Here is a 40,526-nt window from a genome sequence, read left to right as displayed (position 1 = left end):
GTAGTGAAACGATGCATCGCCGATGGTAGTGTGGGGTTTCCCCATGTGAGAGTAGGTCATCGTCAAGATTAAATTCCGAAACCCCATTTGCGAAAGCAGATGGGGTTTTGTTTTGGGCGGTCGAAAAGTTCGCAAATGTTCGCTCGCGCAAAACATGAACGAAGTGCTGTGTCGCCACGGCGTCGATATTCCACGCCAAACCTCGGCGCGCTGGGTGATCCACTGTGACGAAACGCGGGTCCAGGTGATGATAGAACTGGGTCGAGAGCCGACCAGCCAATCCTGGATGTGGATGCAAGCCAACGGGCAGCCGAATCAGCCCGTTATCATGTTTGACTACTCGACTAACCGGGCGCACGAGGTTCCGTAGCGCTTGCTCGAAAGCTATCGTGGCTACCTGATGACCGAGAACGCCTTGGCTGTGTAATCCGGTGTCGAACGTTTAGGCTGTTGGGCACATGCGCGACGCAAGGTTGTCGAGGCGCAAAATATGCGTGGCTGCCGACAGCGTCTTCGGTTGAGGATTGCGAAGCTTTATTGTCCTGGAACGGCTCGCCGGTATCGCAACGTGCTGTCCATCTTGATGGTCGGCAGGGTTTACTTTGAATTCAAAGAACGAGCGGAGCAGCGATCATGAAGTACGACGATAAACTGATTGAAGAAGCCATGCTTGCCCTGTTGGTAACCTGGTTCCGACTCGGATACCTGACTTCATACCACGGCAATACGGTAGGTGAGGTTGACCATATTCAAGTCAAGGTTCGCTCGTTTGCTTATGTGTGCTGATAGGGGGAGAAGGGGAGGCTATGTCATCACAAGACTCTCGCGGTTCCTAAGCGCGCTCACTGGCTTTTAAGGTTTGTAACTATCTTGGGGGTGGGTTTCGCTTGATCTTGCCTTCTGAGTGGTTATGCGGCCCCTGGCGAAAGTTTTTTACTTTTTTGCAGACGAAAAAAAAGACCTTGAAATTCAAGGTCTTTCTTTAAGATGGTGCCCCGAGGGAGACTCGAACTCCCACTCCTTTCGAAAACGGATTTTGAATCCGCCGCGTCTACCAATTCCGCCATCAGGGCTCAATGGCGGCGAAGTATAGAGATGAGATTACCGTTGGTCAATCACGTTTCATGGTCTATTTTCACTATTTCCGCTAGACTTCCGGGCCCTGCTAGACGAACCCCATCATGCGCGTTGCTGACTTTACTTTTGAACTGCCTGATTCGCTGATCGCTCGCCACCCTTTGGCCGAGCGTCGCGCCAGTCGACTGCTGACCCTGGACGGGGTCAGCGGTGCCCTCGCACACCGTCAATTCACTGATTTGCTTGAGCATTTACGCCCAGGTGACTTGATGGTGTTCAACAATACCCGGGTGATTCCGGCACGGCTGTTTGGCCAGAAGGCTTCCGGCGGCAAGCTGGAGATTCTGGTGGAGCGTGTGCTCGACACTCATCGCGTCCTGGCCCATGTGCGCTCCAGTAAATCGCCGAAGCCAGGTTCAAGCATCCTCATCGACGGCGGTGGCGAAGCTGAAATGGTCGCGCGTCATGACGCACTGTTCGAACTCAAGTTCGCCGAAGAAGTGTTGCCCCTGTTGGAGCGTGTCGGCCATATGCCGTTGCCTCCGTACATCGACCGACCTGATGAAGATTCGGACCGTGAGCGTTATCAGACGGTTTACTCCCAGCGCCTCGGTGCAGTAGCTGCGCCGACTGCCGGGCTGCATTTTGATCAGCCGTTGTTGGACGCGATTGCCGCCAAGGGCGTCGAGACCGCCTATGTGACCCTGCACGTGGGGGCCGGCACGTTTCAGCCGGTGCGTGTGGATAACATCGAAGACCATCATATGCACAGCGAATGGCTGGAAGTCAGTCAGGCTGTGGTCGATGCGGTCGCTGCGTGCAAGGCGCGTGGAGGGCGTGTGGTGGCGGTGGGCACCACCAGCGTGCGCTCCCTGGAAAGTGCGGCACGCGACGGCGTGCTCAAGCCATTCAGTGGCGACACCGATATCTTTATTTTCCCAGGCCGGCCGTTTCATGTTGTCGATTGCCTGGTGACCAACTTCCATTTGCCGGAATCCACGCTATTGATGCTGGTGTCGGCATTTGCCGGTTATCCCGAAACCATGGCCGCTTACCAGGCTGCCATCGACAATGGATACCGTTTTTTCAGCTACGGTGATGCGATGTTTATCACCCGCAATCCGGAGCCACGCGGCCCAGAGGGAACCTTATGAGTCGTATGTCGTTTGAATTATTGGCCACCGACGGCAAGGCCCGTCGTGGTCGCCTGACCTTCCCGCGCGGCACCGTAGAGACCCCGGCGTTCATGCCGGTTGGCACCTACGGCACCGTCAAGGGCATGCTGCCTCGCGACATCGTCGCCACCGGTGCCGAAATCATCCTCGGCAACACCTTCCACCTATGGCTGCGCCCGGGCACGGAAGTGATCAAGAAGCATGGCGACCTGCATGACTTCATGAAGTGGCAAGGCCCGATCCTCACCGACTCCGGTGGTTTCCAGGTGTTCAGCCTGGGCGCCATGCGCAAGATCAAGGAAGAGGGCGTGACCTTCGCCTCGCCGGTGGACGGCTCCAAAGTATTCATGGGCCCCGAAGAGTCCATGCAGGTGCAGCGTGACCTGGGCTCCGACATTGTGATGATCTTCGACGAATGCACGCCGTACCCGGCCGACGAAGACGTCGCACGAATTTCCATGGAGCTGTCCCTGCGTTGGGCCCAGCGTTCGAAGAACGCCCACGGGGACAACACTGCCGCGCTGTTCGGTATCGTCCAGGGCGGCATGCACGAAAGCCTGCGTAAACGCTCGCTGGAAGGCCTCGACAAAATCGGCTTCGATGGTCTGGCCATCGGCGGTTTGTCGGTAGGCGAACCCAAGCACGAGATGATCAAGGTGCTGGACTACTTGCCAGGCCTGATGCCTGCTGACAAACCTCGTTACCTTATGGGCGTTGGCAAACCGGAAGATCTCGTAGAGGGTGTGCGCCGCGGTGTGGACATGTTCGATTGCGTGATGCCAACCCGTAATGCCCGCAATGGGCATCTGTTCATCGATACAGGCGTGCTGAAGATCCGTAACGCGTTCCATCGCCATGATGATTCGCCGCTGGATCCCACCTGTGATTGCTACACCTGCCAGAACTTCTCCCGTGCTTATCTGCACCATCTGGACAAATGCGGGGAAATGCTGGGTAGCATGTTGAATACCATCCACAATTTGCGTCATTACCAAGTCCTGATGGCTGGTTTGCGCGAGGCTATTCAACAGGGTACATTGGCCGCCTTCGTCGATGCCTTCTATGCCAAGCGCGGGCTCCCTGTGCCGCCCTTGGACTGAGTTTCCCGACCCTAAGATTCACTATTTGCAACTGGAGTGCTAAATGAGCTTTTTTATCTCTAACGCCATGGCTGACGCCGCTGCCCCTGCCGCTGCCGGTCCTATGGGCGGTGGTTTCGAGTGGATTTTCCTGGTCGGCTTCCTGGTCATCTTCTACCTGATGATCTGGCGTCCACAGGCCAAGCGCGCCAAAGAGCAGAAAAACCTGCTCGGCAGCCTGCAAAAAGGTGACGAAGTTGTGACCACTGGCGGCATCGCCGGCAAGATCACCAAGGTTTCCGACGCTTTCGTGGTTCTGGAAGTCTCCGACACCGTAGAAATGAAGTTCCAGAAAGGCGCCATCGCCGCCACGCTGCCAAAAGGCACGCTCAAAGCGATCTGAGTAACAACCTTTACCAATCGACGGGGCGCGCAAGGCGCCCCGCGTTATAAGCGGGCGGCGTGATGCTGAACAAATACCCTCTGTGGAAATACGTACTGATCCTGGCGGTGCTGGCGATCGGTTTTATTTATTCCGCTCCCAATCTCTATCCTGATGACCCGGCGATCCAGATCACTGGCGCCAGCACTTCGTTGCAGGTCAACCAGGCTGATCTGGACCGCGCGAGCAAAGCGCTCACCGATGCGGGTATCCAGGTTAAAGCGGCAACATTGGCAGCTGGTGCGAAGGGCGGCTTGTTGCGCCTGACCAAGCAAGAAGACCAATTGCCGGCAAAAGATGTCGTGCGCAAGGCCATGGGTGACGACTACGTCGTTGCACTGAACCTGGCACAGACCACGCCACAATGGCTGCGCAGCATTGGCGCGCACCCGATGAAGCTGGGTCTGGACTTGTCCGGTGGTGTGCACTTCCTGTTGGAAGTCGACATGGACAAAGCCCTCGACGCGCGCCTGAAAGTCTACGAAGGCGACGTGAAGAGCCTGCTGCGTAAAGAGAAGCTGCGTTATCGCAGCCTGCCGCAGCTTAACGGTGCCATCCAGCTGGGCTTCTCCGATGAAGCTTCCCGCGAACAGGCCCGTGCGCTGATCCGCAAGAACTTCAACGATTTCGACATCGTACCGGCTGACCTGAATGGTCAGGCTGTACTGCGTCTGGCGATGAGCCCGGCCAAGATCGCGGAAATCCGCGAGTACTCCATCAAGCAGAACTTGACCACGGTACGTAACCGCGTCAACGAGCTGGGTGTGGCTGAGCCGATCGTTCAGCGCCAGGGCGCAAACCGCATCGTGGTTGAGCTGCCAGGCGTGCAGGACACGGCTGAAGCCAAGCGTATCCTGGGTAAAACCGCCAACCTGGAATTCCGCCTTGCGGCTGAGCCAGGTGCTTCTCGCGCCACTTCCGAGGAATTCGAGTTCCGCGAAGGCAACCGTCCACCGGCGCAGATCGAGCGTGGCTTGATCATCACCGGTGACCAGGTAACTGACGCCAAGGCCGGTTTCGGCGAGCACGGCACGCCTGAGGTGAACATCCGCCTGGATGGTCATGGCGGCGAACTGATGAGCCGCGCCACGCGCAGCAACGTCGGTCGCAGCATGGCGGTGATCTTCATCGAGCAGCGTCCTGTCACCACCTACACCAAGCAGGTCGTCAACGGCGTCGAGAAAGACGTGCCGGTGCAGACCTTCAAGGAAGAGAAGAAGATCATCAGCCTTGCGACTATTCAGTCGCCGCTGGGTGCTCAGTTCCGTATCACTGGCCTGAACGGCCAGGGTGAATCCTCGGAACTGGCACTGCTGCTGCGTGCTGGTGGCCTGGCGGCACCGATGTACTTCGCTGAAGAACGTACCATCGGCCCGAGCCTGGGTGCGGACAACATCACCAAAGGCGTGGATGCTGCGCTGTGGGGCATGTTGTTCGTCTCGCTGTTCATCATCGCCATCTACCGCTTCTTCGGCGTCATCGCCACCGTCGCTTTGGCGGGCAACATGGTGATGCTGCTGGCTCTGATGTCGCTGCTGGGCGCAACACTGACCCTGCCGGGCATTGCCGGTATCGTGCTCACCATGGGTATGGCGGTTGACGCCAACGTACTGATCTTCTCGCGGATTCGTGAAGAGATCGCGGCGGGCATGACCGTACAGCGCGCAATCAACGAAGGCTTCGGCCGGGCATTTACTGCAATTCTCGACTCCAACTTGACCACTCTGTTGGTCGGCGGGATTCTCTTTGCGATGGGCACCGGCCCGGTCAAAGGTTTTGCGGTAACTATGTCCCTCGGTATCTTTACCTCGATGTTCACGGCCATCATGGTGACCCGCGCAATGGTCAACCTGATCTTTGGCGGGCGTGACTTCAAGAAGTTGTGGATTTAAGGGGCTGCCATGTTACGTACAATCAACTTCATGGGCGTTCGCAATATTGCGTTCGGCGCCACCGTGCTCCTTACCGTTCTGGCGTTGTTCAGCTGGTTCCATAAGGGCCTGAACTACGGTCTGGACTTTACCGGCGGTACGCTCATCGAGCTGACCTACGAGAAGCCGGCCGACGTTACCCTGGTGCGCAACGAACTGGTCAAGGCTGGTTATCACGAAGCCGTCGTGCAGAGCTTTGGTGCGACCACCGACCTGCTGGTGCGCATGCCAGGCGAAGACCCGCAATTGGGTCACCAGGTTGCCGAGGCCTTGCAGAAGGTTGGCGGCGATAACCCGGCATCGGTCAAGCGCGTCGAGTTCGTTGGTCCGCAAGTGGGTGAAGAACTGCGCGACCAGGGCGGCCTTGGCATGCTGATGGCGCTGGTCGGCATCATGATCTACCTGGCGTTCCGCTTTCAGTGGAAGTTCGGTGTCGGCGCCATTGTTTCGCTGATCCACGACGTGATCGTGACCGTGGGTATTCTGGCGTACTTTCAGATCACCTTCGACCTGACCGTACTGGCTGCTGTGCTGGCGATCATTGGTTACTCCCTCAACGACACCATCGTGGTATTCGACCGGGTTCGTGAGAACTTCCGAGTACTGCGCAAGGCGACGTTGATCGAGAACATCAACATCTCCACGACCCAGACGCTGCTGCGGACCATGGCGACTTCGATCTCCACCTTGTTGGCGATCGCTGCGCTGATGATCTTCGGTGGCGACAACCTGTGGGGCTTCTCCCTGGCGCTGTTCATTGGCGTTCTGGCGGGTACCTACTCGTCGATCTACATCGCCAACGTGGTGCTGATCTGGCTGAACCTCAACAGCGAAGACTTGATCCCTCCGGCCGCGACTGGCAAGGAGGTCGACGACCGCCCTTGATGGGTGCTTGTTGATCTGCTGTTACAAGAAAGGCACGAGTATTGAACTCGTGCCTTTTTTTTTGCTCCAAGGCTGGGTATAGCGCGGATCTTTCGGTCCGTTTGTGATGGTCAGGAGGTTCAACGTGAACAAGTCGTTACTGGTTGGTGCGGTATTGGGTGCTGTCGGTGTGACTGCCGGGGGTGCTGTCGCCACCTACAGCCTGGTAAAAAGCGGCCCTGAGTATGCGCAAGTGCTGGCAGTGCAGCCGGTAAAAACCCAGATCAAGACCCCTCGTGAAGTCTGCAAGGACGTCGCCGTGACGCGTCAGCGTCCGGTACAGGACCAGCATCAGATTGCCGGTACCGTGGTTGGCGCCCTGGCGGGTGGCTTGCTGGGTAACCAGATCGGTGGGGGTAACGGTAAGAAGCTGGCCACTGTAGCCGGTGCCGTCGGCGGTGGTTACGCCGGTAACAAGGTTCAGGAAGGCATGCAGAACCGTGATACCTACACCACCACGCAAACCCGTTGTAACACCGTCAACGATATCAGCGACAAGGTTGTTGGTTATGACGTGCGTTACAACCTTGACGGCAAGGAAGGTTCGGTGCGCATGGATCGTGATCCGGGTGGTCAGATTCCAGTGGACAAAGAGGGTCGTCTGATACTCGGTCAGAACCAGCAGTAATCTGAGTCTGGCACAGGCCTCAACGCTTGTGAGCTTCAAAATGTGGGAGGGGGCTTGCCCCCGATAGCGGTGGATCAGTCAGCCAGTTATTTGCTGACCCACTGCAATCGGGGGCAAGCCCCCTCCCACATTTGTTAAGTGTTGCTGCTGATGCATGGGTCTGGCTCAAATCCCGGGCATAAAAAAGCACCCCCTTGGGGTGCTTTTTTGTGCTCGCTCGCTTAGCGCTTCAGCGAAGCCGGCAGGTGCGGTTGGATCGCCGTCAGCACTGCCTTGAAGCATTTGGTGTTGCCGGCAACGACGTGGCCTTTTTCCAGGAAGTCGTGACCGCCGGTGAAGTCGCTCACCAAACCGCCGGCTTCCTGGATCAGCAGGGCGCCTGCAGCCATATCCCACTCGGACAGGCCCGACTCCCAGAACGCATCAAAACGACCGGCAGCAACATAAGCCAGATCCAGGCTTGCGGCGCCGGCGCGACGGATACCGGCGGTCTGGCCCACAAGGGCGCGGAACATGCCCAGGTAGTTTTCCAGGTTGTCCATTTGGTCGTCACGGAACGGGAAGCCGGTACCCAGGAGGGCGCCGTCCAGGCTGGTGCGGCCGCTGACACGCAGGCGGCGACCGTTCAACTGGGCGCCACGGCCACGGCTGGCGGTGAATTCTTCCTGGCGAACCGGGTCCAGGACGACGGCATGTTCCAGGCGACCACGGTATTTGCACGCGATGCTGACGGCAAAGTGCGGGATGCCGCGCAGGAAGTTGGTGGTGCCATCCAGTGGGTCAATGATCCACAGGTAGTCTTCGCCTTCGCCGCTGCCTTTGTGCAGGCCGGTTTCCTCGCCGAGGATGCCGTGGGTAGGGTAGGCCTTGCGCAGCGCGTCGATGATTTTCTGTTCGGCGGCGCGGTCCACCTCGGATACATAATCCTTGGCGTCTTTTTCGTCGACCTTGATGGTATCCAGGCGCTCGATGGAGCGGAAGATCAATTCACTGGCGCTGCGGGCGGCGCGCAGCGCGATATTCAGCATGGGCTGCATGGATGTGTCACCTAAGGTTGTTAAAGAAAGCCGGGCATTCTAGCAGAAACTTTCTTCAGGTGAAGGACGACGTTAGCTTTCGTGGCATAACCTTAGGCGGTTCTGTAAGATTTGCTCCCCTTTCCCGTGTCCGAGAGCGCCTCCCTTGCTGCAAAACATTCGTGTCGTCTTGGTCAATACCAGTCATCCCGGCAATATCGGTGGGGTGGCGCGAGCCATGAAAAACATGGGGCTGACGCGCCTGGTGCTGGTTGAGCCGCGCGTGTTTCCGCATCACGAGGCCGATGCCCGCGCATCCGGTGCCAATGACATCCTTGAAAAAGCCCAGGTCGTGGCCACCTTGGAGGATGCCTTGGTCGGCTGCAACCTGGTGCTCGGTACCAGCGCCCGTGACCGTCGTATCCCCTGGCCGCTGTTGGATCCCCGTGAGTGCGGCAACAAAGTGGTGGAAGAGGCGGCTGGTGGCGCAGAAATCGCTTTGGTGTTTGGTCGTGAAGACTCTGGCCTCACCAATGAGGAGCTGCAGCGATGTCACTACCACGTGCACATCCCATCAGACCCTGAGTTCAGTTCGCTGAACCTCGGGGCGGCGGTGCAGGTGCTGACTTACGAAGTGCGCATGGCGTGGCTGGCGGCTGCCGGCCAGCCAAGCAAAATGGAGAAGGAAGAGGTTGCTTCGACCAAGAGTGGCGAACTGGCCACCATGGACGAACTTGAGCGGTTCTATGAGCACCTGGAGCAAACCCTGGTGGCGATCGAATTCCTTGATCCTGAAAAACCACGGCACTTGATGGCGCGCCTGCGTCGGTTGTACGGACGCAGCTCGGTAAGTCGGGCGGAAATGAATATATTGCGTGGCATCCTCACGGAAACCCAGAAAGCGGCCCGTGGCGAGCTTCTTAAGCGGAAGGATTAAAAATGTTCGAGCGTTTGCGAGAAGATATCCAGAGTGTTTTCCACCGTGACCCGGCGGCGCGCAACGCCTTTGAAGTGCTGACCTGCTATCCGGGCATGCACGCTATCTGGATCCATCGCCTGTCCGGCGCCTTGTGGGGTATGGGCTGGAAATGGCTGGCGCGGCTGGTGTCGAACTTTGGTCGCTGGATGACCGGGATCGAGATTCACCCGGGGGCCAAGGTGGGGCGCCGCTTCTTTATCGACCATGGCATGGGCATTGTTATCGGCGAAACCGCTGAGATTGGTGACGACGTCACCCTGTACCAGGGCGTGACCCTGGGCGGCACCAGTTGGAACAAGGGTAAGCGCCACCCGACGCTGGAAGATGGTGTGGTGGTGGGTGCGGGGGCCAAGGTGCTGGGTCCTTTCACGGTGGGGGCTGGTGCCAAAGTCGGCTCCAATGCTGTGGTTACGAAGGCCGTGCCGGCCGGTGCCACCGTGGTGGGTATTCCCGGTCGGATCATTGTCAAGCCGGAAGTGGGCGATGAGCAGGAAGCCAAGCGCAAGGCCATGGCCGAGAAGATCGGCTTCGATGCCTACGGTGTCAGCGAAGACATGCCCGATCCGGTCGCTCGTGCCATTGGTCAGTTGCTCGACCATCTTCAAGCGGTGGACGGCAAGCTGGACGGTATGTGCGGCGCGCTGAAGGAGTTGGGTAGCCCGTACTGTGCCAAAGACTTGCCTTCGCTGCGTGAAGAAGATTTTGCTGAAATCAAGGACGAAGCCGCTACCACCAAGGCAGGCTGAGCGCGGTCCCTTGTGGGAGCTGGCTTGCCTGCGATTGCGGTGGGCCAGTAGCCTATAAGTTAGCTGATAGGCTGCTATCGCAGGCAAGCCAGCTCCCACATTTGATCTCCATTGGCTCAGTGGTCTTGCAGCAGGCCTGGTTGCGCTGTTCGATCCCACCCCATCCTGCTATGATTCGCGCGCCCTTTTTACGGGTAATCCTGACTAAAGTACTAGGTCTTATAGTTGACTTAAATACTCGGGAATCGCATACTTGCCCACATTCTGAAACACCTTGGTAATTGTCCATGAGACTGACTACAAAAGGCCGATACGCGGTGACTGCCATGCTCGACCTGGCCTTGCACGCGCAAACTGGGCCGGTGTCCCTGGCTGATATCTCCGAGCGCCAAGGCATTTCCCTGTCCTATCTTGAGCAACTGTTCGCCAAATTGCGTCGTAGCAATCTGGTCTCCAGCGTGCGTGGGCCAGGTGGCGGCTATCAGCTTTCCCGCGATATGCAGGGCATCCAGGTGGCTCAGGTGATCGATGCGGTCAACGAATCCGTCGACGCGACCAAATGCCAAGGCTTGGGTGACTGCCACGCTGGCGACACCTGCCTGACACACCATCTGTGGTGTGACTTGAGCCTGCAGATCCATGAGTTTTTGAGTGGTATCAGCTTGGCTGATCTTGTGACTCGCCGTGAGGTGCAAGAAGTAGCCCAGCGTCAGGACCAGCGCCGTTGCAACACCAAGGCGCCGCGTCTGGACAAGATTGAAGCGTCCGCCGTCGAGTGACAGCCGAAGAGCTAACGGCACGCCAGCCAGCCTGATTTAGGAGAAAGTCCATGAAATTGCCGATTTACCTTGATTACTCAGCGACCACCCCGGTTGATCCGCGTGTCGCGCAAAAGATGAGTGAATGCCTGCTGGTTGACGGAAACTTCGGCAACCCGGCCTCCCGTTCCCACGTATTCGGCTGGAAAGCCGAGGAAGCGGTCGAGAACGCTCGTCGCCAGGTCGCTGACCTGGTCAATGCCGATCCGCGCGAAATCGTCTGGACCTCCGGTGCCACCGAGTCCGACAACCTGGCAATCAAGGGCGCGGCGCATTTCTATGCGACCAAAGGCAGGCACCTGATCACCACCAAGATTGAGCACAAGGCTGTCCTCGACACCATGCGCCAACTGGAGCGTGAAGGTTTCGAGGTTACCTACCTTGAGCCAACCACCGACGGTATCGTCACCCCGGCCATGATTGAAGCCGCGCTGCGTGAAGACACCATCCTGGTTTCCGTGATCCACGTGAACAACGAAATCGGCACCATCAACGACATCGCAGCCATCGGCGAACTGACCCGCTCCAAGGGCATTCTGCTGCATGTCGATGCTGCCCAGTCCACCGGCAAGGTCGACATCGACCTCTCCAAGCTTAAAGTCGACCTGATGTCGTTCTCGGCCCACAAGACCTACGGCCCTAAAGGCATTGGTGCCCTCTACGTAAGCCGCAAGCCGCGCGTACGTATCGAAGCCACCATGCACGGCGGCGGTCACGAGCGCGGCATGCGCTCGGGCACCCTGGCGACCCACCAGATCGTCGGCATGGGCGAAGCCTTCCGCGTGGCCAAGGAAGACATGGCTGCCGAAAACGTACGCATCAAGGCCCTGAGCGATCGCTTCTACAAGCAGGTCGAGAACCTTGAAGAGCTGTACATCAACGGCAGCATGACCGCCCGCGTACCGCACAACCTGAATTTGAGCTTCAACTACGTCGAAGGCGAGTCGCTGATCATGGCGCTCAAGGATCTGGCGGTTTCGTCCGGTTCGGCCTGCACCTCGGCCTCGCTTGAGCCTTCGTACGTACTGCGCGCCCTGGGCCGCAACGACGAGCTGGCACACAGCTCGATCCGCTTTACCTTCGGCCGCTTCACCACTGAAGAGCAAGTCGACTATGCCGCGCAGAAAGTCTGCGAAGCCGTCAACAAGCTGCGTGTTCTGTCGCCGCTGTGGGACATGTTCAAAGACGGTGTCGATATTTCCAAGATCGAGTGGGCGGCACACTAAATATAGAAGCCGCCACCCAAGCTCTGTAGGAACGTGGCGGTAAACGCAGACGTTTTTACAGGGTTCCAGAGCGGCCCTGATGAGTGAGGATTCAGTACCATGGCTTACAGCGAAAAGGTCATCGACCACTACGAAAACCCGCGCAACGTCGGCAAGATGAACGCGGAAGATCCTGATGTCGGCACCGGCATGGTCGGCGCCCCGGCGTGCGGCGATGTGATGCGCCTGCAGATCAAGGTCAACGAAGCTGGCGTTATCGAAGACGCCAAGTTCAAGACTTACGGCTGCGGCTCGGCCATCGCCTCCAGCTCCCTGGCGACCGAATGGATGAAAGGCAAGACCCTGGATGAGGCTGTGACTATCAGCAACACCCAGCTGGCCGAAGAACTGGCCCTGCCGCCAGTGAAAATCCACTGCTCCGTACTCGCTGAAGACGCCATCAAGGCGGCCGTTCGCGACTACAAGCAGAAGAAAGGCTTGATCTAAGCATTTGGCGACGAGTAAGGAGTCAACGATGGCTATCAGCATGACAGAAGCGGCAGCGCAGCACATTCGCCGCTCCCTGAATGGGCGCGGTAAAGGTGAGGGGATTCGTCTGGGTGTTCGCACCACGGGCTGTTCCGGCCTTGCCTACGTGCTGGAGTTTGTCGACGAGGTGGTTGAGGAAGATCAGGTGTTCGAAAGTCACGGCGAGAAAGTGATCATCGACCCTAAAAGCCTGACCTACCTGGACGGCACCGAACTCGATTTCGTCAAGGAAGGGTTGAACGAAGGTTTCAAGTTCAACAACCCCAACGTACGCGGTGAGTGTGGCTGCGGCGAAAGCTTCAACATCTGAGGCTACTCGTGGGTACTCCTTGTCATTTCGCTTTATTCGAGCTGCAGCCGAGTTTTCGGCTGGACCTTGAGCAGCTTGCCACGCGCTACCGAGAGTTGGCGCGTGGGGTGCACCCGGACCGCTTCGCTGACGCTTCCGAGCGTGAGCAACGCCAGGCCCTGGAACAGTCGGCCAGCCTCAACGAGGCCTATCAGACACTGAAAAACCCACCCAAGCGCGCGCGATACCTGCTTGCGATGAACGGTGGCGAGTTGCCGATTGAAGTCACGGTGCATGATCCTGACTTTCTGATGCAGCAGATGCAGTGGCGCGAAGAGCTCGAAGAACTGCACGACGAAGCCGATGTGGCCGGTGTCGCCGTCTTCAAGCGTCGTCTGAAAGTGGCCCAGGATGAGCTCAACGAAAGCTTCGCAGCCTGTTGGGATGATGCTGCGCAACGCGAGCAGGCCGAACGCCTGATGCGGCGCATGCAGTTCCTCGACAAGCTCACCTACGAAGTGCGCCAGCTAGAAGAGCGCCTCGACGATTAACCCAGTGCTGCCCGTGATGCACGCCTGATAGACAGATAAGACCTGATTACCATGGCATTACTGCAAATCGCCGAACCCGGCCAAAGCCCTCAGCCGCACCAGCGCCGCCTGGCGGTGGGGATTGACCTGGGCACCACCAATTCCCTGGTTGCTGCCGTGCGCAGCGGCCTGTCCGAGCCGCTGCCCGACGCTGATGGCCAAGTCATCCTGCCCTCGGCCGTGCGCTATCACGCGGATCGCACCGAAGTCGGTGAGTCGGCCAAGCTGGCGGCGTCTACCGATCCGCTGAACACCGTACTGTCGGTCAAGCGCTTGATGGGTCGTGGATTGTCCGACGTCAAGCAGCTCGGCGACCAATTGCCGTACCGCTTTGTCGGTGGCGAATCGCACATGCCGTTCATCGACACCGTCCAGGGCCCAAAAAGCCCGGTGGAAGTGTCAGCCGATATCCTCAAGGTGCTGCGCCAGCGTGCAGAAACCACCTTGGGTGGCGAGCTGGTTGGCGCAGTGATCACGGTTCCCGCCTATTTCGATGACGCACAGCGCCAAGCCACCAAGGATGCGGCAAAACTCGCCGGCCTCAACGTGCTGCGCTTGCTCAACGAGCCGACTGCTGCGGCTGTGGCGTACGGGCTGGATCAGCACGCCGAAGGCCTGGTCGCCATTTACGATTTGGGCGGCGGCACGTTTGATATTTCGATCCTGCGCCTGACCGGCGGTGTGTTCGAAGTACTGGCCACCGGTGGCGACAGTGCCCTTGGCGGCGATGACTTTGACCACGCCATCGCAGGTTGGATCATTGCAAGTGCCGGCTTGTCCGCCGATCTGGATCCAGGCGCGCAGCGCAACCTGCTGCAAACCGCCTGTGCCGCTAAAGAAGCGCTGACTGACGCCTCCTCTGTTGACGTTTCCTACGGTAGCTGGTCGGCCCCGCTGACGCGGGATGCCTTTGACGCCTTGATCGAGCCAATGGTTGCTCGCAGCCTCAAGGCCTGTCGCCGCGCCGTACGTGATTCCGGTATCGAGCTGGAAGAGGTTGGTGCGGTGGTTATGGTTGGCGGTTCGACGCGTGTACCGCGTGTTCGTGACGCCGTGGCTGAAGCCTTTGGTCGCCAACCGCTGACCGAAATCGACCCGGATCAAGTGGTCGCCATCGGCGCCGCGATCCAGGCCGATACCTTGGCCGGCAACAAGCGTGAGGGTGGCGAACTGCTGCTCCTCGACGTGATTCCGTTGTCGCTGGGCCTGGAGACCATGGGCGGCCTGATGGAGAAGGTGATCCCACGTAACACCACCATTCCCGTCGCCCGCGCCCAGGACTTCACCACTTACAAAGACGGCCAGACGGCCATGATGATTCATGTGCTGCAAGGTGAGCGCGAACTGATCAGTGACTGCCGCTCCCTGGCGCGCTTCGAATTGCGTGGCATCCCGGCCATGGTTGCCGGGGCTGCGAAGATTCGCGTGACCTTCCAGGTCGACGCCGACGGCCTGCTCAGTGTCGCTGCCCGTGAACTGGGTTCGGGCGTTGAAGCCAGTATCCAGGTCAAGCCGTCCTACGGCCTCACCGACGGCGAAATCGCCAAAATGCTCAAGGACTCGTTCCAGTATGCCGGTGACGACAAGGTCGCCCGTGTGCTGCGCGAGCAGCAAGTGGACGCCCAGCGCCTGCTTGAAGCGGTGCAGGGCGCCCTTGAGGTCGACGGCGAGCGCTTGCTGGATGCCGAAGAACGCATGGTCATCGACCTGCAGATGCAAGAGCTGGCCGAATTGATGAAAGGCAACGATGGTTACGCCATCGAACAGCAGACCAAGCGCTTGTCGCAAGTGACTGATGCCTTTGCCGCCCGCCGTATGGATCAGACGGTTAAAGCCGCGCTGGCGGGCCGCAACCTGAATGAAATTGAGGAATAACTGATGCCGCAGGTCACTTTTCTACCGCACGCCGAACATTGCCCTGAGGGCATGGTCGTGGAGGCTGAGACCGGCAAGTCCCTGCTCGACGTCGCCCATGACAACCACATCGAGATCGAAAGTGCCTGTGGCGGCGTCAATGCCTGCACCACCTGTCACTGCATCATTCGTAAAGGTTTCGACAGCCTAAATGAGGCTGACGACCTGGAAGAAGACTATCTTGATCGGGCGTGGGGTCTGGAGCCGACGTCGCGCCTGAGTTGTCAGGCGAAAGTGGGGACTGAAGACATTACCGTCGAAATCCCGAAATATTCGCTTAACCATGCGGCCGAAGCGCCGCACTGATGGTGACACTGTCATGAGCTATGGTTGGAATGATGTACAACGCATCGCAGAAGAGTTGGCCGAAGCCAAGCCGGATGTGAATCCGTTGACCGTTAACTTTGTCGATCTCCAGCACTGGATCATGGAGCTTCCCGATTTCGACAGTGCCTCTGGCCGTTGTGGCGAGAAGGTCCTGGAGGCTGTCCAACAGCTCTGGATCGAAGAAATCGACTGATCGACCTGGCAGGTTAGGCAATACCCCTGAACCCGCGTATAATTCGCGGGTTTAATTTTTCGTAAATTACCGTTTCTGGAGTTACACCATGGCTGTTCAACGTACTTTCTCCATCATCAAGCCTGACGCTGTTGCAAAAAACGTCATCGGCGAGATCACCACTCGTTTCGAAAAAGCCGGCCTGAAGGTTGTAGCTTCGAAACTCAAGCAACTGTCCAAGGCTGAAGCTGAAGGCTTCTACGCTGAGCACAGCGCTCGTGGCTTCTTCGGCGACCTGGTTGCCTTCATGATCTCCGGTCCTGTTGTTGTTCAGGTTCTGGAAGGCGAAAACGCTATCGCTCTGAACCGTGAGCTGATGGGCGCTACCAACCCTAAAGAAGCTGCTGCCGGCACCATCCGTGCTGACTTCGCTGAATCCATCGACGCCAACGCTGTACACGGCTCGGACTCCGAAGCTGCCGCTGCTCGCGAAATCTCGTACTTTTTCGCTGCTACTGAAGTAACCGCTCGCTAAGCATTGGCTTAAAGAGTGAGGGTGAATCCATGACTACATCGACTGTTAAAACCAACCTGCTGGGTCTGACCCAGCCGGAAATGGAGAAATTCTTCGACTCAATCGGGGAGAAGCGCTTCCGTGCCGGTCAGGTAATGAAATGGATTCACCACTTTGGTGTCGACGATTTCGACGCCATGACGAACGTCAGCAAGGCCTTGCGCGACAAGCTCAAGACCATTGCTGAGGTCCGTGGTCCCGAAGTGGTCAGCGAGGACATCTCCACCGACGGTACCCGTAAATGGGTAGTGCGCGTGGCGTCCGGCAGCTGCGTCGAGACCGTGTACATCCCCCAGGGCAAACGTGGCACCTTGTGCGTTTCGTCCCAGGCAGGCTGTGCCCTGGATTGCAGTTTCTGCTCCACCGGCAAGCAAGGCTTCAATAGCAACCTCACTGCCGCCGAAGTCATCGGCCAGGTGTGGATTGCCAACAAATCCTTTGGCAGCGTCCCGGCGACCGTCGACCGTGCCATCACCAACGTGGTGATGATGGGCATGGGTGAGCCGCTGCTGAACTTCGACAACGTGATTGCGGCCATGCACCTGATGATGGACGACCTGGGCTACGGCATTTCCAAGCGCCGTGTGACCCTGTCGACCTCCGGCGTGGTACCGATGATCGATGAGCTGGCCAAGCACATCGACGTCTCCCTGGCGTTGTCGCTGCACGCACCCAATGACGCATTGCGTAACCAATTGGTGCCGATCAACAAGAAGTATCCGCTTAAGATGCTGCTCGAATCCTGCCAGCGCTACATGGCGACCTTGGGCGAGAAGCGCGTGTTGACCATTGAGTACACCATGCTCAAGGACATCAACGACAAGGTCGAGCACGCGGTCGAGATGATCGAGTTGCTCAAGAACACCCCGTGCAAGATCAACCTGATCCCGTTTAACCCGTTTCCCCATTCTGGCTACGAGCGGCCGAGCAACAACGCCATCCGTCGTTTCCAGGATCAACTGCACCAGGCCGGCTACAACGTCACCGTACGCACCACCCGTGGTGAGGACATCGACGCCGCCTGTGGCCAATTGGTAGGACAGGTGCTGGATCGCACCCGTCGCAGCGAACGTTATATCGCCGTGCGTGAACTGAATGCCGCCGACGAGATGCCGCAAATCGCTGTGAATCGAATCTGAGAGAGGATCTCTATGCCCTTGCGCCTCGCGCTGCTTCTGCTTGTTACCAGCCTTGCGGCCGGTTGTGTTTCATCGGGTCATGAGAGCCCTTTGCAAACCGGTAAAGGCCGTGATGAGGCGCGAGTTGCCTATGTGCAATTGGGCTTGGGCTACCTGCAGCAGGGCATGAGCGAGCAGGCCAAGGTACCGTTGAAAAAAGCCCTTGAGCTGGACAGCAACGACGCCGATGCCAATGCCGCACTGGCCTTGGTGTTTCAGGCCCAGGCCGAGCCTGAACTGGCCGACCAGTATTTCAAAAAGGCACTGGCCTCCCGTCCTGCCGATCCTCGGCTGCTGAACAATTACGGCAGCTTCCTGTTCGAACAGAAACGTTATGACCAGGCTTCCCGTTATTTCCAGCAAGCCTCCGCTGACACACTCTATCCAGAGCGTTCGCGGGTGTTCGAGAACCTCGGGGTGACCTCAATGCGTCTTGGCCAGCGTGATAGCGCTCGTCAGCAGTTGGAAAAAGCCCTGCACCTGAACAGTCGCCAGCCACGGGCATTGCTCGAAATGGCTGAGTTGTCTTACGAAGACAGGCATTATGTGCCGGCACGTGACTATTACGCGCGTTTTAGCCTGCTCAGCGGGCAAAATGCACGTAGTCTATTGCTCGGTGTGCGCCTGGCGACCGTTCATGACGAACGCGACACGGCCGCACATTTTGGCCAGCAACTCGAACGACTCTATCCCGGTACGCCGGAATATCAGCAATACCTGTCGGAGCAATGATGAAAGCGGCGCACCCGGAAGTTGTAGCAGCTAATCGCGTAAACCCAGGCGACACCTTGCGTCAGGCCCGCGAAAGCAATGGTTGGTCGCTGGCGGAAGTGGCCCTCAAGCTCAATTTGACCACCACGTCCCTGGGCAATCTGGAAGCCGGCGCGTTCGATAAGTTGCCTGGGCACACGTTCGCCCGCGGCTATATCCGCGCCTACGCCAAATTGCTGGGTATCGACCAGACCGTTCTGGTTCAGGAGTTCGACCAGTTCACGGGCACCGACTCCCAGGGTAGCAGTGTTCATGGCCTGGGTCGTATCGAAGAGCCGGTGCGCGTTTCCCATACCATTTTGCGAATCGTCAGCCTGTTGCTGCTGATTGCGGTGATCGGCGGCGGGTTTGTCTGGTGGCAAGACCAGACCTCCCAGCGCAGCAAGGACCTGACCAGTAACGCCATGGAGCACGTCGAAGTCGAAAGCGCCGACGGTACCACCCAGATCCATCCATTGGACGAGCCGGAAGACCAGGCTGTTGCCGAGGGCCAGGCCACGTCTGAAGCCCCGCTCGCGACCGAGCAGCCGACACCTGAGACCGCTCCTGCGGCAACTGCCGCTGCGCCCGCTCCTGTAACGCCGGCGACCCCGGCAGTACCAACTGCCCAGGCCCATACGCCGGTCGCACCTGCGCCAGCGACTCCCGCACCGGCTGCGCCCGCTATTTCACCGCCTACCACCCCAGCATTGATCGCTGGCGACGGGCGCGTACAAGTGACCTTCGTTGCCGACTGCTGGACGCAAGTCACCGATGGCAATGGCAAAGTGTTGTTCAGCGGTCTGAAGCGCAAGGGAGATACGCTTGACCAGGGCGGCAAGCCTCCTCTGACGCTGCGTCTGGGCTTCGCCCGTGGCGCGCAAGTGGCCTACAACGGCCAGCCTGTGGACGTGGCGCCGTTCACCAGTGGCGAGACAGCTCGCATCAAGTTGGGACAATAGTCATGCACGGCGAATCTCCAATCAAACGTCGCGTATCGCGCAAGATCTGGGTCGGCTCGGTGCCGGTGGGTGGCGACGCCCCCATCGCGGTACAGAGCATGACCAATAGCGACACCAATGATGTGGCCGCCACCGTGGCCCAGATCAACCGCCTGGAAGCTGCCGGCGTGGACATCGTGCGGGTTTCGGTACCGGACATGGACGCTGCAGAGGCTTTCGGCCGCATCAAGCAGCTGGTCAAGGTGCCGCTGGTTGCCGACATTCACTTCGACTACAAGATCGCGTTGCGCGTGGCCGAACTGGGTGTGGACTGCCTGCGTATCAACCCGGGCAACATCGGTCGGGAAGACCGTGTGCGCGCCGTGGTGGACGCTGCCCGTGATCGCGGCATTCCGATCCGCATCGGCGTCAACGCCGGTTCCCTGGAAAAAGACCTGCAAAAGAAATACGGCGAACCGACTCCGGCGGCGCTGGTTGAGTCGGCATTGCGCCACGTTGAGCACCTTGAGCGCCTGAATTTCCAGGACTTCAAGGTCAGCGTAAAGGCCTCCGACGTGTTCATGGCGGTTGAAGCCTACCGCCTGCTGGCCAAGGAAATCGTACAGCCGTTGCACCTGGGTATCACCGAAGCTGGCGGTTTGCGCTCAGGCACAGTGAAATCTGCGGTGGGTCTCGGTATGCTGCTCGCCGAAGGGATTGGCGATACTATCCGCATCTCGCTGGCGGCAGACCCTGTAGAGGAAGTGAAAGTCGGCTACGACATTCTCAAATCCCTGCGTTTGCGTTCCCGTGGCATCAACTTCATTGCCTGCCCGAGCTGCTCGCGGCAGAACTTCGACGTGGTGAAAACCATGAACGACCTGGAGTTGCGCCTTGAAGACCTGCTGGTGCCGCTGGATGTCGCAGTGATTGGCTGTGTGGTCAATGGGCCAGGTGAAGCCAAGGAGGCCCATGTGGGCTTGACCGGTGGTACACCGAACCTGATCTACATCGACGGCAAGCCGGCGCAGAAGTTAACGAATGACAATCTGGTGGATGAGCTCGAAAGACTGATCCGCGAGAAAGCGGCCGAAAAGGTTGCAGCTGACGCAGCGCTGATCGCTCGCGGCTGACTGAACGAATTTAAGGATTTGATGTGAGCAAGTCTCTGCAAGCCATTCGTGGCATGAACGACATCCTGCCGGAGCAGACGCCTCTGTGGCGCTATTTCGAGAATACTGTCGCACGTCTGCTGGATAACTACGGTTACAAGCAGATCCGCATGCCGATCGTCGAGTTCACCGAGCTGTTCAAGCGCTCCATCGGTGAAGTGACCGATATCGTCGAAAAAGAGATGTACACCTTTGAAGACCGCAACGGCGACTCCCTGACCCTGCGTCCGGAAGGCACTGCCGCGTGCGTGCGCGCCGTGCTTGAGCACGGACTCACCGGTGCAGGCCAGCCGCAGAAACTGTGGTACATCGGCCCGATGTTCCGTCACGAGCGTCCACAGAAAGGCCGTTATCGTCAGTTTCACCAGATCGGCCTTGAAGTGTTCAACATTGACGGCCCGGATATAGACGCCGAGCTGATCGTACTCACCTGGCGTCTGTGGGGCCTGCTCGGCATCCGCGACGCGGTCAAGCTTGAGCTCAACAGCCTGGGCACCAGTGAGTCCCGCGGCCGCTACAAAGTGGCCTTGGTCGAGTACCTCTCGGCTCATCTGGACAAGTTGGACGAAGACAGCCAGCGCCGCCTGAAAACCAACCCGCTGCGCGTGCTGGATACCAAGAACGCCGACACCCAGGCCGTGCTGGTCAACGCGCCGAAAATGGCCGATTACCTGGACGACGAGTCGCGCATTCACTTCGAAGGCCTCAAGGCTCGTCTGGATGCGGCCGGTATTCCGTTCGTGATCAACACCAAGCTGGTACGTGGCCTCGATTACTACAGCAAGACCGTATTTGAATGGGTCACCGACAAACTCGGCGCCCAGGGCACCGTGTGCGCGGGTGGTCGCTATGATGGCCTGGTCGAGCAGATGGGCGGCAAGCCGACCAGCGGTGTGGGTTTTGCCATGGGCATCGAGCGGCTGATCTTGCTGCTGGAAACCCTGGAACAAATCCCGGAAGAAATTTCCCGTCAGGTGGACGTGTACCTGTGCGCCTTTGGCGAGGCAGCCGAACTGGCGGCCCTGGCCCTGAGCGAAAAAGTACGCGACCAATTGCCGAACCTGCGCCTGCAGGTCAATGCTGGCGCTGGCAGCTTCAAGAGCCAGTTCAAGAAGGCCGACAAGAGCGGTGCGCTGTATGCACTGATCCTCGGCGATGACGAACTTGCCCAGCAAGTGATAGGTTTCAAACCCCTGCGTGGCCAGGGCGAGCAACAGAACATTGCCTTTGATGCGCTCGCTGCGCACTTGGCCACCTGCGTCGTGCAGGGTTGAAGCTGTCGAACAGCCGAATTTAGCGATTAAGGAGTATTGGGGTGTCGAGTACTGATGATGAGCAACTGGCCGAGTTCAAGGACTGGTGGCAGCGTAACGGCAAGCCCCTGGTTACTGGCGGTCTGCTGGCTTTAGTGGTGGTGTTCGGCTGGCAAGCCTGGACCAAATATCAGGCCAACCAATCCCAAGGCGCCTCTATCGTTTATCAGCAATTGCTGGAAACCACCCTGACGCCAAGCGGCAAGCCTGACCCTGCACAGGTTGCAGACCTGGCCGGCAAGCTGAAAAACGAATTCGGCGGTAGCACCTACGCCCAATACGGCAGCCTGTTCGTCGCGAAAGTCGCGGTCGACACCGGCAAGCTGGATGATGCAGCCACCGAGCTGAAAGCAATCGCCGACAAACCGACCAACCCGACTCTGGGTGAAATCGCACGTCAGCGCCTGGCTCAGGTATTGGCGGCACAGAACAAGGCTGACGAAGCACTCAAACTGCTCGACGGCGATGCGGACAAGGCATTTGTAGCCACTCGCGAAGAGCTCAAGGGCGACCTGTTGGTCCAATTGGGTCGTACCGACGAAGCCAATGCTGCGTACAAGAAAGCCAAGGCGGCGCTGTCTGATGAAGCGGCGGTCGGTGGCTTACAAATCAAGCTCGACGACTTGGCCAAAGGGGATGCGTGACGTGATCCGTTGGAAACATGCAGCATTGCTGGCTCTGGCCGTTCTGGCCGCGGGTTGCAGCAGCAACAGTAAAAAAGAACTGCCTCCGGCCGAGCTGACCAGCTTCAAGGAAGAAGTCGTCCTGCAAAAGCAGTGGAGCCGTTCCATCGGTGACGGTCAGGGCGAAACCTACAACATGTTGGTACCGGCTATCGACGGTGACAACATTGTGGCCGCTGACGTGACGGGCGTAGTGATCTCCATGGATCGCATGAACGGTGACGTGAAGTGGAAGAAAGACCTCGAATTGCCTGTCTCCGGCGCCGTAGGCGTGGGTTACGGCCTGGTGATGGTCGGCACGCTGAAGGGCGAAGTGGTTGCCCTGGATTCCAGCACCGGTGAAGAGAAATGGCGCGCTCGCGTGACCAGTGAAGTCCTCGCACCGCCTGCCACCAACGGCGACATCGTTGTGGTGCAGACCCAGGATGACCGTGTCATCGGTCTGGATGCCGCTACCGGCAACCAGCGCTGGTTGTACGACAGCACCCCTGCGGTATTGACCCTGCGCGGTACCAGTGGTCCGGTTGTGACCAACAATCTGGCCGTCGCAGGCCTGTCGACCGGTAAAGTGGTCGCCCTGGACACCCAGAACGGCGTGCCGGCCTGGGAAACCCGTGTGGCCATCCCGCAGGGTCGTTCCGAGTTGGATCGCGTAGTGGACATCGACGGTGGCTTGCTGCTGTCGGGTGAAACCCTCTACGTCGCCACCTACCAGGGCCGCGTTGCTGCGCTGGACCTGCAGAGCGGCCGTGTTAACTGGCAGCGTGATGCTTCCAGCTACGCCGGTGTCGCCCAAGGGTTTGGCAGCGTCTACGTCAGCCTGGCGTCCGGCACCGTTGAAAGTGTCGACGAGCGTTCCACCACCGCGTTGTGGAGCAACGACTCCCTGGCTCGCCGTCAGCTGTCGGCACCGGAAGTGTTTTCCAGCTACGTAGCGGTCGGCGACTTCGAAGGCTACCTGCACCTGCTGAGCCAGGTGGACGGTCGCTTTGTAGGTCGTGAGCGTATCGACAGCGACGGCCTGCGTGCGCGTCCGCTGGTCGTGGGTAACATGCTTTATGTGTATGGCAACAGCGGCAAGCTGGAAGCCCTGACCATCAAGTAAGAACTATGCTTGGGGTAACACCCAGGCGGCCCCGCTTCGGCGGGGCATGCGGCATCTGACGATGCTGCCCCGAGCACCAGCCGCTGCCCTGCAGCGGCTTTTGTATTTTCTGAAATAACGAAGTGGAGAGCCGCATGGTTCCCGTAATCGCCCTGGTGGGCCGACCTAACGTCGGCAAGTCCACCTTGTTCAACCGCCTGACCAGGACTCGCGACGCCATTGTCGGCGACTTGTCCGGTCTGACCCGTGATCGCCAATACGGTGAGGCAAAGTGGCAAGGGCGCTCCTACATTATTGTCGACACCGGTGGTATCTCCGGTGATGAGCATGGCATGGACGAAAAAATGGCCGAGCAGTCGCTGCTGGCCATTGAAGAAGCCGATGTCGTGTTGTTCCTGGTAGACGCCCGCGCGGGCTACACCGCCGCCGACCAGATGATTGGCGAGCACCTGCGCAAGCGCAACAAGCGTTCCTACCTGGTCGCGAACAAGATCGATAACATCGATCCTGAGGCGGCCCGTGCCGAATTCAGCCCGATGGGCCTGGGTGATGCGATCCCGGTCGCCGGCGCCCACGGTCGCGGCATCACCCAGATGCTGGAAAACGCCCTCAGCACCTTTCCCAAGGATGACGCTGAGGAAGAGGAAGGTGAAGAAGAGATCGTTGCCGAAGGTGAGGAAGCCAAGCGCATTCCTGGCCCGAGTGAAAAAGACGGTATCAAGATCGCCATCATCGGTCGTCCTAACGTCGGCAAGTCGACCCTGGTCAACCGCATGCTCGGTGAAGACCGTGTAATCGTCTACGACGAACCCGGTACCACCCGCGACAGTATCTACATCCCGTTCGAGCGTAACGACGAGAAGTACACGCTGATCGACACCGCCGGTGTGCGCAAGCGCGGCAAGATCCACGAGGAAGTTGAAAAGTTCTCCGTGGTCAAAACCCTGCAAGCGATCAAAGACGCCAACGTGGTGATCTTCGTGATGGACGCCCGCGAAGGCGTGGTGGATCACGACCTCAACTTGCTGGGCTTTGCCCTGGAAGCCGGTCGTGCCCTGGTCATCGCGATCAACAAGTGGGACGGCATGACGCCGAGCGAGCGCGATTTCGTGAAGATTGAGCTGCAACGTCGGCTGTTCTTCGTTGAGTTCGCCGATATCCACTTTATCTCGGCACTGCACGGCACCGGCGTGGGCAACCTCTACGCGTCCGTACAGAACTCGTTCAAATCCGCGGTCACCCGCTGGCCGACCAACCGCCTCACCCAGATCCTGGAAGACGCGGTGGGCGAGCATGCGCCGCCGATGGTCAACAACCGCCGAATCAAGCTGCGTTACGCCCACTTGGGTGGTGCCAACCCGCCGATTATCGTGATCCACGGTAACCAGATCGAGAAGGTGCCCAAGTCCTACGTGCGTTACCTGGAAAACACCTACCGCCGTGTCTTGAAACTGGTCGGTACGCCGATCCGTATCGAGTTCAAAGGTGGCGAGAACCCATACGAAGGCAACAAGAACACACTGACGGACCGTCAGGTGAACAAGAAGCGTCGTTTGATGACTCACCACAAGAAGGCCGACAAGAAGCGCCGCGATAAGAAATAAGCGCCGCTTTGCGTTGTAAGCTACACGCTGCGAGAGAGGGCTCCTTTGGAGCCCTTTTTTGTGGCCGGCGGTTTGTCGCTTGACCTGCTTGCGACTTGCAGCTTAAAACTTGCAGCTCACCTGCAGGGGCCTCCGATGATCACCAGCAAGCTGCCGAACGTCGGCACAACCATCTTTACCACCATGTCGCAACTCGCAGCCGAAACCGGCGCGCTCAACCTGTCCCAGGGCTTTCCCGATTTCAATGGCCCCCAGGCGTTACTCGATGCGGTGGGCAAGCACGTTGCCAGCGGGCACAACCAATATTCCCCGATGACCGGCCTGCCAGCCCTGCGCCAACAAGTCGCGGCCAAGATCGCCCGCAATTACGGCGCCGCAGTTAACCCTGACAGCGAAGTAACCATCACCCCTGGCGCAACGGCAGCGATCTTCTGCGCGATCCAAGCGGTGATTCGCAGCGGCGATGAAGTCATCGTGTTCGATCCCTGCTACGACAGCTACGAGCCCTCGGTCGAGCTGGCCGGTGGTCGCTGCGTGCATGTGCAACTGAGCCTGCAAGGCTTTGCGCTGGACTTCGAGAAGATCAAGGCCGCGTTGTCTCCGCGTACGCGCATGATCATCCTCAACACTCCACACAACCCCACCGGTGCCCTGATCAGCCGCGCCGAGCTGGACCAGTTGGCCGAATTAATCCGCGACCGCGATATCTACCTGGTCAGCGACGAGGTCTACGAGCATCTGGTCTTCGACGGCGTACCCCACGTCAGTGTGCTGGCCCACGAAGAGCTGTATCAACGTGCGTTCGTGGTCAGCTCTTTTGGCAAGACCTACCACGTGACGGGCTGGAAAACCGGCTACGTCGTCGCGCCACCGGCCCTGACGGCCGAGCTGCGCAAGGTGCACCAGTACGTCAACTTTTGCGGCGTGACGCCATTGCAGTTCGCGCTGTCTGACTTCATGGCCGACCACCCGGAGCACGTCGACGAATTGCCTGCGTTCTATCAGGCCAAGCGCGACCTGTTCTGTGACCTGCTGGCACCGTCACGTTTCAGTTTCAGCCGGGTGACCGGCACGTACTTCCAACTGGTGGATTACTCACAGATTCGCCCGGACCTGGATGACGTCGCCATGTCCCTGTGGATGACCCGCGAACACGGCGTCGCGACCATCCCGGTCTCGGTGTTCTACCAGAACCCACCCCAAGGCCAGCGCCTAGTGCGCCTGTGCTTTGCCAAACGCGAGGAGACGCTGCGCCAAGCAGCTGAAAAACTATGCGTGATCTGAGTGCGCTGCCCAACCTGACGCTCGCCCTGGTCCAAACCACCCTCGCATGGCACGACCGTCAGGCCAACCTCGAACACTTCGACCTGCTGCTGGAGCAGGCCAGGGGCGCCGACCTGATCGTACTGCCGGAAATGTTCACCACCGGTTTCTCCATGGCGTCGGCCACCCTTGCTGAACCGGAAAACGGTCCTACCCTTCGATGGCTCCAAGCCCAGGCGGCCAAATACAACGCCGTGATCACCGGCAGTGTGATCATCCAGGCCGCCGACGGTAGCCACCGCAACCGCCTGTTGTGGGCACGACCGGATGGCGAGGTGCTGCATTACGACAAGCGCCACCTGTTTCGTATGGCCGGCGAGCACGATCACTACACCCCCGGCGAACGGCAGGTGCAGTTTGAATTGAAGGGCTGGCGTATTCGGCCGCTGATTTGCTACGACCTGCGTTTTCCGGTGTGGAGCCGCGATGCCCAGGACACGGACCTGCTGTTGTACACCGCGAACTGGCCGGGAGCGCGGCGTCAGCACTGGAACCGTTTATTGCCGGCGCGTGCCATTGAAAACCTGTGCTACGTGGCGGCAGTCAATCGGGTGGGTACGGATGGCAAAGGTTTCGCTTACACCGGGGACAGCCAGGTGCTGGATTTCCAGGGTGAGACCCTGCTTAGCGCAGGGGAGGCCGATGGTGTGTTTCAGGTGTGCCTGGAGGCAGCCGAGCTGGCGACCTATCGCAGCAAATTTCCGGCGAACCTGGATGCCGATAGTTTTCAGTTTGTCTGACCACAGGGAAACGCATTCCAAATGTGGGAGGGGGCTTGCCCCCGATGAGGACCTCACAGACACCGCAAATATAAATCCCAACAAAAAGGCCCCTGAGTTCTCACCCAGGGGCCTTTCGCATTTCGGCGGTCAGTTACGCCGCTTTCGCTTCCAACTGGCTCAGCGAGCGATTCAGCGCGCTGAACACCGCCTTGAAGCTGGCGGTAGTGATGTTTTCATCAATGCCCACGCCATGCACCGGACGCTCGCCATTCACACGCAATTCAATGTAGGCGGCAGCCTTGGCGTTGGTACCCGCGCCGATCGCGTGCTCGTTGTAGTCCATGATCTCCACCTTGATCGGCAGGGCGGCGACCAGGGCTTCCAGGGTGCCATAGCCCTTACCGTGCCAGCGCAGGTTGGTTTCGCCCTGGCCTTTGCCCGAGACTTCCACTTCCACCGAGCTGTTGCCGTTTTCTTCCTGCAGGCGATGGCTGACCAGCGCGTACGGAGTGTTGGCCTGCAAGTATTCGCGTTGCAGCAAGGCGTAGATCTGCGGAGCGGTCATCTCCAGGCCCACGCGGTCGGTTTCGGCCTGTACCACCTGGCTGAACTCGATCTGCATGCGGCGCGGCAGGCTGATGTCGTATTCCTGCTCCAGCAGGTAGGCGATGCCGCCTTTGCCCGACTGGCTGTTCACACGGATCACCGCCTCGTAGCTGCGGCCAATGTCGGCCGGGTCGATCGGCAAGTACGGTACTTCCCACAGCGCGTCGTCTTTTTGCTGGGTGAAGCCCTTGCGGATCGCGTCCTGGTGGGAGCCAGAGAACGCTGTGTGAACCAGGTCGCCTACGTACGGGTGACGTGGGTGCACCTGGATCTGGTTGCATTCTTCGACGACCTTGCGCACGCCGTCGATGTCGGAGAAGTCCAGCTGCGGGTCGAGGCCCTGGGTGTACATGTTCAAGGCCACGGTGACCAGGTCGACGTTACCGGTACGCTCGCCGTTGCCGAACAGGCAGCCTTCGACACGGTCGGCGCCGGCCATCAGGCCCAGCTCGGTAGCGGCCACGCCGGTGCCACGGTCGTTGTGGGTGTGCAGGCTGATGATCACGCTGTCACGGCGGTTGATATGGCGACCGAACCACTCGATCTGGTCGGCATAGATGTTCGGCGTGGCGCATTCCACGGTGGCCGGCAGGTTGAGGATCATCTTGTGTTCAGGCGTCGGGTTCCACACCTCGATCACGGCGTCACAGACTTCTTTGGCGAATTCCAGCTCAGTGGCGCTGAAGGTCTCCGGGGAGTATTCGAAGGTCCACTGGGTTTCCGGCTGCTGGGCCGCGTATTTGACGAACAGCTTGGCCGCGTTGACCGCGATGGCCTTGATACCGTCCTTGTCCTGGTTGAACACGATGCGGCGGAAGGACGGCGAGGTGGCGTTGTACAAGTGCACGATGGCTTTCTTGGCGCCGCGCAGGGATTCGAAGGTGCGTGCGATCAAGTCTTCACGGCCCTGGGTCAGCACCTGGATGGTGGTGTCCTCGGGGATGTGGTTGTCTTCGATCAGGGTACGTACGAAGTCAAAGTCGGTTTGCGATGCGGCGGGGAACGACGCTTCGATTTCCTTCACGCCCACGGCGACCAGGGTCTTCCAGAAGCGCAGTTTTTTCACCGCGTCCATCGGCTCGATCAGCGACTGGTTGCCATCACGCAGGTCGGAGCTGCACCAGATCGGCGCTTCGGTGATGGTCTTCGACGGCCAGGTGCGGTCCGGGATATCGATGGTCGGAAACGCGCGGTACTTCGAAGACGGGTCTTTGAGCATGCTCATCGGGAAATCCTTTGTTGTAGGGGCCGAGAAAAGGCGGCCTGCCGTGGAACTGTTTTTGGGGATAAGGCGTAGAGACGAGGCAGATCGATTCAGCCTGGCAGTCGTGCGCTGACGAGGCACAGGCTGCGGTGCTGGCGGAGCTGAATGAGGGTGTGAGAGGTTTTCATAAGCTCAACCCTAACCGCCGGGGTGAAAGATGGCAAGCAGTCGAAAAAAATTGAGAGAAGTTCTGCTATTTGCGTAGGAATCGAGATTTTATGCCTGGGAACTTTGCAAACACTGAATTAAATTGCGCGCGCTTTACCGCGCGCGCAATCGAGTCACTCAGGGCTGGAACGCGCCGATAAAGATCGCCGGGTCCACCCGTGCATCGTTGAGGCTGATGTTCCAGTGCATATGTGGCCCGGTGGCGCGGCCCGTCGCGCCGACCTTGCCTACCACCGTCCCGCGCACCAGTTGCTGGCCGACTTTCACGTCGATCTTCGACATATGACAGAACATGCTGATAAAGCCCTGGCCGTGGTCGACGAACACGGTGTTGCCATTGAAGAAGTAGTTGCCGACCAGGATCACCTTGCCGTTCGCCGGCGTCTTGATCGGCGTACCGGCCGGCACGGCGAAATCCAGGCCCGAATGCGGGTTGCGTTCTTCACCGTTGAAGAAGCGACGCACGCCGAACTTGCTCGACAGCGGCCCGTTCACCGGTTTATCCAGCACCAGGTTGCTCGGCAGGTTGGGGCTGAAACTGCGGTAGGCCCTGAGTTGCACGGCCAGTTCGCCTTCGATGCGCTTGAGTTGGGCCGGGTCGGGGTTGACCTGGCTTTTGTTCTTCAGGGTGATGCGCTGTTCCGGGTATTTCTTGTAACCGACGATAAACGGCAGGCTGCGGCTACCGCTGCTGATGCGTTCGTTGCCCGGCTTGACGCTCAGCGGAATGCCGACAATCGCCAGCCAGTTGTCCTGTTCCTTGACCACCAGCACCGGCTTGCCTTGATAGGTCGCTTTCGGTGCAGCGGCCGAAGGGCCCAGGTCGACCACGGCCACGCCACCTGGCACCGGTTTGTTTAATGTACGGCTGATATAACTATCGGCGTGGGCATTAAAGGCAAGGCACAGCAGCATCAACAAGCTAAAGAGACGAGGCATCAATCAATCCAATAACGAAAGGGTGACGGGTGTCAGGTGGTTGTCTTCCACCCGCACTTGCAGCTGGCCTTCACCGAGACGCGCGGTGAGGCGTTGGCCGGTGTGGGTTTGCGCCGCGTTGCGAATGGCCTGGCCGCGCTCATCCAGCAAGATGCTGTAACCGCGAGCCAAGGTTGCCAGCGGGCTGACCACCTGCAACGTCTGTACCTGGCTTTGCAGTTGCAGGCGACGGGCCTTCAGGCCTTCGCGCATGGCGCGGGGCAGGCGTTCGGCAAGGCTGTCCAGGCGCTGGCGCAATAGGGCCAGTTGACGGCCGGGGTGCTGGCCGGCGAGGCGGGTTTCCAGGCGGATCAGGCGCTCGCGCCGGGTATTGAGGCTGCGTTCGAAGGCGCGGCGCAGGCGCATGTCCAGGTCATCCAGGCGCTGGGCCTGCTGGCGCAGACGTTCGCCCGGATGACGCAAGCGCCGGGCCATGCCTTCGAGGCGCAGGCGATCATGGGTCAGGCGATTGCGCATCAGCATCACCAGGCGCCGATGCAGGTTCTCGACCTGGCGCACCAGATGGCTGGCGTCCGGGGCGAGCAACTCAGCGGCGGCAGACGGCGTAGGGGCGCGCACGTCCGCCACGAAGTCGCTGATGGAGACATCGGTTTCATGGCCGACGGCGCTGACGATGGGCGTGACGCACGCATCCACTGCGCGGGCGACGGCTTCTTCGTTGAAGCACCAGAGGTCTTCCAGGGAGCCGCCGCCACGCGCCAGGATCAGTGCGTCAAAGCCACGGGCGTCGGCGAGTTTCAGCGCCCGCACAATCTGCGCGATCGCTTCACGACCTTGTACGGCGGTGGGGATCAAGGTCAGCTCAATGTTCGGCGCCCGGCGGCGGAACACGCTGATGATGTCGCGGATCACCGCGCCGGTGGGCGAGCTGATAATGCCAATGCGCCGAGGATGGGCCGGCAGCGGCACCTTGCGCTCGGCACTGAACAGGCCTTCGGCGCTGAGCTTTTCCTTCAGCGCATCGAACGCCAGGCGCAGCGCGCCATCACCGGCAGGCTCCACCGTGTCGAGGATCAACTGGTAGTCGCCACGGCCCTCGAACAGCGAGACCTTGCCACGCACCTTCACCGCCAGGCCATCCTTCAGCGCCTGGCGCACCCGTGCGGCATTGTTGCGAAACAACGCGCAACGCACCTGGGCGCCGCTGTCCTTGAGGGTGAAATACACATGGCCGGAGGCCGGGCGGGCGAGGTTGGAGATCTCGCCTTCGACCCAGATATTGGTGAACACGTCTTCCAGCAACACCCGCGCACGGCCGTTGAGTTGGCTGACAGTCAGGACTTCACGGTCCAGGCCCAGACGGGCAAAGGGGTCTTTAATCATGGGCGGCAGTTTATAGGCATTCGTGCAAGGTTTGACAGAACTGCTCCACCAACCGGCTCGGCGCCTGCGGGCAGGCCAGGGCCACGGTGCTCAGGCAATCCGGGTCAGCCAGGGCTAAAAAGTGCACATTGGCGGGGGCGATGTCCTGCATGGATTTTGGTAACAGGGCAATACCGAAGCCGGCCTGGATCAACTGTAGCTGAGTGGTCTTACGTGATATGACCCGCGCAGCCTTGGGGAAAAATCCGGCGCGCATGCAGAGTTCGGCTGACAGATAACTCAGTCCACCACGCTGTGGATGGGGGATCGAGATAAACGCTTCATCCTTGAGCTGCTCCAGGCCGACGGGCTCGTTGCTACTTGCCAGTCGGTGATTCGGCGGCACCGCCAGCAGCAATTGCTCCTTATATAAAGGCTCCACACGTACCCCTTCACGCTGGCGCAGCACCGGCAGCCGTAACAGGCCGACGTCCAGGCGACCGTCGGCGATCTCCTCCAGTTGCGCTTCCGAGGACAGCTTGACGATGTCCATCGAAACGCCGGGGCAGCGCTCCAGCCACGTGCTGATGCCCTGCAATAACACGCCGCTCATCGGCACGGTGCTCGAATGGCTCAGGCGCAGGGTGCCGAGTTGGCCGTTGCCGACCTGGGTCGCGGTTTCGCTGGCCTTGAGCAGCTCGCTCAGCAGGTTGCGGGCCCTTGGGTAGAAGGCTTCACCGGCCGCGGTCAGGCGTGGCTGGCGTGCAGTGCGTTCGAACAACGGCGTTTGCAGCTGGTTTTCCAGCTCCTTGATCTGTCGGCTCAGGGCCGATTGCGCTACGAACAGGCGTTCGGCGGCGGCGCTGAAGCTGCCGCTGTCGGCAATTTCGACGAAGTAGCGCAATTGGCGAGTGGAAATCACACGTTATGCCTTTTCGAGATGGGTGGGGGGCTTTGACGATATTAGTCGCAACCCTCGCTGATGGCTAAAGTGATGGCTATCTCTTTCAAGGAATTCGCCATGAGCCCGGTTGAGCTGATGAGCCAGTGGTCGTTTAGCGGTGTGGAGTGGCTGGTGATCGGCCTGGGCGTGGTAGTGGCCTATATCGTGTTCGGCATTGCCGGCTTTGGTACGGCGTTGGTAGCGGGGCCGATCCTGATTGTGTTTATGCCGCTGTCGAAGATCATCCCGCTGCTGGTGCTGCTGGATTTTGTCGCGGCGTTTGGTGGCCTGCTGCACACGCGACGGGACGTGAACAAGCCGGAGCTGCTGCGATTACTGCCGTGCATGGCGATTGGCTGCACCCTGGGCGTGGTGTTTTTGCTCAACTTGCATTCGGACCTGTTGCTGCTGTTGATGGGGCTGTTTATCAGCGCCTATGCGATTTACAGCCTGGCGGTAAACGCCCGGCCCACGCAACTGGCAGCGGGGTGGTCGATCCCGATGGGCACTGTGGGCGGGCTGTTTGGGGCGTTGTTCGGCAGTGGTGGCTTTTTATATGCCATCTACCTGAACAGCCGCTTGCCCAAGGACGCGGCACGCGCGACCCAAAGCGCGTTGATCAGTTGCAGTACGGTGGTGCGCCTGAGCCTGTTTTTGATCGCCGGGGTGTATGCTGATCTGCCGCTGCTGATGTTGGCACTCTGCCTGTTGCCCGCGATGGCCCTGGGGCTGTGGTGTGGGCGCAGGCTGACGATGCGCATGTCCCGTGAAGCGTTTGTGCGCTTGGTGACGTGGCTGGTGCTGGCCAGCGGCATTGCATTGATTGGGCGGTACTTGAGCACTTGACCTGATTTCTTCAGGGATTAAGCTGCCGTCCTCCCGGGCCTCATCGCGGGCAAGCCCACTCCCACATTTGAAGGTGTTCACAATTCAAAATGTGGGAGGGGGCTTGCCCCCGATGGCGTCAGCAGCCACACCGCAGGCCTTTCATGAATTCCCAAAGCATCCTTGTCCCCAAAATCTCCACTTTGCCCGTCCACGAACCCCGCGCCCGGGCCATCGTGCGCTGGCTGGTGCGCAAGAACATCATCAAGGAAGAACTCACTACCTGTGGCCGCACCGGTAACCGCATGGCCTACGCCCTGGCCGACGGCGCCCGCGCCGTGGTGCTGCACCCCGAGGCGCTGCCGTTCAACGAACCGGTCAATGGCCTGGAGATCATCTACAAGCGCTGCATCTATACGCCGGCCAAGGGCTTTCTCGAAGAAGCCGGTTGCCCGGAGTGCCGCAAGGAAGTCGGCGAGGCGCTGTTCGAAAGCCTGGAGGACTGGATGCCCGGCCATACCGACAACTTCACCTGCCCGCTGTGTGGGCATGAAGATGACATCAACGGGTTTCTGTTCCTGCAGGCGTGCGGGTTTTCCAACCTGGGATTCATCTTCAACAACTGGGCGGAGGCGGGGTTCAAGCAAAGCTTTATCGACGAATTTGCCGATTGGCTGGACCAGAAGATCAGTTGGGTCAAGGTCGAGCTTTAATCCATCTATCAGTATTACCAAGTTTGTCAGAGTTTTACATTGAGCCCGACAGGGTGCATGTATATAATGGCGCGCTTCCATTTTCCCGCTCGGGAGCCCCCGCGATGCTGCGTATCAGCCAAGAAGCTCTGACATTCGACGACATTCTCCTAGTGCCCGGTTATTCCGAGGTGCTTCCTAACGAAGTCAGTCTCAAGACCCGCCTAACCCGTGGCATCGAGCTGAATATTCCCCTGGTTTCCGCTGCGATGGACACCGTTACCGAAGCCCGCCTGGCCATTGCCATGGCGCAGGAAGGCGGTATCGGGATAATCCACAAGAACATGACCATCGAGCAGCAAGCTGCCGAAGTGCGCAAGGTCAAGCGTTACGAAGCCGGTGTGGTGAAAGATCCAATCACCATCGAAGCCGACGCCACCGTGCGTGACCTGTTCGACCTCACTCGTCTGCACAACATCTCCGGTGTTCCCGTGCTGCACGATGGCGACCTGGTCGGCATCGTCACTTCCCGTGACGTGCGTTTCGAAAACCGTCTTGAAGTCACCGTCCGCGAAGTGATGACGCCTAAAGAGCGCCTCGTCACTGTCAAGGAAGGCGCCGACAAGAACGACGTACGCGAACTGCTGCACAAGCACCGCATCGAGCGCGTGCTGATCGTCGACGACAAATTCGCCCTCAAAGGCATGATGACCGTCAACGACATCGAAAAAGCCAAGGCTTACCCGCTGGCCAGCAAGGATGACCAAGGTCGTCTGCGCGTAGGTGCTGCGGTCGGTACCGGTAAAGACACCGGCGATCGCGTTGCCGCCCTGGTTGCTGCCGGTGTGGACGTGGTGGTGGTCGACACCGCCCACGGTCACTCCAAAGGCGTGATCGATCGCGTTCGCTGGGTCAAACAGAATTTCCCTGACGTACAGGTAATCGGCGGCAACATCGCCACCGGCGCAGCGGCCAAGGCCCTGGCCGAAGCCGGCGCGGATGCCGTCAAGGTCGGTATCGGCCCTGGCTCGATCTGCACCACGCGTATCGTCGCCGGTGTGGGCGTGCCGCAAATCAGCGCCATCGCCAACGTCGCCGCTGCCCTTGAAGGCACCGGCGTACCGTTGATCGCCGACGGCGGCATCCGTTTCTCCGGTGACCTGTCCAAGGCCATCGTAGCCGGTGCTTCCTGCGTGATGATGGGCTCGATGTTCGCCGGTACCGAAGAGGCGCCAGGCGAGATCGAACTGTTCCAGGGGCGTTCGTACAAGGCTTACCGTGGCATGGGTTCGCTGGGCGCCATGTCCCAGGCTCAAGGCTCGTCCGACCGTTACTTCCAGGACTCCTCGGCAGGCGCCGAGAAGCTCGTACCGGAAGGTATCGAAGGCCGTGTGCCGTACAAAGGCACACTGAGCGCCATCATCCATCAACTGATGGGCGGCCTGCGTTCCTCGATGGGCTACACCGGCAGCGCCGACATCGAAGAAATGCGCACCAAGCCTGAGTTCGTGCGGATCACCGGTGCCGGTATGGCCGAGTCCCACGTCCACGACGTACAGATCACCAAAGAAGCGCCAAACTACCGCGTAGGTTGATGCTTCCTGCAAATAGTTAAGTAACCGGGGCTGTCTTATTCAGCCCCGAGTTGTTTCTGATTCATTAGACGAGACTGATCTCATGGCCCTCGACATTCACGCCCACCGCATCCTGATCCTCGACTTCGGTTCCCAGTACACCCAACTGATCGCCCGCCGCGTGCGTGAAATCGGCGTGTACTGCGAACTGCATCCGTTCGACATGGACGACGAAGCGATTCGCGAATTCGCACCGAAAGGCGTCATCCTCGCCGGTGGCCCCGAGTCCGTGCATGAAGCCAACAGCCCGCGCTGCCCGCAAGCCGTATTCGACCTGGGCGTGCCCGTCTTCGGTATCTGCTACGGCATGCAGACCATGGCCGAGCAGCTGGGCGGCAAGGTTGAAGGTTCCGAACTGCGTGAATTCGGTTATGCCCGTGTAGACGTGGTCGGCAAGAGCCGCCTGCTGGACGGCATCGAAGACCACGTCGACGCCGACGGCCTGTTCGGCCTCGACGTGTGGATGAGCCACGGTGACAAAGTCACCAAGATGCCGGAAGACTTCCACATCCTGGCCAGCACCCCGAGCTGCCCGATTGCTGGCATGTTCAGCGATGAGCGTCGCTACTACGGCGTGCAGTTCCACCCGGAAGTGACCCACACCAAGCAAGGCGGCCGCATCCTGTCGCGCTTCATCCTCGACATCTGCGAGTGTGAAGCCCTGTGGACCCCGTCGAAAATCGCTGAAGACGCCATCGCCAACGTGCGTGCCCAGGTCGGCACCGACAACGTGCTGCTCGGCCTGTCCGGCGGCGTTGACTCCTCCGTGGTTGCCGCGCTGCTGCACAAAGCCATCGGCGACCAACTGACCTGCGTCTTCGTCGACAACGGCCTGCTGCGCCTGCACGAAGGTGAGCAAGTGATGGCCATGTTCGCCGAGAACATGGGCGTCAAGGTGATCCGCGCCAACGCCGAGGACCAGTTCCTCAACAACCTGGCCGGCGAGTCCGACCCAGAGAAGAAGCGCAAGATCATCGGTCGTACCTTCATCGACGTCTTCGATGCCCAGGCCAAACACCTGTACAACATCAAGTACCTGGCCCAGGGCACCATCTACCCCGATGTGATCGAGTCGGCCGGTGCCAAGAGCGGCAAGGCACACGTGATCAAGTCCCACCACAACGTGGGTGGCCTGCCTGAGGAAATGAACCTCAAGTTGGTAGAACCGCTGCGCGAACTGTTCAAGGATGAAGTCCGCCGCCTGGGCCTGGAACTGGGCCTGCCGTACGACATGGTCTACCGCCACCCATTCCCAGGCCCGGGCCTGGGCGTGCGCATCCTCGGTGAAGTTAAGAAGGAATACGCCGACCTGCTGCGTCGCGCCGACCACATCTTCATCGAAGAACTGCGCAAGGCCGACTGGTACCACAAAGTCAGCCAGGCCTTCGTGGTGTTCCAGCCGGTGAAATCCGTCGGCGTTGTAGGCGATGGCCGTCGTTACGCCTGGGTCGTGGCCCTGCGTGCCGTAGAGACTATCGACTTCATGACGGCGCGCTGGGCGCATCTGCCGTACGAACTGCTTGAGACCGTTTCCGGTCGCATCATCAATGAGATCGAAGGCATCTCGCGCGTTACTTATGACGTGTCGAGCAAGCCGCCGGCGACGATTGAGTGGGAATGATCTTCAACAACCTGTTTTATAGGTAAGAGATCGCTTTACCATCAGCCTCAAACAACAAAACCCGCCTTGGCGGGTTTTGTTGTTTTTGGCGAAGACGTATCAGAAATCGTAACGCACATTCGCAGTAAAGGTGTCCGCGTCGAAACCACTGCTGGTCAGGTAGTTGTACATCCCGCCCACGGTCCACGCGCCCACGCGGTAGTTCGCGCCCAGTCCCAGCTCGTAACTGTCGCGCGCGGGTGTCGCGCCTGTGGTGGTAAACGGTGTACCGCCGAGTACGAAGGTGGAGGTAGTGCTGGCCTTGTCACCGATGAAATCGTGCCAGGCCATCAACTTGGCTTCGGGTTCCAGGCTGCCCGCGCCTACGTCAAAAGCGGCCGCCAGACGGGCGCCCAGGCCCATTTCGCCGGTTTCATAGCGCTGCTTGCCGACGTTGAGGGCCGCCGAGCTGCCTTTTTCACGGTACGAATCAATCGATACGTTGGCATAGCGCGCACCGATCTGTGGTTCCAGCAGCCACTGCTTGTCGAGTTGGAAGGTGTAGCCTGCCAGTGCGTTGACGCCGAAGATCTCACTGTCGTAGTTGGCCTTGGCGCGAGTACCGGCGATGTAGCGTTTGGACTCGTTGTCGTTCCAGCCGTACATCAGCGAGGTGTCGACAAAGAAATTGTCGCGGGCCCAGTTGCCGTACAAGGTCAGTGCATGGCCGCTGACGTCGGTCTTGCTGCCCAGGTCGGATTTGACGTCGCTGGTCAGGTAGCTGTAGGCCAGGCCCACGGTTGTCTCGGTGTTGAGTTTGCCATCGGCACCCACGGCGATGCCGTTGGTGTTGGCGTCGTATCCATCGATACCGTGGCGGCTGTCTTGGTTGGCATCGCTGGACAGCGCTTGCAGCCATACGCCTTGTTCTGCCAGGACATCACCGGATGACAGACCGCTACGCGCTTTACTGGCCCGGCGGTTGATGGCGCCTGCGACCAGGTTCTGGCTGTTGGTCGCGGCGTTGATCGCCCCACGGCTGACGTCCGGGGCCAAGCTTTCGGACAGTTTGGCCAGCTCTTCGCTGGTGGCGGCGTTGGCGAAACGCTGGAACACCGGGTCGCTTTCGTCCATCTGGCCCAGGACCGTGTTTTTGAACGGCTTGATGGCGTTCACCGCGTTGCGCGAACCACGGGCACCCAGCAGGTCTTGCGTGATCACCTCATCACTGCGGGTGGCAACCAGTGCTTTGACGTCCTGACCGTCAATGCCGAAGTTCCTCACCTCAAGCAGTGCCGAGGAGGACACCACGGACAGGTTCTGCGGCTCTTCCCAAGTGCCGGAGTTGATAAGGGTGTAGCGGGTGCCCTGGGCCGGCGTGCGGAAGTCGTCGGAGCGAGCCTGCAGTTCGATTTGGCTGCCTGCAGAGAAGTAGGTATTGCCGGTGACTTTCAGGATCGGCGCGTTGGGCAGTGTGTTGTTGTCCAGCAACAGGCGCAGGCGCGCAGTGGCGCTGTCCAGGTCGAGGTCGCCCTCAATCGTCGTCTGCGGGCGGAGCAGCGTCAGGCGGCCATCGCCGATATCGACGTACCCCGCGCGGATGGTCGAGCCATCGAACATCGCGTCTCCACGCACCAGTACGCCGCTCAAGCCCAGCACGTCACCTTTGACCTGACCACCTTCCCAGTAGAAATACGAAGATGAGGCATTGTCGTCGTCCACTGAAATGGCTGCCGTGCCGCCTTCGATCAGGCCGCCTGTTTGCATGATGGAGAGGCTGTTGGAACCGCCGGATGTGTCGAGACTGCGAAAGCGGATACCGATGCCTTCGGCGGAGATAGTCCCGCTGTTGTTGATATCGCTCTTGGCGGGAGCGCCTGCGATTTGACCGGTAAAGCGGGCATTCTCGATGTCGATACCCATAGAGTCGATGCCGCGCGCGGTGATAGTGCCCGAGTTATTGATGCGCGCTTGGGTCGAGGTAATCAGCATGCCTTCGGCTTGTTCGCCGGTCACAGTGATGTTGCCGTTGTTGTTTATTTCACCCGCGATGGTCGCCAGATATACATCCAGCCCGACGACGGCATTGCCGCTCACCGTAATGTCGCCATTATTTACCAGGTCGCCAGCGACGTTGGAATTGAGGGTCATGGCGATACCGGACGGAAATTCGGTGGGGGTCGCGGCCGTCACATTGATTTTGCCTTGGTTGACCAGGTTGCCCGCCAGGTTCACGTTGGTCAGCATTACACCTGCGTTTTGCGACGTACCGGTGAAGGTGGCGTTATTGAAAACATCGCCGGAGCTGCTGTATGCCCCTGTGCTCAGGTCGTAATTGAAGTCGGGTGCGGGGGCGGCATGTACGGCGGTAGTGGCAGTTGCGACGGACAGGGCCAACAACGAGCGGCGCAGGTGGGAAATGTTCAAGGCAGTATCCTTACAAGGTAGAAAGCTGACAGGGAACTACCTACGCGTCAGCGTCTTTTTTTGGCTTCCCTGCCAGCTTGTCAGTGAAATGCTGATTCAAGCGCGCCGAAATTTACACGATGCTTGTAGGAGAATTCATCATAAAAATGACCAATGACGAAAAAGAAACCAAAAAATGCGAAGCTCCAGCTATTTTTTGAGTCCTTATTGGATTACCCGGCAATAATCGGAACTTAGGGGTGGTGTTGCGGTCGCGCTTGGTGAAGCCGCCCCCATTTAGGGGCTCCGCCGAGTATCAGATAAATCCAAGTCGCTTGGTTTAGGGCCGCTTCAGCCCAGCGCGGGACAAGCCCGCTCACCACAGATATTCGCAAGCCATCAAAAAAAGTTGCGTGGAATACCTCTTTTTTCTAGGAGGGAGGGCATCCCGGTGTTTTTGAACGGACCGGCGCGCCGTTGATTTCAGGAGGCCTATGCGCCAGCGGCGTTTTAACCCACCGGCTCCATGCCGCTTCCCACCCCCTGTCATGGCTTGCTCCGGCTACATGCACGCTTTGGGAGAGGGGCGAGCCCAGCGCCTGTTGGTAGCTGGCAGCTAAGCCAGCTGGAATAATCGGGTCTTCTTCCCCGATCAGATGACGCTGGGGTATTAAGACGAGTCGATCACGATAGTCCAGCGGGTCCAGTGAACCGTCGAGTGGCGACAGCCCTTTCATCGTCGCCCACAGGCGAGGACTGAGATTGCCGGCAAGGGTTTGCACCTGGGTAACATCACTGCGCTGCGCCGCTAACAATAAGGCGAGAGCGGCGCCACCTGAATACCCCACCAGTTCGAATTCG

At 59.4% G+C, this 40,526-nt stretch carries 39 protein-coding genes, 1 tRNA gene and 1 pseudogene (1 of these 41 running past the window's edge); 33 read left to right on the top strand and 8 right to left on the bottom strand.

Annotated elements, in window-relative coordinates; all coding sequences use genetic code 11:
* Positions 1 to 163: 163 nt before the first annotated feature.
* Both AOA60_RS18210 and AOA60_RS32690 read left to right on the top strand, forming a co-directional pair.
* A pseudogene (locus AOA60_RS18210) lies at positions 164 to 538 on the top strand (transposase); the annotation flags it as partial.
* 95 nt (positions 539 to 633) lie between these two features.
* Complete coding sequence (locus AOA60_RS32690; RefSeq protein ID WP_158235039.1) at positions 634 to 786, top strand: hypothetical protein; 153 nt, start codon at positions 634 to 636, stop codon at positions 784 to 786.
* Between the two features lie 202 nt (positions 787 to 988).
* Here the strand turns inward: AOA60_RS32690 and AOA60_RS18205 are convergent.
* Positions 989 to 1,073, bottom strand: a tRNA-Leu gene (locus AOA60_RS18205).
* 108 nt (positions 1,074 to 1,181) lie between these two features.
* On the opposite strand from AOA60_RS18205, the gene queA reads away from it, so the two are divergent.
* The 6 genes from queA to AOA60_RS18175 all read left to right on the top strand — a co-directional run bounded on the left by queA (position 1,182) and on the right by AOA60_RS18175 (position 7,256).
* On the top strand, positions 1,182 to 2,231 hold the full coding sequence (gene queA / locus AOA60_RS18200; RefSeq protein ID WP_099585625.1) for a tRNA preQ1(34) S-adenosylmethionine ribosyltransferase-isomerase QueA: 1,050 nt from the start codon (positions 1,182 to 1,184) through the stop codon (positions 2,229 to 2,231).
* A 5-nt stretch (positions 2,232 to 2,236) separates the two neighbouring features.
* Positions 2,237 to 3,352, top strand: a complete 1,116-nt coding sequence (tgt, locus tag AOA60_RS18195) for a tRNA guanosine(34) transglycosylase Tgt (RefSeq protein WP_003175976.1) — start codon at positions 2,237 to 2,239, stop codon at positions 3,350 to 3,352.
* 43 nt (positions 3,353 to 3,395) lie between these two features.
* Positions 3,396 to 3,734 carry a preprotein translocase subunit YajC gene (gene yajC / locus AOA60_RS18190; protein ID WP_003175975.1) on the top strand — a complete coding sequence of 113 codons (339 nt, stop codon included), beginning with the start codon at positions 3,396 to 3,398 and terminating at the stop codon, positions 3,732 to 3,734.
* Between the two features lie 62 nt (positions 3,735 to 3,796).
* Complete coding sequence (gene secD, locus AOA60_RS18185; protein WP_099585624.1) at positions 3,797 to 5,665, top strand: protein translocase subunit SecD; 1,869 nt, start codon at positions 3,797 to 3,799, stop codon at positions 5,663 to 5,665.
* A gap of 9 nt (positions 5,666 to 5,674) precedes the next feature.
* On the top strand, positions 5,675 to 6,589 hold the full coding sequence (gene secF, locus AOA60_RS18180) for a protein translocase subunit SecF (protein WP_099585623.1): 915 nt from the start codon (positions 5,675 to 5,677) through the stop codon (positions 6,587 to 6,589).
* A 124-nt stretch (positions 6,590 to 6,713) separates the two neighbouring features.
* Complete coding sequence (locus AOA60_RS18175) at positions 6,714 to 7,256, top strand: glycine zipper 2TM domain-containing protein (protein WP_003175972.1); 543 nt, start codon at positions 6,714 to 6,716, stop codon at positions 7,254 to 7,256.
* A 221-nt stretch (positions 7,257 to 7,477) separates the two neighbouring features.
* Here AOA60_RS18175 and suhB read toward each other — a convergent pair whose 3' ends face one another.
* Positions 7,478 to 8,293 (bottom strand): inositol-phosphate phosphatase, encoded by an 816-nt coding sequence (gene suhB, locus AOA60_RS18170; RefSeq protein WP_003175971.1) that lies wholly within the window; start codon positions 8,291 to 8,293, stop codon positions 7,478 to 7,480.
* A gap of 145 nt (positions 8,294 to 8,438) precedes the next feature.
* Between suhB and trmJ the strand changes: the two genes are divergently transcribed.
* The 21 genes from trmJ to AOA60_RS18065 all read left to right on the top strand — a co-directional run bounded on the left by trmJ (position 8,439) and on the right by AOA60_RS18065 (position 27,244).
* A complete protein-coding gene (trmJ, locus tag AOA60_RS18165; protein WP_099585622.1) occupies positions 8,439 to 9,209 on the top strand; it encodes a tRNA (cytosine(32)/uridine(32)-2'-O)-methyltransferase TrmJ in 771 nt (256 codons plus the stop codon).
* A 2-nt stretch (positions 9,210 to 9,211) separates the two neighbouring features.
* Positions 9,212 to 9,997, top strand: a complete 786-nt coding sequence (gene cysE, locus AOA60_RS18160; RefSeq protein ID WP_099585621.1) for a serine O-acetyltransferase — start codon at positions 9,212 to 9,214, stop codon at positions 9,995 to 9,997.
* 287 nt (positions 9,998 to 10,284) lie between these two features.
* A complete protein-coding gene (gene iscR, locus AOA60_RS18155) occupies positions 10,285 to 10,776 on the top strand; it encodes a Fe-S cluster assembly transcriptional regulator IscR (RefSeq protein WP_003194020.1) in 492 nt (163 codons plus the stop codon).
* A 50-nt stretch (positions 10,777 to 10,826) separates the two neighbouring features.
* A complete protein-coding gene (locus AOA60_RS18150; protein WP_099585620.1) occupies positions 10,827 to 12,041 on the top strand; it encodes an IscS subfamily cysteine desulfurase in 1,215 nt (404 codons plus the stop codon).
* 99 nt (positions 12,042 to 12,140) lie between these two features.
* Positions 12,141 to 12,527, top strand: coding sequence for a Fe-S cluster assembly scaffold IscU (gene iscU / locus AOA60_RS18145; RefSeq protein ID WP_003209682.1), 387 nt, complete (start codon positions 12,141 to 12,143; stop codon positions 12,525 to 12,527).
* Positions 12,528 to 12,555: 28 nt separating this feature from the next.
* Positions 12,556 to 12,879 (top strand): iron-sulfur cluster assembly protein IscA, encoded by a 324-nt coding sequence (gene iscA, locus AOA60_RS18140; protein ID WP_003209680.1) that lies wholly within the window; start codon positions 12,556 to 12,558, stop codon positions 12,877 to 12,879.
* Between the two features lie 8 nt (positions 12,880 to 12,887).
* The gene (hscB, locus tag AOA60_RS18135; RefSeq protein WP_099585619.1) at positions 12,888 to 13,409 is read left to right on the top strand and encodes a co-chaperone HscB; all 522 of its coding nucleotides are present in this window, start codon (positions 12,888 to 12,890) and stop codon (positions 13,407 to 13,409) included.
* Positions 13,410 to 13,460: 51 nt separating this feature from the next.
* Positions 13,461 to 15,323, top strand: coding sequence for a Fe-S protein assembly chaperone HscA (hscA, locus tag AOA60_RS18130; RefSeq protein ID WP_099585618.1), 1,863 nt, complete (start codon positions 13,461 to 13,463; stop codon positions 15,321 to 15,323).
* A 3-nt stretch (positions 15,324 to 15,326) separates the two neighbouring features.
* Complete coding sequence (gene fdx, locus AOA60_RS18125) at positions 15,327 to 15,668, top strand: ISC system 2Fe-2S type ferredoxin (protein WP_099585617.1); 342 nt, start codon at positions 15,327 to 15,329, stop codon at positions 15,666 to 15,668.
* Between the two features lie 13 nt (positions 15,669 to 15,681).
* Complete coding sequence (gene iscX, locus AOA60_RS18120; protein WP_078734574.1) at positions 15,682 to 15,882, top strand: Fe-S cluster assembly protein IscX; 201 nt, start codon at positions 15,682 to 15,684, stop codon at positions 15,880 to 15,882.
* 88 nt (positions 15,883 to 15,970) lie between these two features.
* Entirely contained in the window at positions 15,971 to 16,396 is a 426-nt protein-coding gene (gene ndk, locus AOA60_RS18115; RefSeq protein ID WP_003175956.1) for a nucleoside-diphosphate kinase, read from the top strand.
* Between the two features lie 29 nt (positions 16,397 to 16,425).
* Positions 16,426 to 17,574, top strand: coding sequence for a 23S rRNA (adenine(2503)-C(2))-methyltransferase RlmN (gene rlmN / locus AOA60_RS18110; RefSeq protein WP_099585616.1), 1,149 nt, complete (start codon positions 16,426 to 16,428; stop codon positions 17,572 to 17,574).
* A 12-nt stretch (positions 17,575 to 17,586) separates the two neighbouring features.
* Positions 17,587 to 18,345 (top strand): type IV pilus biogenesis/stability protein PilW, encoded by a 759-nt coding sequence (gene pilW / locus AOA60_RS18105; protein WP_099585615.1) that lies wholly within the window; start codon positions 17,587 to 17,589, stop codon positions 18,343 to 18,345.
* Positions 18,345 to 19,325, top strand: a complete 981-nt coding sequence (locus AOA60_RS18100) for a RodZ family helix-turn-helix domain-containing protein (RefSeq protein WP_099585614.1) — start codon at positions 18,345 to 18,347, stop codon at positions 19,323 to 19,325. Before pilW ends, AOA60_RS18100 begins: the two co-directional genes overlap by 1 nt.
* A 2-nt stretch (positions 19,326 to 19,327) precedes the next feature.
* On the top strand, positions 19,328 to 20,437 hold the full coding sequence (ispG, locus tag AOA60_RS18095) for a flavodoxin-dependent (E)-4-hydroxy-3-methylbut-2-enyl-diphosphate synthase (protein ID WP_099585613.1): 1,110 nt from the start codon (positions 19,328 to 19,330) through the stop codon (positions 20,435 to 20,437).
* A gap of 23 nt (positions 20,438 to 20,460) precedes the next feature.
* On the top strand, positions 20,461 to 21,750 hold the full coding sequence (hisS, locus tag AOA60_RS18090; protein WP_099585612.1) for a histidine--tRNA ligase: 1,290 nt from the start codon (positions 20,461 to 20,463) through the stop codon (positions 21,748 to 21,750).
* 41 nt (positions 21,751 to 21,791) lie between these two features.
* Entirely contained in the window at positions 21,792 to 22,433 is a 642-nt protein-coding gene (locus AOA60_RS18085; protein WP_099585611.1) for a YfgM family protein, read from the top strand.
* Complete coding sequence (gene bamB, locus AOA60_RS18080) at positions 22,426 to 23,577, top strand: outer membrane protein assembly factor BamB (protein WP_099585610.1); 1,152 nt, start codon at positions 22,426 to 22,428, stop codon at positions 23,575 to 23,577. The genes AOA60_RS18085 and bamB overlap by 8 nt, the downstream gene beginning before the upstream one ends.
* Before the next feature lie 134 nt (positions 23,578 to 23,711).
* Positions 23,712 to 25,181, top strand: a complete 1,470-nt coding sequence (der, locus tag AOA60_RS18075; RefSeq protein WP_099585609.1) for a ribosome biogenesis GTPase Der — start codon at positions 23,712 to 23,714, stop codon at positions 25,179 to 25,181.
* A gap of 135 nt (positions 25,182 to 25,316) precedes the next feature.
* Entirely contained in the window at positions 25,317 to 26,465 is a 1,149-nt protein-coding gene (locus AOA60_RS18070; RefSeq protein ID WP_099585608.1) for a pyridoxal phosphate-dependent aminotransferase, read from the top strand.
* Positions 26,453 to 27,244, top strand: a complete 792-nt coding sequence (locus AOA60_RS18065; RefSeq protein ID WP_099585607.1) for an amidohydrolase — start codon at positions 26,453 to 26,455, stop codon at positions 27,242 to 27,244. Before AOA60_RS18070 ends, AOA60_RS18065 begins: the two co-directional genes overlap by 13 nt.
* Before the next feature lie 133 nt (positions 27,245 to 27,377).
* Here the strand turns inward: AOA60_RS18065 and leuA are convergent, their stop codons facing one another.
* From leuA to AOA60_RS18040, 4 genes are all read right to left on the bottom strand, one after another.
* The gene (gene leuA / locus AOA60_RS18060; RefSeq protein ID WP_099585606.1) at positions 27,378 to 29,057 is read right to left on the bottom strand and encodes a 2-isopropylmalate synthase; all 1,680 of its coding nucleotides are present in this window, start codon (positions 29,055 to 29,057) and stop codon (positions 27,378 to 27,380) included.
* Positions 29,058 to 29,381: 324 nt separating this feature from the next.
* Complete coding sequence (locus AOA60_RS18050) at positions 29,382 to 30,203, bottom strand: M23 family metallopeptidase (protein ID WP_099585605.1); 822 nt, start codon at positions 30,201 to 30,203, stop codon at positions 29,382 to 29,384.
* A 3-nt stretch (positions 30,204 to 30,206) separates the two neighbouring features.
* The gene (gene xseA, locus AOA60_RS18045; protein ID WP_099585604.1) at positions 30,207 to 31,586 is read right to left on the bottom strand and encodes an exodeoxyribonuclease VII large subunit; all 1,380 of its coding nucleotides are present in this window, start codon (positions 31,584 to 31,586) and stop codon (positions 30,207 to 30,209) included.
* A gap of 10 nt (positions 31,587 to 31,596) precedes the next feature.
* Positions 31,597 to 32,487 (bottom strand): LysR family transcriptional regulator, encoded by an 891-nt coding sequence (locus AOA60_RS18040; RefSeq protein ID WP_099585603.1) that lies wholly within the window; start codon positions 32,485 to 32,487, stop codon positions 31,597 to 31,599.
* A gap of 99 nt (positions 32,488 to 32,586) precedes the next feature.
* Here AOA60_RS18040 and AOA60_RS18035 point away from each other — a divergent pair, with 99 nt between their 5' ends.
* From AOA60_RS18035 to guaA, 4 genes are all read left to right on the top strand, one after another.
* Positions 32,587 to 33,354 (top strand): sulfite exporter TauE/SafE family protein, encoded by a 768-nt coding sequence (locus tag AOA60_RS18035; protein ID WP_099585602.1) that lies wholly within the window; start codon positions 32,587 to 32,589, stop codon positions 33,352 to 33,354.
* Positions 33,355 to 33,497: 143 nt separating this feature from the next.
* Positions 33,498 to 34,046: a sugar ABC transporter ATPase gene (locus AOA60_RS18030; RefSeq protein ID WP_099585601.1), complete on the top strand. Its 549-nt coding sequence runs from the start codon at positions 33,498 to 33,500 to the stop codon at positions 34,044 to 34,046.
* A gap of 104 nt (positions 34,047 to 34,150) precedes the next feature.
* Entirely contained in the window at positions 34,151 to 35,620 is a 1,470-nt protein-coding gene (gene guaB, locus AOA60_RS18025) for an IMP dehydrogenase (protein ID WP_003209646.1), read from the top strand.
* Between the two features lie 82 nt (positions 35,621 to 35,702).
* Positions 35,703 to 37,280: a glutamine-hydrolyzing GMP synthase gene (gene guaA, locus AOA60_RS18020; RefSeq protein ID WP_099585600.1), complete on the top strand. Its 1,578-nt coding sequence runs from the start codon at positions 35,703 to 35,705 to the stop codon at positions 37,278 to 37,280.
* A gap of 99 nt (positions 37,281 to 37,379) precedes the next feature.
* Here guaA and AOA60_RS18015 read toward each other — a convergent pair whose 3' ends face one another.
* Complete coding sequence (locus tag AOA60_RS18015; RefSeq protein WP_099585599.1) at positions 37,380 to 39,686, bottom strand: autotransporter domain-containing protein; 2,307 nt, start codon at positions 39,684 to 39,686, stop codon at positions 37,380 to 37,382.
* Positions 39,687 to 40,096: 410 nt separating this feature from the next.
* Positions 40,097 to 40,526, bottom strand: partial view of an alpha/beta hydrolase gene (locus tag AOA60_RS18010; protein WP_099585598.1) — the 3' portion only. The gene runs 410 nt beyond the window's last position; only the last 430 of its 840 coding nucleotides appear in the window; its start codon lies beyond the right edge, outside the window — the gene reads right to left on this strand; its stop codon occupies positions 40,097 to 40,099.

This window comes from Pseudomonas sp. 2822-17 (assembly GCF_002742485.1).
GTDB classification, from domain to species: domain Bacteria; phylum Pseudomonadota; class Gammaproteobacteria; order Pseudomonadales; family Pseudomonadaceae; genus Aquipseudomonas; species Aquipseudomonas cyclaminis.
Note: the sequence above shows the minus strand (reverse complement) of the source record. Positions and strands in the feature narration are given on the sequence as shown.

Bases quoted from the DNA above. Each gene is read 5' to 3' on its own strand.
- xseA (WP_099585604.1), bottom strand. From the start codon at position 31,586: ATGATTAAAGACCCCTTTGCCCGTCTGGGCCTGGACCGTGAAGTCCTG.
- AOA60_RS18065 (WP_099585607.1), top strand. From the start codon at position 26,453: ATGCGTGATCTGAGTGCGCTGCCCAACCTGACGCTCGCCCTGGTCCAA.
- AOA60_RS18070 (WP_099585608.1), top strand. From the start codon at position 25,317: ATGATCACCAGCAAGCTGCCGAACGTCGGCACAACCATCTTTACCACC.
- rlmN (WP_099585616.1), top strand. From the start codon at position 16,426: ATGACTACATCGACTGTTAAAACCAACCTGCTGGGTCTGACCCAGCCG.
- ndk (WP_003175956.1), top strand. From the start codon at position 15,971: ATGGCTGTTCAACGTACTTTCTCCATCATCAAGCCTGACGCTGTTGCA.
- AOA60_RS18050 (WP_099585605.1), bottom strand. From the start codon at position 30,203: ATGCCTCGTCTCTTTAGCTTGTTGATGCTGCTGTGCCTTGCCTTTAAT.
- AOA60_RS18100 (WP_099585614.1), top strand. From the start codon at position 18,345: ATGAAAGCGGCGCACCCGGAAGTTGTAGCAGCTAATCGCGTAAACCCA.
- AOA60_RS18030 (WP_099585601.1), top strand. From the start codon at position 33,498: ATGAATTCCCAAAGCATCCTTGTCCCCAAAATCTCCACTTTGCCCGTC.
- pilW (WP_099585615.1), top strand. From the start codon at position 17,587: ATGCCCTTGCGCCTCGCGCTGCTTCTGCTTGTTACCAGCCTTGCGGCC.
- tgt (WP_003175976.1), top strand. From the start codon at position 2,237: ATGTCGTTTGAATTATTGGCCACCGACGGCAAGGCCCGTCGTGGTCGC.
- iscU (WP_003209682.1), top strand. From the start codon at position 12,141: ATGGCTTACAGCGAAAAGGTCATCGACCACTACGAAAACCCGCGCAAC.
- AOA60_RS32690 (WP_158235039.1), top strand. From the start codon at position 634: ATGAAGTACGACGATAAACTGATTGAAGAAGCCATGCTTGCCCTGTTG.
- cysE (WP_099585621.1), top strand. From the start codon at position 9,212: ATGTTCGAGCGTTTGCGAGAAGATATCCAGAGTGTTTTCCACCGTGAC.
- suhB (WP_003175971.1), bottom strand. From the start codon at position 8,293: ATGCAGCCCATGCTGAATATCGCGCTGCGCGCCGCCCGCAGCGCCAGT.
- guaB (WP_003209646.1), top strand. From the start codon at position 34,151: ATGCTGCGTATCAGCCAAGAAGCTCTGACATTCGACGACATTCTCCTA.
- secD (WP_099585624.1), top strand. From the start codon at position 3,797: ATGCTGAACAAATACCCTCTGTGGAAATACGTACTGATCCTGGCGGTG.
- iscA (WP_003209680.1), top strand. From the start codon at position 12,556: ATGGCTATCAGCATGACAGAAGCGGCAGCGCAGCACATTCGCCGCTCC.
- hscA (WP_099585618.1), top strand. From the start codon at position 13,461: ATGGCATTACTGCAAATCGCCGAACCCGGCCAAAGCCCTCAGCCGCAC.
- ispG (WP_099585613.1), top strand. From the start codon at position 19,328: ATGCACGGCGAATCTCCAATCAAACGTCGCGTATCGCGCAAGATCTGG.
- fdx (WP_099585617.1), top strand. From the start codon at position 15,327: ATGCCGCAGGTCACTTTTCTACCGCACGCCGAACATTGCCCTGAGGGC.
- AOA60_RS18035 (WP_099585602.1), top strand. From the start codon at position 32,587: ATGAGCCCGGTTGAGCTGATGAGCCAGTGGTCGTTTAGCGGTGTGGAG.
- bamB (WP_099585610.1), top strand. From the start codon at position 22,426: ATGCGTGACGTGATCCGTTGGAAACATGCAGCATTGCTGGCTCTGGCC.
- guaA (WP_099585600.1), top strand. From the start codon at position 35,703: ATGGCCCTCGACATTCACGCCCACCGCATCCTGATCCTCGACTTCGGT.
- AOA60_RS18150 (WP_099585620.1), top strand. From the start codon at position 10,827: ATGAAATTGCCGATTTACCTTGATTACTCAGCGACCACCCCGGTTGAT.
- leuA (WP_099585606.1), bottom strand. From the start codon at position 29,057: ATGAGCATGCTCAAAGACCCGTCTTCGAAGTACCGCGCGTTTCCGACC.
- iscR (WP_003194020.1), top strand. From the start codon at position 10,285: ATGAGACTGACTACAAAAGGCCGATACGCGGTGACTGCCATGCTCGAC.
- der (WP_099585609.1), top strand. From the start codon at position 23,712: ATGGTTCCCGTAATCGCCCTGGTGGGCCGACCTAACGTCGGCAAGTCC.
- secF (WP_099585623.1), top strand. From the start codon at position 5,675: ATGTTACGTACAATCAACTTCATGGGCGTTCGCAATATTGCGTTCGGC.
- queA (WP_099585625.1), top strand. From the start codon at position 1,182: ATGCGCGTTGCTGACTTTACTTTTGAACTGCCTGATTCGCTGATCGCT.
- yajC (WP_003175975.1), top strand. From the start codon at position 3,396: ATGAGCTTTTTTATCTCTAACGCCATGGCTGACGCCGCTGCCCCTGCC.
- iscX (WP_078734574.1), top strand. From the start codon at position 15,682: ATGAGCTATGGTTGGAATGATGTACAACGCATCGCAGAAGAGTTGGCC.